This is a genomic window from Flavobacterium sp. (assembly GCF_024642105.1).
GTDB lineage: Bacteria > Bacteroidota > Bacteroidia > Flavobacteriales > Flavobacteriaceae > Flavobacterium.
The window spans coordinates 1-57,671 of sequence record NZ_JAHEBT010000003.1 but is presented as its reverse complement, the minus strand read 5'-3'; the positions used below and the strand labels follow the sequence as shown (position 1 = coordinate 57,671).

51 protein-coding genes and 2 other RNA genes (1 of these 53 running past the window's edge) are annotated in these 57,671 nt (G+C 34.1%); 28 read left to right on the top strand and 25 right to left on the bottom strand.

All coding sequences use genetic code 11. The annotated features are described in order from the left end of the window. A protein-coding gene (locus Q0L65_RS01655; RefSeq protein WP_296682714.1) for a formimidoylglutamase crosses the window boundary here: on the bottom strand, positions 1-29 show its start. It extends 1,036 nt beyond the left edge of the window; 29 of the gene's 1,065 nt are visible here — the first part of the coding sequence; the start codon lies at positions 27-29; the stop codon falls past the left edge of the window. 107 nt (positions 30-136) lie between these two features. Here Q0L65_RS01655 and Q0L65_RS01650 point away from each other — a divergent pair, with 107 nt between their 5' ends. Further along, positions 137-1,012: a hypothetical protein gene (locus Q0L65_RS01650; protein WP_296682713.1), complete on the top strand. Its 876-nt coding sequence runs from the start codon at positions 137-139 to the stop codon at positions 1,010-1,012. Positions 1,013-1,083: 71 nt separating this feature from the next. Here the strand turns inward: Q0L65_RS01650 and Q0L65_RS01645 are convergent, their stop codons facing one another. Further along, positions 1,084-2,133 carry a glutaminyl-peptide cyclotransferase gene (locus Q0L65_RS01645; protein WP_296682711.1) on the bottom strand — a complete coding sequence of 350 codons (1,050 nt, stop codon included), beginning with the start codon at positions 2,131-2,133 and terminating at the stop codon, positions 1,084-1,086. An 88-nt stretch (positions 2,134-2,221) separates the two neighbouring features. Here Q0L65_RS01645 and ffs point away from each other — a divergent pair. From ffs to fsa, 3 genes are all read left to right on the top strand, one after another. Beyond that, positions 2,222-2,319, top strand: an RNA gene (ffs, locus tag Q0L65_RS01640) — signal recognition particle sRNA small type. 107 nt (positions 2,320-2,426) lie between these two features. Then, on the top strand, positions 2,427-3,230 hold the full coding sequence (locus Q0L65_RS01635; protein ID WP_296682709.1) for an SDR family oxidoreductase: 804 nt from the start codon (positions 2,427-2,429) through the stop codon (positions 3,228-3,230). A 121-nt stretch (positions 3,231-3,351) separates the two neighbouring features. Continuing rightward, the gene (gene fsa, locus Q0L65_RS01630) at positions 3,352-4,008 is read left to right on the top strand and encodes a fructose-6-phosphate aldolase (protein WP_296682708.1); all 657 of its coding nucleotides are present in this window, start codon (positions 3,352-3,354) and stop codon (positions 4,006-4,008) included. A 199-nt stretch (positions 4,009-4,207) separates the two neighbouring features. Here the strand turns inward: fsa and Q0L65_RS01625 are convergent, their stop codons facing one another. Then, positions 4,208-4,747, bottom strand: coding sequence for a hypothetical protein (locus tag Q0L65_RS01625; protein WP_296682706.1), 540 nt, complete (start codon positions 4,745-4,747; stop codon positions 4,208-4,210). A gap of 546 nt (positions 4,748-5,293) precedes the next feature. Beyond that, positions 5,294-6,955 carry an MFS transporter gene (locus Q0L65_RS01620; protein WP_296682705.1) on the bottom strand — a complete coding sequence of 554 codons (1,662 nt, stop codon included), beginning with the start codon at positions 6,953-6,955 and terminating at the stop codon, positions 5,294-5,296. 254 nt (positions 6,956-7,209) lie between these two features. On the opposite strand from Q0L65_RS01620, the gene Q0L65_RS01615 reads away from it, so the two are divergent. The 7 genes from Q0L65_RS01615 to Q0L65_RS01585 all read left to right on the top strand — a co-directional run bounded on the left by Q0L65_RS01615 (position 7,210) and on the right by Q0L65_RS01585 (position 13,095). After that, positions 7,210-8,826, top strand: coding sequence for an ATP-binding cassette domain-containing protein (locus Q0L65_RS01615; protein WP_296682703.1), 1,617 nt, complete (start codon positions 7,210-7,212; stop codon positions 8,824-8,826). A 118-nt stretch (positions 8,827-8,944) separates the two neighbouring features. Next, on the top strand, positions 8,945-9,484 hold the full coding sequence (gene pyrR / locus Q0L65_RS01610) for a bifunctional pyr operon transcriptional regulator/uracil phosphoribosyltransferase PyrR (protein WP_296682701.1): 540 nt from the start codon (positions 8,945-8,947) through the stop codon (positions 9,482-9,484). Between the two features lie 41 nt (positions 9,485-9,525). Continuing rightward, complete coding sequence (locus Q0L65_RS01605) at positions 9,526-10,452, top strand: aspartate carbamoyltransferase catalytic subunit (RefSeq protein WP_296682700.1); 927 nt, start codon at positions 9,526-9,528, stop codon at positions 10,450-10,452. A gap of 69 nt (positions 10,453-10,521) precedes the next feature. Further along, the gene (locus Q0L65_RS01600) at positions 10,522-10,854 is read left to right on the top strand and encodes a ribonuclease Z (protein WP_296682698.1); all 333 of its coding nucleotides are present in this window, start codon (positions 10,522-10,524) and stop codon (positions 10,852-10,854) included. Then, the gene (locus tag Q0L65_RS01595) at positions 10,854-11,759 is read left to right on the top strand and encodes a ribonuclease Z (RefSeq protein WP_296682696.1); all 906 of its coding nucleotides are present in this window, start codon (positions 10,854-10,856) and stop codon (positions 11,757-11,759) included. The genes Q0L65_RS01600 and Q0L65_RS01595 overlap by 1 nt, the downstream gene beginning before the upstream one ends. A 22-nt stretch (positions 11,760-11,781) precedes the next feature. Then, complete coding sequence (gene pdxH, locus Q0L65_RS01590; RefSeq protein WP_296682694.1) at positions 11,782-12,426, top strand: pyridoxamine 5'-phosphate oxidase; 645 nt, start codon at positions 11,782-11,784, stop codon at positions 12,424-12,426. Positions 12,427-12,591: 165 nt separating this feature from the next. Continuing rightward, the gene (locus Q0L65_RS01585; RefSeq protein WP_296682692.1) at positions 12,592-13,095 is read left to right on the top strand and encodes a CAP domain-containing protein; all 504 of its coding nucleotides are present in this window, start codon (positions 12,592-12,594) and stop codon (positions 13,093-13,095) included. Positions 13,096-13,146: 51 nt separating this feature from the next. On the opposite strand, the gene Q0L65_RS01580 is transcribed toward Q0L65_RS01585, so the two are convergent. The 4 genes from Q0L65_RS01580 to Q0L65_RS01565 form a co-directional block, all read right to left on the bottom strand. Then, positions 13,147-15,066 (bottom strand): OmpA family protein, encoded by a 1,920-nt coding sequence (locus Q0L65_RS01580; protein WP_296682690.1) that lies wholly within the window; start codon positions 15,064-15,066, stop codon positions 13,147-13,149. 30 nt (positions 15,067-15,096) lie between these two features. Further along, a complete protein-coding gene (locus Q0L65_RS01575; RefSeq protein ID WP_296682688.1) occupies positions 15,097-15,498 on the bottom strand; it encodes a flagellar motor protein MotB in 402 nt (133 codons plus the stop codon). Positions 15,499-15,509: 11 nt separating this feature from the next. Further along, entirely contained in the window at positions 15,510-16,418 is a 909-nt protein-coding gene (locus Q0L65_RS01570; RefSeq protein WP_296682685.1) for a type IX secretion system membrane protein PorP/SprF, read from the bottom strand. Positions 16,419-16,508: 90 nt separating this feature from the next. Further along, a complete protein-coding gene (locus Q0L65_RS01565; RefSeq protein WP_296682684.1) occupies positions 16,509-21,641 on the bottom strand; it encodes a gliding motility-associated C-terminal domain-containing protein in 5,133 nt (1,710 codons plus the stop codon). Positions 21,642-22,002: 361 nt separating this feature from the next. Here Q0L65_RS01565 and Q0L65_RS01560 point away from each other — a divergent pair, with 361 nt between their 5' ends. From Q0L65_RS01560 to Q0L65_RS01550, 3 genes are read left to right on the top strand one after another with little or no spacing between them, the layout of a single operon-like run. Then, entirely contained in the window at positions 22,003-22,488 is a 486-nt protein-coding gene (locus Q0L65_RS01560; protein WP_296682682.1) for a histidine phosphatase family protein, read from the top strand. Beyond that, positions 22,489-24,588 (top strand): polyphosphate kinase 1, encoded by a 2,100-nt coding sequence (gene ppk1, locus Q0L65_RS01555; RefSeq protein ID WP_296682783.1) that lies wholly within the window; start codon positions 22,489-22,491, stop codon positions 24,586-24,588. Positions 24,589-24,629: 41 nt separating this feature from the next. Then, positions 24,630-25,520: a rod shape-determining protein gene (locus tag Q0L65_RS01550; RefSeq protein ID WP_296682680.1), complete on the top strand. Its 891-nt coding sequence runs from the start codon at positions 24,630-24,632 to the stop codon at positions 25,518-25,520. Between the two features lie 9 nt (positions 25,521-25,529). On the opposite strand, the gene Q0L65_RS01545 is transcribed toward Q0L65_RS01550, so the two are convergent. The 3 genes from Q0L65_RS01545 to Q0L65_RS01535 all read right to left on the bottom strand — a co-directional run bounded on the left by Q0L65_RS01545 (position 25,530) and on the right by Q0L65_RS01535 (position 27,687). Next, positions 25,530-26,273, bottom strand: a complete 744-nt coding sequence (locus Q0L65_RS01545; RefSeq protein WP_296682679.1) for a DNA polymerase III subunit gamma/tau — start codon at positions 26,271-26,273, stop codon at positions 25,530-25,532. Next, a complete protein-coding gene (gene dnaX / locus Q0L65_RS01540) occupies positions 26,210-27,295 on the bottom strand; it encodes a DNA polymerase III subunit gamma/tau (protein WP_296682677.1) in 1,086 nt (361 codons plus the stop codon). Before dnaX ends, Q0L65_RS01545 begins: the two co-directional genes overlap by 64 nt. Positions 27,296-27,396: 101 nt before the next feature. After that, positions 27,397-27,687: a hypothetical protein gene (locus tag Q0L65_RS01535; protein ID WP_296682675.1), complete on the bottom strand. Its 291-nt coding sequence runs from the start codon at positions 27,685-27,687 to the stop codon at positions 27,397-27,399. A gap of 122 nt (positions 27,688-27,809) precedes the next feature. On the opposite strand from Q0L65_RS01535, the gene rnpB reads away from it, so the two are divergent. Continuing rightward, positions 27,810-28,136, top strand: an RNA gene (rnpB, locus tag Q0L65_RS01530) — RNase P RNA component class A. A gap of 241 nt (positions 28,137-28,377) precedes the next feature. On the opposite strand, the gene Q0L65_RS01525 is transcribed toward rnpB, so the two are convergent. Then, entirely contained in the window at positions 28,378-28,938 is a 561-nt protein-coding gene (locus Q0L65_RS01525) for an RsmD family RNA methyltransferase (protein WP_296682674.1), read from the bottom strand. After that, positions 28,935-29,747, bottom strand: coding sequence for a DUF3822 family protein (locus Q0L65_RS01520; RefSeq protein ID WP_296682672.1), 813 nt, complete (start codon positions 29,745-29,747; stop codon positions 28,935-28,937). Before Q0L65_RS01520 ends, Q0L65_RS01525 begins: the two co-directional genes overlap by 4 nt. A gap of 193 nt (positions 29,748-29,940) precedes the next feature. Here Q0L65_RS01520 and Q0L65_RS01515 point away from each other — a divergent pair, with 193 nt between their 5' ends. Then, complete coding sequence (locus tag Q0L65_RS01515; RefSeq protein ID WP_296682670.1) at positions 29,941-31,362, top strand: AAA family ATPase; 1,422 nt, start codon at positions 29,941-29,943, stop codon at positions 31,360-31,362. 75 nt (positions 31,363-31,437) lie between these two features. Then, a complete protein-coding gene (kdsB, locus tag Q0L65_RS01510; RefSeq protein ID WP_296682668.1) occupies positions 31,438-32,163 on the top strand; it encodes a 3-deoxy-manno-octulosonate cytidylyltransferase in 726 nt (241 codons plus the stop codon). On the opposite strand, the gene Q0L65_RS01505 is transcribed toward kdsB, so the two are convergent. Together Q0L65_RS01505 and Q0L65_RS01500 are read right to left on the bottom strand one after the other, a co-directional pair. Beyond that, a complete protein-coding gene (locus Q0L65_RS01505) occupies positions 32,164-32,874 on the bottom strand; it encodes a potassium channel family protein (protein WP_296682667.1) in 711 nt (236 codons plus the stop codon). A gap of 39 nt (positions 32,875-32,913) precedes the next feature. Continuing rightward, positions 32,914-33,579: a fused MFS/spermidine synthase gene (locus Q0L65_RS01500; RefSeq protein ID WP_296682665.1), complete on the bottom strand. Its 666-nt coding sequence runs from the start codon at positions 33,577-33,579 to the stop codon at positions 32,914-32,916. Positions 33,580-33,643: 64 nt separating this feature from the next. Here Q0L65_RS01500 and Q0L65_RS01495 point away from each other — a divergent pair, with 64 nt between their 5' ends. After that, positions 33,644-34,204, top strand: a complete 561-nt coding sequence (locus Q0L65_RS01495; RefSeq protein WP_296682663.1) for a 1-acyl-sn-glycerol-3-phosphate acyltransferase — start codon at positions 33,644-33,646, stop codon at positions 34,202-34,204. Here Q0L65_RS01495 and Q0L65_RS01490 read toward each other — a convergent pair. Then, entirely contained in the window at positions 34,201-34,644 is a 444-nt protein-coding gene (locus Q0L65_RS01490) for a helix-turn-helix transcriptional regulator (protein ID WP_296682661.1), read from the bottom strand. The genes Q0L65_RS01495 and Q0L65_RS01490 overlap by 4 nt on opposite strands. 313 nt (positions 34,645-34,957) lie before the next feature. On the opposite strand from Q0L65_RS01490, the gene Q0L65_RS01485 reads away from it, so the two are divergent. The 4 genes from Q0L65_RS01485 (at position 34,958) to Q0L65_RS01470 (ending at position 39,878) form a co-directional block, all read left to right on the top strand. Beyond that, on the top strand, positions 34,958-36,112 hold the full coding sequence (locus tag Q0L65_RS01485) for a M14 family metallopeptidase (protein ID WP_296682659.1): 1,155 nt from the start codon (positions 34,958-34,960) through the stop codon (positions 36,110-36,112). A gap of 79 nt (positions 36,113-36,191) precedes the next feature. Beyond that, positions 36,192-36,671 (top strand): winged helix-turn-helix transcriptional regulator, encoded by a 480-nt coding sequence (locus Q0L65_RS01480; protein ID WP_072943262.1) that lies wholly within the window; start codon positions 36,192-36,194, stop codon positions 36,669-36,671. Between the two features lie 96 nt (positions 36,672-36,767). Then, positions 36,768-39,353, top strand: a complete 2,586-nt coding sequence (locus Q0L65_RS01475; protein ID WP_296682642.1) for a phosphoenolpyruvate carboxylase — start codon at positions 36,768-36,770, stop codon at positions 39,351-39,353. Between the two features lie 9 nt (positions 39,354-39,362). Next, the gene (locus Q0L65_RS01470) at positions 39,363-39,878 is read left to right on the top strand and encodes a DinB family protein (protein WP_296682640.1); all 516 of its coding nucleotides are present in this window, start codon (positions 39,363-39,365) and stop codon (positions 39,876-39,878) included. Positions 39,879-39,953: 75 nt separating this feature from the next. Here the strand turns inward: Q0L65_RS01470 and Q0L65_RS01465 are convergent, their stop codons facing one another. From Q0L65_RS01465 to aroB, 4 genes are all read right to left on the bottom strand, one after another. Continuing rightward, positions 39,954-40,358, bottom strand: coding sequence for a DNA primase (locus Q0L65_RS01465; protein WP_296682638.1), 405 nt, complete (start codon positions 40,356-40,358; stop codon positions 39,954-39,956). Positions 40,359-40,371: 13 nt separating this feature from the next. Next, positions 40,372-41,343 carry a deoxyhypusine synthase family protein gene (locus Q0L65_RS01460; RefSeq protein ID WP_296682636.1) on the bottom strand — a complete coding sequence of 324 codons (972 nt, stop codon included), beginning with the start codon at positions 41,341-41,343 and terminating at the stop codon, positions 40,372-40,374. 90 nt (positions 41,344-41,433) lie between these two features. Then, positions 41,434-42,834, bottom strand: coding sequence for an arginine decarboxylase (locus Q0L65_RS01455; RefSeq protein ID WP_296682634.1), 1,401 nt, complete (start codon positions 42,832-42,834; stop codon positions 41,434-41,436). Between the two features lie 280 nt (positions 42,835-43,114). Further along, positions 43,115-44,182, bottom strand: coding sequence for a 3-dehydroquinate synthase (aroB, locus tag Q0L65_RS01450; RefSeq protein WP_296682632.1), 1,068 nt, complete (start codon positions 44,180-44,182; stop codon positions 43,115-43,117). A 92-nt stretch (positions 44,183-44,274) separates the two neighbouring features. Between aroB and Q0L65_RS01445 the strand changes: the two genes are divergently transcribed. Next, the gene (locus Q0L65_RS01445; RefSeq protein WP_296682630.1) at positions 44,275-45,444 is read left to right on the top strand and encodes a proline dehydrogenase family protein; all 1,170 of its coding nucleotides are present in this window, start codon (positions 44,275-44,277) and stop codon (positions 45,442-45,444) included. A gap of 37 nt (positions 45,445-45,481) precedes the next feature. Here the strand turns inward: Q0L65_RS01445 and Q0L65_RS01440 are convergent, their stop codons facing one another. Then, complete coding sequence (locus Q0L65_RS01440) at positions 45,482-47,269, bottom strand: ABC transporter transmembrane domain-containing protein (protein ID WP_296682628.1); 1,788 nt, start codon at positions 47,267-47,269, stop codon at positions 45,482-45,484. Positions 47,270-47,424: 155 nt separating this feature from the next. Here Q0L65_RS01440 and Q0L65_RS01435 point away from each other — a divergent pair, with 155 nt between their 5' ends. From Q0L65_RS01435 to Q0L65_RS01415, 5 genes are all read left to right on the top strand, one after another. Beyond that, the gene (locus Q0L65_RS01435) at positions 47,425-47,811 is read left to right on the top strand and encodes a hypothetical protein (RefSeq protein WP_296682626.1); all 387 of its coding nucleotides are present in this window, start codon (positions 47,425-47,427) and stop codon (positions 47,809-47,811) included. Positions 47,812-47,974: 163 nt separating this feature from the next. After that, the gene (locus Q0L65_RS01430) at positions 47,975-49,054 is read left to right on the top strand and encodes an efflux RND transporter periplasmic adaptor subunit (RefSeq protein ID WP_296682624.1); all 1,080 of its coding nucleotides are present in this window, start codon (positions 47,975-47,977) and stop codon (positions 49,052-49,054) included. Between the two features lie 26 nt (positions 49,055-49,080). After that, positions 49,081-52,248 (top strand): efflux RND transporter permease subunit, encoded by a 3,168-nt coding sequence (locus Q0L65_RS01425; protein WP_296682623.1) that lies wholly within the window; start codon positions 49,081-49,083, stop codon positions 52,246-52,248. Further along, a complete protein-coding gene (locus tag Q0L65_RS01420) occupies positions 52,241-53,674 on the top strand; it encodes a TolC family protein (RefSeq protein WP_296682622.1) in 1,434 nt (477 codons plus the stop codon). The genes Q0L65_RS01425 and Q0L65_RS01420 overlap by 8 nt, the downstream gene beginning before the upstream one ends. 209 nt (positions 53,675-53,883) lie before the next feature. Further along, positions 53,884-54,309 (top strand): hypothetical protein, encoded by a 426-nt coding sequence (locus Q0L65_RS01415; protein ID WP_296682620.1) that lies wholly within the window; start codon positions 53,884-53,886, stop codon positions 54,307-54,309. 291 nt (positions 54,310-54,600) lie between these two features. Here Q0L65_RS01415 and Q0L65_RS01410 read toward each other — a convergent pair whose 3' ends face one another. The 4 genes from Q0L65_RS01410 to Q0L65_RS01395 form a co-directional block, all read right to left on the bottom strand. Next, positions 54,601-55,443, bottom strand: a complete 843-nt coding sequence (locus tag Q0L65_RS01410; RefSeq protein WP_296682619.1) for a substrate-binding domain-containing protein — start codon at positions 55,441-55,443, stop codon at positions 54,601-54,603. A 7-nt stretch (positions 55,444-55,450) separates the two neighbouring features. Further along, positions 55,451-56,317, bottom strand: coding sequence for a nucleoside phosphorylase (locus Q0L65_RS01405; RefSeq protein WP_296682618.1), 867 nt, complete (start codon positions 56,315-56,317; stop codon positions 55,451-55,453). Between the two features lie 60 nt (positions 56,318-56,377). Further along, positions 56,378-56,710, bottom strand: coding sequence for a translation initiation factor (locus tag Q0L65_RS01400; RefSeq protein ID WP_296682616.1), 333 nt, complete (start codon positions 56,708-56,710; stop codon positions 56,378-56,380). A gap of 39 nt (positions 56,711-56,749) precedes the next feature. Further along, positions 56,750-57,671, bottom strand: a 922-nt coding sequence (locus Q0L65_RS01395) for a 2-oxoglutarate and iron-dependent oxygenase domain-containing protein (RefSeq protein ID WP_296682615.1), incomplete at its 5' end; no start/stop codon positions are given.

Below are 57,671 nucleotides of genomic sequence, written 5' to 3'. Positions count from 1 at the left end.
GTTATTGTGAAAGGAATTAGTTTATCCATAATAAAAATTAATTTTTACCAAAAATACTATAAATGTCTTAAAATACGTTGTGTCATAAGGATATATTATTATTTTTGTAAAAACTATTAAACTATAAAATTAAAAAATGGAAAATCAAAAAAGCAACTCAAATTTAAAAGCAGTAGTAATTGTATTACTATTATTACTTTTAGGAAGTTTAGGTTACATTTTTAAAATGTCGACCGATGCTGAAATTGTAAGAACAGAATTAAAAACTACTTTGACTGAGAAAGAATCAGTGATGAAAGATTTGCAAGAGTTAAAAGCAACGTATGATGCTGCTATTGCAGAAAATACTACGATGTCCGAAGAATTAATCAAAGAAAGAGATAAAGTAGTAGCGCTTATGGAAGATTTAAAAAAATCTAACGGAGACGTTTCTAAATTTAAAACGCAATTGACTTTATTGCAAAATAATATGAAAGTCTTGATTGCTGAGAACGATAATTTGAAAAAACAAAATGTTACTTTAACTACACAACGTGATAGTACAAGAGTAGTATTAGTAGAGTCTAAAAAAGCGAATGAAGCTTTAACAGCTCAAAATTCAGATTTAGCTAAAACAGTTGAAAAAGGGTCTGTATTAACTGTTTTGAACACTAAAGGTGCTGCTTATAAAGTGAGAAGCTCTGGAAAACAAATTGAAACTGAAAAAGCAAATAGAGCTGACGTACTTAAAGTAAGTTTTACCATTGCTGAAAATAAAATTGCTAAATCAGGAACTAAAACATATTATGTTCAAGTAATTGATAGCGAGAATAATGTTGTTGGAGACAAAAAGACAGAATCTTTTGGATCTAAATCGTTAACATATAGTTTTACAACTAATGTGAAATATGAGAATAAAACGATCGATGTTTCTGAAGACTTAGCTGGAAAAAAATTCGCTAAAGGAACTTATTTTGTGAATGTTTTTGACAAAGATGAATTGGTTTCTAAAACTAGTTTTTCTTTGAGATAACAATCAATCAAGTTATTAATAAAAAAGGGAGCAATTTGCTCCCTTTTTTTATGCTATTTAAATGATAGCTTTTATTCTGAAACTTTAATTTCAAATAGCTTATCCCAATTTTTACCTGTTACAAATAGTGTTTTAGTTTTAGGATTGTAAGCAATTCCGTTGAGTACTTCAGCGGTTGGATTTTTCACAAATTTTCGTAGACCAGATAAATCCAAAATTCCTTCAACAGCTCCATTTAATGGGGTTATAATTGCAATGGCATCTTTTTGCCAAACGTTAGCATAAATTTGACCATTAATCCATTCTAATTCGTTGATTGATTTTATTTTAGCATTTCCAGAATAAACATTAATATAATCTACCATTTTCAAAGAGTTAGGATCCATTTTCCAAATTTTTTCGGTACCGTCCGTTTGGTAAATGTACTTGCCATCATTTGTCATTCCCCAACCTTCAATGTCTTTCTCATAAGTAAAGGTTTTTTCTAATTTCAATGTAGTCGCATTGTATATAAATCCTGTTTTTTCCTGCCAAGTAAGTTGGTATAATTTATTGTTGACAAAGGTGATTCCTTCTCCAAAGTACTTAGCATCTAAATTGTTTTGTTTGAATATTTTACCTGTTTTATAATCGTATTTTCTAAAATAAGAAGCTCCTTTTTGGCCTGTACTTTCAAATAAAGTGTCATTATGAAATTCAAGACCTTCTGTGAAAGAAGCTGTGTCGTGAGCAAAAGTGTTTACAATAGAATACTTCAATAATTTAGGCTGTACATTGGAAACTAATTCTACTCGGTCACTAGCTTCGGTGTTTTCTCCTTCAAAGTAAATAATAGCTTTCAGATTTTGATAGCCAAGTTTCTGATTTTTAAAGGCAAAAGGTAGTTTATCTAATCCTTTTGTAGTACCAATTTTAGTTTCGTTTACATAATACACAACACTATCAACCGTTTTTGAATTAGGATTTAACAGATTTAATTCGATGGATTCTTGAGGCTGGTATTGTGCTTTAAATTGGTTTGTATCAAAAGTAAATAAGGTGTTGTTTTCTTTTTTAGCTCCTCCACAGTTGGATAAAATCAACCCTAATAAAATGATAAATAAGAAGTTATACTTTTTCATAGTGTAATATTTGAATGCTCGAATATACAACCTTATTTTATTAGTAGCAATGCACTTGCAAAAATATAAAAAGGTTGTATATTTGCACCGGCAAGTCCTACACGACCAGCTCCTGCAGACTCCCCCAGGATGGGAACATAGCAAGGGTAAGCGGTTGAGCGGTGCGATGTAGGTCGCTTGCCATTTTTTATGAATCTTCCATTAGGAAGATTTTTTTGTTTTAGGGGTATTCAGAACTTCTTTTTTGAGTATTTTTATAGTCTAAAGCATTTATAACAAATTGATACATTCGGATGAGTAAAGTAGTTTTAATTACAGGAGGATCTTCGGGAATAGGGAAGTCTATTGGAACGTTATTAAGCCAAAAAGGATTCACTGTATACGGAACGAGTAGAAATCCTGAGAAGGTTTCAAACGCTGTTTTTCCATTGATTGCATTGGATGTTCGAGATGCTGCTTCAATTCAGTCAGCAGTAGCTACAATCATTCAAGAAGCGGGGAGATTAGATATTGTAATTAATAATGCCGGTGTGGGTATCACAGGTCCTTTGGAAGAAATTCCAATGGAGGAAATCAAAAACAATTTTGAAACTAATTTCTTTGGTCCTATCGAAGTAATGAAAGCGGCATTACCTCAAATGCGCGCTCAACAATCAGGACTGATTATTAATATTACCTCTATTGCAGGCTATATGGGATTGCCGTACCGAAGTGTATATTCGGCTTCCAAAGGGGCTTTGGAATTAATAACGGAAGCGTTGCGAATGGAAGTGAAGTCGTTTGGAATTCAAATTACGAATGTGGCTCCGGGTGATTTTGCTACCAATATTGCAGCAGGACGTTTTCATGCACCAGTGGTTCAAGGTTCGGCTTACGAGAAAGTATATGCAGGAGTTTTACAAACCATGGATGCACACGTTGATAGTGGTAGCAATCCGAATGAAATGGCTGAAGCACTATATCAAATTATTCAAAATCCTAATCCTAGAATTCATTACAAAGTAGGCGTTTTTATGCAAAAATTCTCGATTGTTTTGAAAAGAATACTACCCGATAAAGTCTATGAAAAAATGCTGATGAATCATTATAAGTTGTAATTTTGCACCGAATTTGCGTGAGGGATTGCAGTGAAAATCCTTTTTCAAAGAAGGAGATTGCAACGTAAAGCCCGACCCTTGTGGTCACGCCCAAATACTAACACATAACAAATAGATACATATGAAATTTTTTATTGACACGGCTAATTTAGCTCAGATTAAAGAAGCACAAGCTTTAGGTGTTTTGGATGGAGTAACTACGAATCCGTCATTAATGGCAAAAGAAGGAATTACTGGTAAAAACAACATCTTGAAACACTATGTTGACATTTGCAACCTGGTAGATGGCGATGTAAGTGCCGAAGTGAATGCTTTGGATTTTGAAGGAATGATTAAAGAAGGAGAAGAGTTAGCTGATTTACACGAACAAATCGTGGTAAAATTGCCCATGACTAAAGAAGGAGTGATGGCGGCTAAATATTTTTCGGATAAAGGTATTAGAACGAATGTTACTTTGGTTTTTTCTGCAGGACAAGCATTGTTAGCTGCTAAAGCTGGGGCTACTTATGTTTCTCCGTTCATTGGTCGTTTGGATGATGTTTCTACAGATGGATTGGCGCTTATTGAAGAAATTCGTTTAATCTATGATAATTACGGATTTGAAACTCAAATTTTAGCAGCTTCTGTACGCCATACGATGCATATTATGAATTGTGCTAAAATTGGTGCCGATGTAATGACAGGACCACTTTCGGCTATCTACGGATTGTTGAAACATCCATTAACCGATATTGGATTAGCACAGTTTGTAGCTGATTTTGAAAAAGGGAATAAATAATAGTTTCCTTTTATAAATAAAAAAATCCCATCAATGATGGGATTTTTTTGGTTTTGGAGTTTAATGTTTTGGGGCGCTTTGCGTTCGGGAGGGTTTCGGACTACAAAGTATTAAATTATTACTAATGTTCATCAAGAGTACAAAACTACAAGTTTGTACGTCAGTCCGCCTGATGCAAAGGCTGTGTTAGCTGCTGGCTTTATTCTTCTTTTAAGGTCGTTCCTAATATTTTTAATGTATTTGATAATTCTATAAATGAAGGTAAAAGCTTCTTTAGTTCAGCCTTGTCTTTTGTCGATAATACAGATGTCACAATTGTCGATTTACATTCGATTACCAAAATAACTTCATTTCTACCATTCGGATAGTCGTAAGTAATTGTCAAATAGTTACCAGTTAAATAATCATTAGCTTTAATGTTGTCAAATTGTTGTTTTAAAGTGTCAATTTTTACACCATCAAATTTATCAGATATGTTATCATTGTTCCCTTTCACCCAACCGCTCAATTCGGGCTTGCTATTGTAATCAATTCCATAAACGTATATGTAAGTTTCATTACTTACATCCTTCACGTCTGGTTTAATAAAAAATGGCAATTGGTCATTTTGTGCTTGAATCCAATTTTTAGGAATGTCAACAAAAATTGTATGTTTTTGTCCAACTATCATTTTTGATTGTCCAAATGTTTGTCCTACAAATAGAATTGACAAAATAAATGCTGATAGATATTTCTTCATTGTGTCTATGTTATTTTTGTTTTAAGCTTGCAGTTAACTTATTTATATGCTCAGTTTCTTGCTCTTTTGTTGAGCATGGCTAACTAATTTTTATAACTCAGTTACAGAGTATTTCAAATGTAGCAATTTATTTTAATTTTTAAAATGTAACAATTTGAAAATGTAACGATGAAAAGGAGTTTAGTCTTATATTTCCTTATATTCCTTATATGGTTATTGAATTTACGATTTACGATATTAGATTTACGAAAATTAGCCACTGAAATGAATTCAGGGTAACAAGTCTTTTGTTGAGTAGAACTATATTTCCTTAATATGGTTATTGAATTTACGATTTACGATATTAGATTTACGAAAATTAGCCACTGAAATGAATTCAGGGTAACAAGTCTTTTTGAGTAGAAATTATATTTTCGTATATGCCTTATTAATATACGATTTACGATATTAGATTTACGAACCCGTAGCTTCGGGATGATTCAAAAAAAACCTCCAAATAGCGATGGCTCTTTGGAGGTAGGTTTGGTTTTGGTTAGTTGCGTATTTTTAGTGTCCACCACCCACTTCGATATCGTGACCGATACCTTGTTTTTCTAAAATTCCGATTACTTTCCAGCCGTAGAATGCTATAAATGCAAAACATAGAACAGGAATAAAATACGAAGTATGAATTCCAATTACATCGGCTAATTTACCCTGTAATGGTGGAATAATTCCTCCACCTAAAATCATCATGACTAAGAATGCAGCTCCTTGAGAAGTATATTTTCCTAAGCCCGCAATTCCTAAAGAGAAGATACAAGGCCACATAATACTCAAGAATAAACCACCACTCATAAAAGCAAAAATAGCAATTGTTCCAGTTGTAAGTAAACCAATTAGCATTGCAATTGCTCCCAATAATCCAAAAATCATCAATGTTCTTGATGGTTGGTCTTTACCTAGGAAGAAACCAACAATTTGGAATACAATTACAAATGCATAGGCATACAATGGCGTAATATCTTGTCCAGAAATAGCATTAGCAGTCAATACAACACCAAAAGCTACATACGGTACTACAATAAGCAATATCTTTCTCATTTGTGAAGACGGATTGAAAACCGAAATAGCTCCAGCCCAACGTCCAATCATTAAACTTCCCCAATACATAGACATAAATGGTGCAAGTCCTGGACCTGTAATAGCTCCAAAATCTTCTGTTTTTAGCAATTCTCCTAAATTACTACCAATACTTACTTCTACACCTACATAAGAGAATAGAGCAAGCATTCCTAATACTAATTGAGGGTATTTCATAGCGCCCCATCCTTCAGGATTTTTTTGAGCGGTAGCATTAGCAAATAAAAGCCCAATTACAACCACTAATAAAGTAGAGATAGTAAGTCCTAATCCTAAATAATCGACTTCTTTGTTTTCAATAAAACGAGTAATAAATTCTGGATCTTCGTAACGAGAAAAAATGTACCCAAAAATAACCACTAATAATGCAGTAATTGCAATAAGTGTTTTTAAGGCTTTGTTTGCTGTTTCAAAAGAGTCATCACTTTTTCCAGCAGGTAATTTTTTTGAAAAATGAAATAAGGCGGCTGCCAATAAAAACAATCCACCTACGGCCATGTATAAGGTAATCATAGAATCTAGCGAGTCTGCTTTTTGTGCAAATTCTTCAATACTTACCCCTGAAATTACTCCAAAAAGTGCAAATGACACTACGATTGGCCCAATAGTAGTTCCTAACGAGTTAATTCCCCCCGCCAAATTCAATCGGCTAGATGCAGTGTGAGGTTCTCCTAAAGAAGCAGCAAAAGGTTGTGCCGAAGTTTGTTGTAGAGAGAATCCTAAAGCAACAATGAATAAAGCGCCTAAAATAAATAAATAACTCCCTTGAATTACGGCTAGAATCATTAATGCAGCACCAAACGTACTAATCAATAATCCATAAATGATTCCTTTTTTGAATCCCCATCCGTTTAATATATCTCTTTTGGCAGCACTACTAAAAATAAAAAGGAGTAAAGCTCCTATGTAATACGCCCCATAAAAAGCAAAGTCAATTAACTGACTTTGGAATTGATCTAATCCGAATTTAGCTTTACAAAAAGGGATAAAAACACCGTTTGATGCTCCAATAAATCCCCAAAAGAAGAAAACCGTGATTAAGGTTGAAAGAGCAGAATTGTTTGCTCTAGTCTGTTCTGAATTCATTTTTGTTTTGGTTTTTGGTTATAAAAATTAATTGCTGTAAGAGTGTAAAAGTATTTGTTACTTAAATTAAAAAAAAATAAATTGGAATAAATATTGTTAAAATTGTAGAATAAATGGTTTTTGATTGTAAACACTGCTTTTCTTCTAATATATACTACAACAAAAATTGATTTTAGTATTCCATTTGCGCTCTTAGAATTTAAACGCAATACTATTTAGATTTTTGCTACTTTTGCAAAAAAATTAAAGACATTATGTTATCAGTTAATAATCTATCAGTTCAATTTGGCAAGCGAATTTTATTCGACGAAGTAAATACCACCTTTACTCAAGGCAATATTTATGGTGTAATTGGAGCCAATGGTGCTGGAAAATCTACCTTTTTAAAGATCATCTCTGGCGAAATGGATCCCACTTCGGGACACATTCATTTAGAACCAGGAAAACGTATGTCGGTTTTGAACCAAAATCATAATATGTTTGACGAATTTACGGTTTTGGAAACCGTAATGATGGGGAACAAGGTTTTGTATGCCGTTAAAAAAGAAATGGATGAATTGTACTTAGATTATAACGATTCTAATGCCGATAGAATAGGAGAGTTGCAAGTGCAATTTGAGGAAATGAACGGTTGGAATGCTGATTCGGATGCGGCGTCTATGCTTTCTAATTTGGGTATTACAGAAGACAATCATTATACTGTAATGGGAGATTTAGAAGGAAAAATGAAAGTTCGTGTGCTTTTGGCACAAGCTCTTTTCGGAAATCCTGATGTATTGATTATGGATGAGCCTACCAATGATTTGGATTTTGAAACCATCGCTTGGTTAGAGAATTTCTTGGCTAATTATGAGAATACGGTAATTGTGGTGTCTCACGACCGTCACTTTTTGGATGCAGTTTGTACGCATATTTCAGATATTGATTTTGGAAAAATCAACCATTATTCAGGAAACTATACGTTTTGGTACGAGTCAAGTCAGTTAGCGGCAAAACAACGTGCGCAACAAAACAAAAAAGCAGAGGAAAAGAAACAAGAATTGGAAGAATTTATTCGTCGTTTTTCTGCGAATGTCGCTAAATCAAAACAAGCAACTTCTCGTAAAAAGATGATTTCTAAATTGAATATTTCAGAAATTAAACCGTCAAGTCGTCGTTATCCCGCGATTATTTTTGACCAAGATCGTGAAGCGGGAGACCAAATTCTGAATGTAGAAAATTTAAGTGCTTCTATTGATGGAGAAGTTCTATTCAAAGGAGTGGATTTGAATATGGCAAAAGGAGATAAGATTGTTCTTTTCTCTAAAGATTCACGTGCTACGACTGCTTTTTATGAAATTTTAAACGGCAATCAAAAAGCGGATTCAGGAACTTATGATTGGGGAATTACTACCAATCAAGCGTATTTACCAGCTGAAAATCATTCGTATTTTGAGAATGATTTGACTTTGGTAGATTGGTTGCGTCAATGGGCAAAAACGGAAGAAGAAAGAGACGAAGTGTTTATTAGAGGTTTCTTAGGAAAAATGATTTTCTCAGGAGAAGAAGCATTAAAAACAAGCCGAGTGTTATCTGGAGGAGAAAAAGTACGTTGTATGTTGTCTCGTATGATGATGGAGCGCGCTAATATTTTGATGTTAGATGAACCAACCAATCACTTGGATTTGGAGTCGATTACAGCGTTCAATAATTCGTTAAAAAACTTTAAAGGTTCAGTTATATTTACTACTCATGACCATGAGTTTGCACAAACTGTGGGTAATAGAGTAGTGGAGTTAACACCCAATGGAGCAATTGACCGTTACATGACTTTTGATGATTATTTAGATGATGAAAAAGTACAGGAATTAAGAACGAAAATGTATTCTTAAATAGTTTAAAAAGCCTTGAATTTTCAAGGCTTTTTTTTAGCTAATTTTTCTGTGATTTTTAATTATCAATCATAAAACAGAATTTGTATATTTGCCTAACCAAACATTACACTTTACCATGAGTCAAAAAGTATTACTTACTGCAAAAGAAGTTACTATCATACTGCATCGTTTGGCTTGTCAATTAATTGAAAAACACTTGGATTTCTCGGATACTATTTTAGTTGGAATCCAGCCTAGAGGTGTTTTCTTGGCAGAACGTTTAAAAGAAATTTTAGAAAAAGAATACCAAACACCAGCGATCACTTTGGGTTATTTGGACATCACTTTTTTTAGAGATGATTTCAGAAGAACCGAAAAACCGTTAGAGGCAAATAAGACCAATATCAATTTTATAGTTGAAAACAAAAAAGTCATTTTTATTGACGATGTGTTGTTTACTGGGCGAAGTATTCGTTCGGCTTTAACTGCTATTCAATCTTTTGGAAGACCTTCTGAAATTGAATTATTGGTATTAATTGATCGACGTTTTAGCCGTAATTTACCAATTCAGCCTGATTATAGAGGAAGACAGGTAGATGCCATAAACGACGAAAAAGTAAAAGTGTGTTGGAAAGAAAATGATGGAGAAGACGGAGTATATTTAATTACCAATTAAGTAGAAAGTCAATCATTAAAAAATTATAATTGTAAAGAAAAATGAAAGAATTAAGCGTAAATCATTTATTAGGAATAAAATACATTAACAAAAATGATATTGACTTAATTTTTGAAACCGCAGATCATTTTAAGGAAGTTATCAATAGACCCATTAAGAAAGTTCCTTCTTTACGAGACATTACCATTGCCAACATCTTTTTTGAAAATAGTACCCGAACCAAACTTTCTTTTGAATTAGCCCAAAAACGATTGTCAGCTGATGTGATTAGTTTTTCGGCAGCACAGTCTTCTGTTAAGAAAGGGGAAACACTCATCGATACCGTAAATAATATCCTTTCCATGAAAGTAGATATGGTGGTGATGCGTCATGCCAATCCAGGTGCGGCTTACTTCTTATCTAAAAATGTAAAAGCAAGTATTGTTAATGCAGGAGATGGTGCACACGAACACCCAACCCAAGCCTTGTTAGATAGTTATTCAATACGTGAAAAATTAGGTGATGTAGCGGGGAAAAAAGTAGTAATTGTGGGCGATATTTTGCACTCTCGTGTGGCTTTGTCTAACATCTATGCTTTGCAAATGCAAGGAGCAGAGGTAAAGGTATGTGGACCAAAAACATTGATTCCAAAACACATCGAATCACTTGGAGTGACAGTTGAGTCTAACCTACGTAAAGCGCTTGAATGGTGTGATGTAGCTAATATGTTGCGAGTACAAAACGAACGTATGGACGTGAATTATTTTCCTTCTACAAGAGAATATGCGCAGCAATATGGAGTAGATAAAAATCTTTTGGACTCGCTAAACAAAGAGATTGTAATTATGCACCCAGGACCTATCAATCGTGGAGTTGAAATTACAAGTGATGTTGCCGACTCTCAACAATCGGTTATTTTAGACCAAGTAGAAAATGGAGTAGCTATCCGAATGGCGGTTATTTATCTTTTGGCTTCAAAAATCCAATAATTTCATACTAATTACGTAAATTAGTTCGTTTCAAATTAACTGTATTATGCAGTTGTTAAAATCCAATTTATGAAAGTAGATCAAAAAGGACATACGATAACAATAAAAGATACTCAAGGAGATTTTACTTCATTTTTAGATAAAGTGTCACAATCTAATTCCTCCTTTGATACTCATAATTTAATTATCGATTTGTCTCATAACAAATCGGTTACTCTTGCTGATTTAAAATTGTTGTTACCTTTATCTAAACAACATAAAAAAGCAAAAAAATCATTTGTTGTGGTAGCAGAAGGGATTGATTTTAATGCTGTTCCATCTCAACTGGTTGTGGTTCCATCCAATTTAGAAGCCCACGATATTATTGAAATGGAAGAAATCGAACGTGATTTAGGATTTTAATGAAGCTAACCATTCTTGGCTGCTATGCCGCTACCCCTCGAACGATAACGAATCCAACTTCCCAGTTATTGGAGATCAATAACAGAATGTTCTTAATTGATTGTGGAGAAGGCACTCAAGTACAGCTTCGGAAAAACAAAATCAAATTTTCTAAAATCAATCAGGTTTTTATTTCTCATTTGCATGGTGATCATTTTTTTGGTTTGATTGGATTGATTTCAACTTTTAGTTTGTTAGGAAGAACAACGGATTTACATATTTATGGTCCAAAAGGTATCAAAGAAATTATTCTATTGCAATTAAGGTTATCTAATTCGTGGACGAATTACGGTTTGTATTTTCATGAATTGGAATCGGATGAAAGTGAGACTATTTTTGAAGACGAAAAAGTGTTGGTTAAAACCATACCTCTAAAACATCGAGTATATACTAATGGTTTTTTATTTCAAGAAAAAGCAGGGGCTCGCAAGTTGAATATGGATGCAGTTTTGAATTACGAAATTGAGAGTTGCTATTACCAAAAGATAAAAAATGGAAAAGACATCACTTTAGAAGATGGTAGAATAATTCCCAATTCAGAATTGACTTTTGATCCCCTTCCCCCCAAAAGTTACGCCTTTTGTTCTGACACAGTTTATTATGAAGCAGTCATCCCGATTATTGAAAACGTTGATGTTTTGTACCATGAATCCACTTTTTTAGAATCAGAAGAAGGTTTGGCTCAAAAGACCTTACACTCCACAGCAAAAGAAGCTGCTCGAATTGCTTTGAAAGCCAATGTAAAACAATTAATTTTAGGGCATTATTCGACTCGATACGAAAGTATAACATTGTTTAAAGAAGAAGCCGAAACCGTTTTTCCAGAAGTGCTTTTAGCAGAAGATGGCAAAACGTTTGAATTGTAATAAAGCATAAAAAAAATAATCCATGAAAGATTTAAGTGATTACCGAAAATCCTATGAAAAAAGTGAATTGTTAGAAACTTCTATTCCAGAAGATCCAATTAATTTGTTCAATAGATGGTTTCATGAAGTAGAGGACTTTGGAGGCAATGAAGAAGTCAACGCTATGACGGTGGCTACTATTGGTTTGGATGGATTCCCAAAATCGAGAGTTGTTTTATTGAAGAAATTTAACGAAGAAGGATTTATTTTTTATACCAATTATAATTCAGAAAAAGGCAAGGCTATTACTACTAATCCTAATGTTTGTCTTTCGTTTTTTTGGTCTAGTATGGAGCGTCAAGTGATTATTAAAGGGATTGCTCAGAAAACGTCTGAAATCATTTCGGATAATTATTTTGCTTCTCGACCAGATGGAAGTAAATTAGGAGCTATTGTATCGAATCAATCTGAAGTGGTACCTTCAAGAGAGTATTTAGAAGAAAATTTAAAACAATTGGAAGCTAATTTTGAAGGCATGGTTATTCCAAGACCAGAACATTGGGGAGGATTTTTAGTTACTCCTTTGGAAGTTGAGTTCTGGCAAGGTAGACCTAATCGCCTTCACGATAGAATTAGATACATTGCTCAGTCTGATTTTAGTTGGAAGATAGACAGACTGTCTCCTTAATGTAAGAATTTATTTGTAAATACTTGAAAATTAGCTATTTAAATCGTTTTTATTTGACTTTTGTCGATTAATGTTGTACATTTGCACCGCTTAATTAATACATCAACAATTTAAATTTTTTAAAGGAGTTTGCCCCACAATCTACTTTAAGCTTGCCCTACTTTTATGAAATTATTTTTATTACGTGTCCTTGTACTCGTTTTTGTACTTGGCACCCTAAATTCTTGTACTGCAGATGCACCTGCATCAGTTACAACACCGGCCGTTTCTCAAACTTCTGTTCCTTATCCGTACACTACTTTTGAAAATGAAACCTTGACATTAATCAATAATTACCGAGTTAGTATTGGTTTGAATGCCCTAATTAAGTCAGATTATATCTCTTTTAAAGCCGAAGAACATAATAATTATATGATTGCTAATAATGTGGTTAATCATAATGATTTTGTGGCCCGTTCGGAAGATATTATGAAAACTTTAAGTGCTAAATATGTTACCGAAAATGTAGCATATAATTATACTACTCCAAAAGCTGTTTTAGATGCTTGGCTAGCAAGTGAAGGACATAAAGCCAATTTGGAAGGTAATTATACTCATTTTGGGCTTTCCGTTCGTGAAAATCCAACTACCGGAAAAAAATATTACACTAATATCTTTGCTAAGATTTAAAGAACTGTATAGTTATAAAAAGGGCGAATTTCATTAGAAATTCGCCCTTTTTTATAAAGCAGTAATAATAAATTCACTACGTCTATTTAGTTGATGCTCCTCTTCTGTACAAGAAACTCCATCAGAACAGTGGTTCACTAGTTGAGCTTCTCCATAGCCTTTGGCTGTTAGGCGATTGGGATTCACTCCGTTTTTAATTAGCCATTGAATAGTAGCTTTGGCTCTATTACCTGATAAAATTTCATTGTATTTAAAAGTACCTCTACTATCAGTATGAGAACGAATGTCTAATTTCATACCTGGATTATCCGTTAAAACAATTAATATTTTTTCTAAATCTATAGCGGCTTCTACACGAATATTATATTTGTCGAAATCAAAGTAAATATTTTTTATACCAAAACATTTTCCTAAATCATCACCTATAGTTACTTTACATTTTGTTTTTTCTAAAGCAATAGGTAGGTACGTTCTTCCGTCCAATTTTGAGATACTGATTTTTTGTTCTTTGGTATTGTATTCTGTTTTTTCGGCTCTGACGTAATAGTCTTGATCGCAATCTACTTTTAGAGAATAATTTCCTTTGGAGTCAGATACAATTGTATTTAATAAATCGAATTGTTTGTTATACAAACTAATCGTTGTATTTGGCAACAATTCTTTAGAATTCTCATCGGTGATTTCTCCGTATAATTCTTGTTCACAACGTAGTCGTTTGGTTTCCAAGAATTGATAAATATCGTCTGATCCTTGCCCGCCACTTCTATTGGAGCTAAAAAAACCTCTTCTAGTTTTAGTATCGATGAAATAGGCAAAATCATCTTTGGCTGAATTGACACTTTCCCCCACATTTTGAACGTCGGTAAAAGTTCCGTCAGGGTTAATTTTGGTTACAAAAATATCAAATCCACCTAATCCCGGTTGCCCGTCTGAAGCAAAATACATTTCATTCTCCTCCGTGATCGAAGGGAAACTTTCTCGTCCAATGGTATTGATGCTATTGCCTAAGTTTATAGGGGTTCCAAAACTTCCGTCCTCATTGATCTGTACTTTGTAAATATCGGATTCACCAAAAGAATCTGGTCGGTTCGAAGCAAAATAGAGTGTTTTTTCATCAGGACTTAATGCAGGATGTGCTGTGCTGAATTGGTCACTGTTGAAAGGTAATTCGGTTACATTGGTCCATAGTCCATCTACAGCATACGCACGGTATATTTTCAAAAGTGTAGTTTTATCTTGGCTTTTACCCTTTTTACCTTTTAGAAAATTATTGCGACTAAAGTACATTGTTTTTCCGTCTTTGGTAAAAACAGGGGTAGCTTCATGAAATCTTGATTTTACGGCATCATCAAAGGGTTCTGGTTTACTTAAGGTTGCATCTTCAGCTAGTTCTGAAGTATACAGATTAGTGAAATATTGATTGTTCCAAGAATGGATTCGGTGGGATAAACTTCCAGTGTCTCGAGCTGTCGCAAACACGATTTTATTTCCATACTTTGCTGTGCCATAATCTGAATATTGAGAATTAATCCCAGCATTTTCGATTTGATATCGACCCGAATTGGCTTTAATTTGGTCAAGATAATTCATTGACTTGTCAGTAATTCCAATTTTTTGACGGAACAATTGCTGCATTTCGTTTGCTTTTTGGTTTTCACCAATTGATTGTAACGATTGCGAATAGCGAAAATAATATTCAGGTTCTACATCAGTATTCATAGCAAATAGTTGACTGTACCATTTGGCAGCCGATTCTAACTCGCCGTTGAAATAATACGAGTTGCCTATTTTTTTATACATATCAGCTGATTGGTACCCTTTTTCGGCAACTCTCTCATAGGTTTTTATAGCATCGATATAGGCTAAATTAGTATATTTTTTATCCGCTGATTTTAGTTGGGATTGTTGCGAATAGCTATTGAATGAAAATAGATTCAATAGGGCGATATAGAGTGTGAAATACTTTTTCATAATCGTATAGTTTAGAAGTATTTAAAAGAATTATTTTCTTTTTTTAGATTTTTTAATTGGAACAATTTCTGATTTCTGATTCAATCGAAGTAGTACCTCATTCGCTAATTTAGTATTGCCAATACAGTGTAGGCAATCAGCATACTGATAATAATATTCGGGTTCTAATGGAGTTCTCATAGCAAATAACTCTCCATACCATTTAGCCGCTTTTTCATAGTTGGAATTGAAATAATAGGAATCACCTAATTTTTTAAATAAATCGACTGACTTGTATCCTTTTGCTGCGACGCGTTCATAAGTATTGGTTACATCAACATAGGCATATTTTTCATTGACTTTATCGGTAATAAAAAGGGTTGTTTTTTGACTAAATCCTTTTAGATAAGCGAAGTTTACTATTGCTAAGTAAAGTAGTGTACGGTTTTTCATAATGGTAGTTTTTAAAAGAATCTTGGTGTAGTCATTCGAGTGTTGTTTTTAAATAATTCATAGCGAAGAAAAACTTCATGAGATCCTGAATTGTATCTATCTAAATTGGTAGTTTCTAAATCGTAGCCATAACCAATATGTAGCCCTTCGGAGATTTGAAATCCTACCATGCCACTCATTGCAGCATTCCATCTATAAGCAATACCAATAGTAAGCTTTTCGATGAACATAAAATTTGCAGAAATGTCAGCTTGCAATGGTGCACCTTGAACTAATTTGAGTAACCCTGCGGGTTTAAATTGAATATCATTTGAAATAGTAAATACATATCCACCCATGAGGTAATAGTTTATTTTTTCTTTAAAAATAGCTACCTCGTTATCATTATACCGATTGGTTTCAATGAAATTAGGAACTGAAAATCCCACATAAGCCTTGTCTGAATGCAAATAAATACCCGCTCCAATATTGGGTGTAAATTTGTTATTAAAGTCATGTAAACTAGGGTCGTTATCTACAGGATTGAGTTTGTTTACATCTAAACTAAATAAATTAGCTGTGGCTTTCATCCCAAAAGAAAGTATAAATGTCTCCGAAGTGTGAATAGAATAGGAGACGTCCGCAGAGATTGTGTTTTCTTGTGTTGGTCCAATTTTGTCATTGACAATTGATATCCCCAATCCTAAATTACTTTCATTGAGGGGAGTATTCATAGAAAACGTATTGGTTACTGGAGCTCCGTCAAGGCCAACCCATTGGGTACGATGTAAAGCAAAAATGCTTAAGGCTCCTCTCGATCCTGCATAAGCTGGATTGATAGTAATTGTATTGTACATATACTGTGTAAATTGAGCATCTTGTTGAGCATAATTAAGCATCGATGTCAATACTAAAACGAAAGAAAATAATAGAGTTTTCATAATTGCGGTTTTATGGTATCATTCAATAGAATGCGTTATTTATTTTTTTATAATCCCAGAAAATTTAATTCTCAGGGAATATTATTTGTATTATTTGGTTAGGAATAGATATCCTACTTTTTTATTATTTTGAATGGTATTGTTGTTGTCAAAAGAAGTATACGTCAAAATATAAAAATACGTTCCAGCAGGTAATCCTGATGATTGACTTACAGCTGATTGCCCGATTGAGATGCCATCAAATGCATTAGTAGTATTGTTATACCCTTTAGTTGAATACACTAATACTCCCCATCGGTTGTATATTTCGACAGTATTATCAGGATAACAATTGGTGTCATTAATATTGTCAATTACAAACTTCTCATTGATACCATCTCCGTTTGGAGAAAAAGCGTTGTGAACCACTATAGTTCCACAAGGCAATACAATTCCGCCACAGTCTGTAGTTACAGTTACCGTAATTCTAATACTTCTAGGGCAATTGGCATCATTAATCGCATATTCGAAAATATAATCTCCTACTGCAAGAGTCGCTGCATTAAAATTATTACCTTCTAATTTTCCTGTATTAGAAAAGTCTGTCCAAGTTCCTGTAGTTGGAGTTCCTGTAGGGAATAGAGAAGTTAAATCAATGCTTGTAGTTTCTCCATCATTACAAACAGAACCTGTTAGTGTAATCAAACTATTAGCAATTGTTACATTCACAGTTTGAATAAATTCTGAAGTATTTCCACAGGTGTCTGAAACGCTCCATTTTCTGTTGATTATATAAGAATCAGTGGTTTGGTTACTAATAGTTTCTGTGAAAATAGTTGAGTTAATAGCAGAACAGGCATCTACAAAAACTAATTCTGGTTTCACAGGAATTGCATCACAGTTAGCTGTAACATTAGAGTTAAACTCGCTAGTAGTTATAGGTCCAATTTTGTCTTCTACATTAATAGTTTGTGAAGCAGTTGAACTATTACCACAAGTATCAGTTGCTGTCCAAGTTCTTGTTATCGAATAGGAACCAGCACAACTTCCTTCTGTTTTGACATCTTTAAAAGTCAAGTTAAAATCAGAGCCGCATTCATCAGTCGCTGTTGCAAATGCAAATACAGGTGAATTTGGACAAGTTATTGTCGTTGGTTCTGGTAAACTTGCAATTACAGGAGCAACTTTGTCTTCTACATTAATAGTTTGTGAAGCAGTTGTGCTATTACCACACATATCAGTCGCTGTCCAATTTCGAGTGATTGAATACGAACCAGCACAGCTTCCTTCAGTTTTGACATCTTTAAAAGTTAAATTCACATTAGAGCCACATTCGTCTGTTGCAATTGCTTGAGTAAATACAGGTGTGTTTGGGCAAGCTATTGTCGATAGCTCTGGTAAAGGCGCTATCGTTGGAGGGGTAGTATCTATCACATGTATAATTTGAGAAGTACTAGAAATATTATTACATGCATCTGTAAAAGTCCAAGTTCGGTTGATTGTATACGTATTTTCACAATCGCCTAATTCGATGCTATTCGTTCCTTCAACAGTAATATTTCCGGAACAGTTATCTCTTGCTGTAAGCGGAATCATCGCAGGAATATCGGATGCACATCCAACGGTAATAGTCGTAGGAGCTACGGGTACCACAGGAGGGGTATTATCCTGAACACTAAATGTTGCAGAAGTAGAAGCTGAGTTTCCACAAGTATCAGTTGCAGTAAACACTACAGTCACAGCAGTTGAACAATCATTTGCAATCGAGTTAAAGTTATTAGTCCAAATTATTTCAGAACAGTTGTCAAAAGCAATCGCACCTCCGTTATTAGCTAACCAATTAGCAATCGCATTTTGATTTCCTTGTCCATCACATTCTACTATTATATCGGTAGCTTTGGTTGCTATATCAGGTACAGTAGTGTCTTGAATTGTAATTGTTTGTTTAAACGTTTCAGAAACATTACCACAAGCATCGGTTACTGTCCACGTATTAGTGTAGGTTCCGGCATTGGCACAAGTTGCAGAAGCTACAAATGTTCCCGCTACTTTTACAATGTTACTTAGGTCTGCATCGCAATTGTCAGTGGCTACAGGGAATAGATTTTGGGCATTCGCCAAAGCTTGTGTATCACTACATTCAACAGTAGTATTTAAACTACCGACAGCAGTTGTCCAAGTAGGCGCTGTGTTATCAATTACATTGATTACTTGTGTAAATGTTTCCGAACTATTGCCGCAATCATCGGTTATTGCCCACGTATTGGTGTAGGTTCCTGCATTGGCACAAGTTGCAGAAGCTACAAATGTTCCCGCTACTTTTACAATGTTACTTAGGTCTGCATCGCAATTATCAGTGGCTATTGGGAATAAATTTTGGGCATTCGTCAAAGCTTGTGTATCATTACATTCAACAGTAGTATTCAAACTACCGACAGCAGTTGTCCAAGTAGGAACAGTAGTATCTATTACATTGATTACCTGAGTAAACGTTTCCGAACTATTACCACAAGCATCGGTTACTGTCCACGTATTGGTATAGGTTCCGGCATTAGTGCAAGTTGCAGAAGCCACAAATGTTCCCGAAACTTTTACATTGTTACTTAGGTCTGCATCGCAATTGTCAGAAGCTATTGGGAATAGATTTTGAGCATTCGCCAAAGCTTGTGTATCATTACATTCAATAGTAGTGTTCAAACTTCCGACAGCAGTCGTCCAAGTAGGAACAGTAGTATCTATTACATTGATTACTTGTGTAAACGTTTCAGAAACATTGCCACAATCATCGGTTACTGTCCACGTATTGGTATAAGTCCCCGCATTGGCACAAGTTGCAGAAGCCACAAATGTTCCCGAAACTTTTACATTGTTACTTAGGTCTGCATCACAATTATCAGTGGCTATTGGGAATAAATTTTGGGCATCCGCCAAAGCTTGTATATCACTACATTCAACAGTAGTATTTAAACTTCCGACAGTAGTTGTCCAAGTAGGAACAGTAGTATCAATTACATTGATTGTTTGTGTAAACGTTTCAGAAACATTCCCACAATCATCGGTTACTGTCCACATATTAGTATAGGTTCCTGCATTGGTACAAGTTGCAGAAGCCACAAATGTTCCCGAAACTTTTACATTGTTACTTAGGTCTGCATCACAATTATCAGTGGCTATTGGGAATAAATTTTGGGCATCCGCCAAAGCTTGTATATCACTACATTCAACAGTAGTATTTAAACTTCCGACAGTAGTTGTCCAAGTAGGAACAGTAGTATCAATTACATTGATTGTTTGTGTAAACGTTTCAGAAACATTCCCACAATCATCGGTTACTGTCCACATATTAGTATAGGTTCCTGCATTGGTACAAGTTGCAGAAGCGACAAATGTTCCCGCTACTTTCACAATATTACTTAGGTCTGCATCACAATTATCAGAAGCTATTGGGAATAAATTTTGGGCATCCGCCAAAGCTTGTGTATCGCTACATTCAACAGTAGTGTTTAAACTACCAACAGCAGTTGTCCAAGTAGGTGCTGTGTTATCAATTACAGTGATGGTTTGTACAAAATTGCTACTTGTATTGCCACATCCATCGGAAAAATTCCAGGTTCTCACTCTTGAATAACCATTGGCACAATTGGTAGTTGGAGTGGTTACATCACTCACCAAATGAATAGTTGGGGTAGTCGAACAATTATCAGTGGCAGTTGGAGCTTCAGTTAAAGCAGAAGCAATTGCAGCAGTGTTATTACATTGGATATTGTGATCTAATGCACCTGAACTTGTTGTTACAATAGGAGCGGTAGTATCATTTACAACAACAGTTTTAGTGCACGTAGAGGTACAGCCATTAGCATCAGTAGTATTTAGTGTTAAAGTAAATGATGCATTACAAGTTGACCCTGTGGTTAGAGTAACAGTTTGCGAAGTAGTACTACCACTGATAGTTCCATTACCTGAAATATCCCATAAATAACTTGCACTTGAAGGTGCTGAAAAGGAGGATTCTGTTGACGGACAAATTGGACCATCTGTGCCTGTAATCAAACAACTAGGTGAGGGGATTGTGGTAATAGTAACTTCATCATATACTACACAATGTGCTCCAATACCATTTGATGGATGAGTTTCTACAGTAAGTCGTAATGTAGCAGAACCTCCGTTGATTGTTACATAAGAATCTAGTGAAGATGGAGTATCAATCGTAGCATTACCACTTATTACAGACCAAGTTGTAGATACAACCGAATAGTTAGAACTCGGTACCGCAGCCCCTTGAAGTTTGTAACTTCCTCCGGAACAAACAGTATCATCGTCTCCCGCATCAGCACTTCCTAGTGTAAGGTTAGTTACAGGTAGTGGTTCAAAAAAATCTTTTATAGAGGCTGATGGAGCTGTAGACGTTTTTGACTTAACAAAAATAGTTTTTATTTTTAGGCTAGCACAAGGATCTATAGCACTTAGTACTTCGGTTAAATTTACTGCTGATTCTATGAATGTGTTTTCTGGATAACTATTAGTTCCAAAAGCAGAATAAGGTACAGAAATTATACTAGAATTTCCTGCGGCATAGACTGAATTAACAGGTAGAGTTGAATAATATGTTGTGTATTGCCAAACGCCACTAACAAGAGTCCAACGCTGAATATCGAATTTTGCAACACCGCTTTCAAAATAAACGGTAAGTAAAAAATCACCTTCAGTTCGCCCACCAGTTGAATTAGAAGCGGTTGTTGAAAATCCAGTGGCTGTTTTAGTTAATTGGTCTTGAAGAAATTCAAAGTCAATATAAGCATTTCCACTATTGCTTAAACGATCGGCAGCAAATACAAACCAAACATTGCCATTCGAATCGGTTGTAAAATGAATCAACGCATTGTTCATATCGGTTTTATTGTTCGAAGTACCATTAACCCAGGTCATAGAATTGGGATTATCACTCACTTTGTCTCCACCTCCAAAAATATTATCTGTTCCACTATCGTATTCGTCATACAAATGATAGGTAGTCTTTGTATTTAGGGGTGTTCCAGAGTTAGCTAAAACAAATCCGCCAGACCCAGTCCCATCCACCCAATCTCCATTGGTTGAATTTGACAAAAGTGAACCATCAATAGTAAACCCACCACTTGGCAAGTTTACAGGAGCTATTCCTGGCCCTATTTGAGAATAAAGCCCTAAAGAACATAAAAATAAAAGGGAGACAAAAAGTCTAGCCAAACGAGTAAATGTTGGTTCCATATTGATTTTTTTAAATCGTTAGAAAAGAAATAATTGGACTATTGTAGAATTGATTTCTTTAGAATCAGTTACCTATTATATATAGCTAAGTGTTTAACTATTTGATATAGTGATATTTACATCTAAGTTAATTTTATGAAATGGAAAGAAATAAGTAATCTCTATTAAAGGCTTAAAAACTCGTTAAAGGGTTGTTCAAGAATTTTTTGATGATAGTTTTCTTGCTTTTTTAGTAATTGAAAGTGATATCAATAATAATAAAGAGTTAAAATAGAAGATTCGTTTACAGATGTTTTGTAAATTGTCTCATGAATGAATGATTTGTTTTCTGAATAGATTAACTAATAATCCCCCATATAGTATGAAAAATTTAATTTTAGTTAGACATGCAAAATCAAGTTGGGCAACCCCTACTAAAGATGTTGATAGGCCTTTACTTAAGAGAGGAATTATAGATGCCCATTTAGTTTCCTCTTGTATTATGAGTTACATTCCCAAAACTTTTTTGCTCTGGACAAGTACAGCCAAAAGAGCTTCAGATACCGCTCTAATTTTTGCTCAAAATATTTATTTTCCTATTGAAAATATTGTTTACAAAGAAGATTTATACACTTTTGATGAAAATCAGTTAGAGAAAGTAATCAAATCTTGTAATAATCTTTATGAAAGTGTTATTCTTTTTGGACATAATGAGGCTATTACAAATTTTGTTAATAAATTTGGAGATGGTTTTATTCCTAATGTTCCTACATCAGGATTTATTTCATTACAATTTGAAACAGAGAATTGGGATAAAATTGATAAGGGTAAAATCAAAAAAACACTATTTCCAAAAGATTTAAAATAAATAAAAGTTTTGCAACAAAAATACATTGACAGAGAAAAAAGTTGGTTAGCTTTTAACGCTAGAGTACTTCAAGAAGCAGGGGATGAGACAGTACCTCTTTTAGACCGAATGCGATTTCTAGGTATTTTCTCGAATAATTTAGATGAGTTTTTTAGAGTTCGTTTTGCAGCAATACGTCGATTGACACTGACAGGAATTTCTGGAGAAAAGTTTTTTAACGGAATTTCAGCTCAACAATTACTGAATGATATCACTGATATTGTAATTAATCAACAGGCAGAGAGTTTGGATATTTTGAATGATATCGAAGCTAGACTAGAAAAAGAAAATATTTTTACCATTGATGAAAATGATGTTACTGAAGAACAAGAAAATTTTTTAAAAGATTTTTTTGTTCAAAAAGTAAGTCCAGAATTAGTGACAATCATTTTGAATGATTTAGATCATTTTCCTGTTTTAAAAGATACTGCGGGTTATTTAGCAGTGAAATTGGTTACTAAAATTCAGAATCAAGAGGAAGATGTTGATGGGAATTCAGAAATTAGATATGCGGTAATTGAACTTCCAAAAACAATTAACCGATTTGTTGTTTTGCCTCCAGAAGGCGAAAAACAATATGTGATCATGCTTGACGATGTGATTCGTCTCAACTTAAATAAAATTTTCGATATTTTTGATTACGAAAGTGTTTCTGCACACATGATAAAAATTACTCGAGATGCTCAGCTAGATATTGATAGTGATATGAGTAAGAGTATGTTAGAGAAAATATCGGCAGGTGTAAAAGACAGAAGAATTGGTGAGCCTGTTCGATTTATTTATGATCAAACAATTGATAAAGACACACTTAATTTTTTCTTAACTAATATGAAAATTGATGCCACAGATAGTATTATTCCAGGTGGTAAATATCATAATAGAAGAGATTATATGGATTTTCCAAATCTAGGTAGATTTGATTTGTTGTACAAAACGAATCCGCCGCTGCCTATTCCAGGATTGAGTTTGGACGAAAACATAATGAAGAAAATTGCAGTAAAAGATTATTTGGTCAATGCACCCTATCAGTCGTATTCGTACGTTATCAAGTTCTTACGTGAGGCGGCTTTAGATCCAAAAGTAACCACGATTAAAATCACTTTGTACCGATTAGCCAAAAATTCCCAAATTATTAGTTCCCTAATTAATGCGGCAAAAAATGGTAAAAAGGTAACTGTTCAAATTGAGTTGCAAGCTCGTTTTGACGAAGCAAGTAATATTTCCTATGCAGAACAAATGCAAACGGAAGGGATCGAACTTATTTTTGGAATCAAAGGACTAAAAGTACACAGTAAAATTTGTGTTATTGAACGTTTAGAAGGTAAAAAAGTGAAACGTTACGGAATTATTTCTACTGGGAATTTCAACGAAGCAACGGCTAAAGTATATACTGATGTGACACTTTTTACAGCACATCAAAAAATATTAAAAGACGTTTCTAAAATCTTTGATTTCTTTGATACCAATTATAGAGTGCATCGATATAAACATTTGATTGTTTCTCCTCATTACACAAGAGGTCGTTTTCACAAATTAATAGACAGAGAAATTTCCCATGCGCTTGCAGGTAGAAAGACGTACATGAAACTAAAAATGAATAGTCTTTCAGATACTGAGATGATTGATAAATTGTATGAAGCAAGTAATGCAGGAGTGAAAATACAATTAGAGGTAAGAGGCATTTGCTCTTTAATTCCAGGTGTGCCTGGCATGAGTGAAAATATTGAAGCTATTAGTATTGTAGATAATTATTTGGAACATTCTAGAATTTACATTTTTGGAAATGCGAGCCAAACCGAAGTCTATATTTCATCGGCTGATATTATGACTAGAAACCTAGACGGTAGGGTTGAAGTTACCTGCCCAATCTATGATACAGAAATCAAACAAGAGTTAATTGATAACTTTGATTTAGGTTGGAAAGGAAATGTAAAAGCCCGATTCCATTCTCAAAAATTAGACAATAAATACCGACAAAGAGGAAATAACCCGGTTTTTAGAGCTCAGTTAGAGACCTATAAATACTATCAAAATAAAGTTATTCAAGAAGAGATTATTTAATTTCTGAAACTAAAATTAATTGACCCACAGAATCATTTTTGATGTTAAAAATAAAAAAATACGCTGCTATCGATATTGGATCTAATGCCATGAGATTGCTTATTGCTAATATTGTTGAACAAGACGGTAAAGAAACTCAATTTAGTAAAAGTTCCTTAGTTCGTGTGCCAATTCGTTTGGGGCAAGATGCATTTACAGTTGGAGCCATTTCAGAAGAAAATATTGATAGAATGTGCGATGCTATGAAAGCATTCAGTTTATTGATGAAAGTACACAAAGTAGAGCAGTACAAAGCCTTTGCAACCTCAGCAATGCGTGAAGCGTATAATGGAAAAGAAGTTACTGAAATTATCAAGAAAAAAGCAGGGGTGAAAATTGAGATTATTGACGGTAAAAAAGAAGCGGCAATTATAGCTTCTACTGATTTACATCATTTGTTAAAAACAGATCAAACCTATCTTTTTGTTGATGTTGGTGGTGGTAGTACCGAGTTTACATTGTTCTCTAATGGAAAAATGATTGCTTCTCGATCTTTCAAAGCGGGAACCGTTCGTTTATTAAATAATATGGTTCACGAAGTAGTTTGGGATGAAATTGAAAAATGGATTCGAACCAATACTGAAGAATACGATGAAGTTACGTTAATTGGTTCTGGAGGAAATATTAATAAATTATTCAAGTTGTCCGGAAAAGCCCAAGAAAAACCCTTGTCGTATATTTATATTAATTCCCAATATGCCTTTTTGAATTCGTTAACGTATGAACAACGCATTTCGGAATTAGGACTGAACTCAGACCGTGCGGATGTAATTCTTCCTGCAACACGAATTTATTTGAATGCCATGAAATGGAGTGGAGCTAGAAATATTTATGTTCCTAAAATTGGTTTGGCAGATGGAATTGTGAAAGCCATGTACTACGGGAAAATCTAGCACAAAATATTAAGTAATATCCAATCCGAATGTTGTTTTTAATAATTCAATATTCGGATTAATTTGATGTAAACGGTTGTAACGATCTTGATCATTAAAGCTGCGTTTGCTTTCGAAACTTTCATTTACAATCACTTCTATAGTAATATCGTGGTTGTGTAAATGTCCTTTCAAATAGCCTAATAATCCTAATTTTTCGCTTTCAAAATCCAATTTTGAACCTTCGTTAGGTAATTCAATGGTGATATGAGTTCCATTCAAAACTGGATCATTAATTAGCAATAAGGATTCCATGATTTTGTATCCTTTGTCACCCAAACGCTGCGCATATTTATTCCATTGCAATAACATTTCAGTTTCTGTAAATGGTTCTGTTGGTAAATGAAGCGTCTCTTTTACAAAAGTTTTGGAATTTTCCTCTAATGCTTTTTTAGCACGAATACTGGATAATGAAAGTGCAGAAACTTTAGGTTCGGATTCTTTTGCGATACTAGGTTGGGCTACCTCAACTATTGGTTCACTAACAGTTATAGGGGTTTCAATGACCGAAGCAGATTTTATTTCTTCAATTTCTTGGAGAGAAACAGTCGTATTTTCTGGAACAGCAACGCCAACTTTTTCTGTAGTTTCGACACTTTTAACTACTTCAACTATAGAATAACCTGAATTTTTAAAATAAGTGGGCGAAATTATAAATTGCTCAACTTTTTTTTTTCTCCATCGAAAGTGATGGAGGCCAATTGCATTAAGCAAAGTTCTACAAGTAGTCGTTGATTTTGACTGACTTTGTATTTCAAATCACAATCATTGGCAATTTCAATTCCTTTCAACAAGAAATTGGCATCACATTTTTGAGCTTGAACAGCATACATCTGCTGAGCTTGTTCTCCAACTTCTAACAAAGATAAAGTAGCAGGATTTTTAGAAACCAATAGATCTCTAAAATGCGAAGCCAATCCAGCCACAAAATGATGTGCGTCAAATCCTTTGGCTAAGATTTCATTGAAAGCTATTAATAATTCTGGGATTTTGTTTTCCAAAATTAAATCGGTTACATTGATGTAGGTTTCATAATCTAAAACATTCAAATTCTCGGTTACCGCTTGACGAGTCAAATTGGTTCCACAAAAAGAAACTACTCGGTCAAAAATAGACAGAGCGTCACGCATTGCACCATCAGCCTTTTGAGCTATGATATGCAAGGCATCGTCTTCAAATTGTACTCCTTGACTAGTGGCTACATCCGCTAAATGTTCTTTAGCATCTTTAACGGTAATTCTTTTGAAATCAAATATTTGACAACGCGATAAAATTGTCGGAATGATTTTATGTTTTTCGGTCGTAGCCAAAATGAAAATAGCGTGTTTTGGCGGCTCTTCTAATGTTTTTAAAAATGCATTAAAAGCGGCAGAAGACAACATGTGCACCTCATCAATAATGTAGACTTTGTATTGTCCTGTTTGTGGGGGTATACGCACTTGGTCAATCAAGTTTCGAATGTCATCTACTGAGTTGTTTGAAGCAGCATCCAATTCAAATACATTGAAGGCAAAATCTTCATTTGGATCATCATAACCAGGTTGGTTGATTTTTCGTGCCAAAATACGCGCACAGGTAGTTTTCCCTACACCACGAGGTCCTGTAAATAAAAGGGCAGAGGCTAAGTGATTGTTTTCAATGGCATTCAACAAGGTATTGGTAATGGCCTTTTGTCCCACAACATCTTTAAATGTTTGCGGACGGTATTTGCGTGCCGATACTATAAATTGCTCCATTGAAAATGTATTAGAAAGCAAATATAGGATATGAAATTTCAAAAAGCAACAGCTTTTCTACAAATCCCCGATGACTTATCCCCAATTTACTAACAATACATTTACGGTTTTAATCGCATAGAATTAAAGGCAATTGCAAGATCAGTATCTAAATCACTTCCATAAGAAGCTACAAAAACGCCTTTTTTTCCTATATCGGATTTAAGACCATATACCACTGCTTCTTCATCAGGATTTGTATCTCCTTCATAACGATAAATATGTTCAATAGTATAACGATACGGATTTTCTTTGATATCTTCTGTATGAAGATTAAAATCATGAGTAAAACCTTTAGCATTTAATTCGGTAAGTGCCTCAGCAATGGTGGCATAATGATACATTCGTTCCATGGTATATTGCGTTTAAAATGTGTGTATCATAAAGTTAACTCTTTTATTTTTAAGGATTTGTAAAAGTCTTGTTAAAGAAAAAAATCAATTATGATTTCCCGTAAATAAAGTTGTAAATTTGCACTGCAGACCGCCTTATCGCCGTCCTGATTCATTAGGAGGGAGGAAAGTCCGGACACCATAGAGAAGCATAGCGGGTAACACCCGTCGGTTCGTCTCGATTTTTCGAGATGGATTAGGACAAGTGCAACAGAAAGTATGTACAGGTAATGCTGTAGTGAAACCAGGTAAACTCTATGTGGTGAAATATCAAGTATATCAGCATTTAAGGGCTTCTCGTCCGTTGTTGAAGGGTAGATAGCTTGAGGCTTGCAGTAATGTAAGTTCTAGATAAATGATAAGGCTCCGTTTCTCGGAGACAGAATCCGGCTTATAGGTCTGCTTTTTTTCTCCACAAACTATAGTTGTTTTTAAGTTAAAGAGATTTATTACTCCGTTAGGAGTTAGATTTAGGTAATTAAAAAAAAGACTACAAGAATAAAAGTCCTGTAGGGACGCTATTTTACTTCAGGATTAGATTAAAATATATCATCCCTAAAGGGACTTTACATTTTACTTTATTAGGTTTTACCGAGATGAAATCCCTAACGGGATTGGATTAAATAGAATAAAGCTATTTTAAAAATACAACTACTCTTCTTTCTCTTCAGAAGATGCTATTTCAAAAAAACTAAAAAAAGATCCACCGTAACTTTTTTGAAAAGAAAAATGAGGTAAATGTTCCATTTTAGTGTATTTGGAATGTTCAATAATTAACATTCCTTCTTCTTCTAAAAGTCCTTTTTCAAAAACTAAGCTAACTGCTTTTTCAAATGTTTTTTGGTCTAAACCGTAAGGAGGATCGGCAAAAATGATGTCGTAAGTCGTTTTGTTTTTTTCAAGGAAAGCAAAAACATCACTTTTGGTAGCAGCAATATTAAAGTCAAATTCAGCAGCGATTTGTTTGATGAATTTTACACAACCAAAATCTCCATCTACTGAAGTAATTGGCGAACTACCTCTGGAAGCAAATTCGAAGCTAATGTTCCCTGTTCCCGAGAATAAGTCCAATACTTTAAGTCCTTCAAAGCTAAAATGATTATTCAAAACATTGAATAATGCTTCTTTACTCATATCAGTTGTAGGACGTACAGGAAGGTTTTTAGGAGGAAATATGCGTCGGCCTTTGTATTTGCCTGAAATAATTCTCATGAATTGAAAAGTATAAAATGGGTTCTGTTATCCGCTTCTGAAAAATTGTTTTTAGCTTGTAAATCGCTTACATCTAGTAATGATACATTGCGAATGTATTTGTAGGCTAATTGGTAATACTCACTTTCGGCATCGATTTTTCCAATTAATTCTAAAGGGAATTGTTCTGGATTTAAACCCAATTGTTCTGCTGTAAACAAAATGTAATACAAGAAATCTTCAGGAGTAGTATAGTCAAACGAATTGAACAATACTAGTTTTTGGTTTTGCACCACGATAATTTCAAAATGCCCTGAATTGATGTGTACAAACATCTTTTTCTCTGGATTGTTTTTGGACGCAATCAATAATTTGGAAACCAAAATAGTATTGGCATGCTTGTAATCAAAAGTGCCAAATTGGTCAATAAAAAAGTTATTGATATTTACATACGGAATGTAAACGGTGTTCATTTGGCAATTGGCAATTTCGTCAAAAGCAAAAAAATCAGTTTCAAAAACTTTGGTATTGTATTGTAAATAGCTTCCTAAAAAGTTTTCATCAAACAACGGTTCAGGAACAAATGTGGATAAATTGTTATTGTGAATTATTAGAATTTCATCGTATGACTCCTTTAATTCTGGAAAATCACTAAACGCATCGGCAAACAAATCTTCGGTTTTGGTAGCTTTGTGAAAAGTGTCAAAACGCACTTCGTTAAAAGAAGTAATGGTGTTGTTAAGCGTATCAAAACAACAAAAAGAAAGTCCGTTCAAGGCAACTTGAATAGACAATTTTTTATACTTCTTTTCGGTGATGTTTGTGTTCATACGTTTTTATTTCAACAATGCAAACATACGAATAACAATAGCAAAAATCAACTTCAATGGCAATTTCAATATTCAATGTCAAAATGAATCGCAATGTTAAACTTAAGTTGATTTTTGAAATTGAACTTGATTTTTGAAATTGCGATTGATTTTTGTCATTCCAATTGCTTACTTTGCAGTCAAATTAGTCATAATGAACTCCTCTCTGTTTTACAGTCTTTTAAAGAAAAAATTTCCGTTTGAACCCACTTACAAACAGGATATTTTTTTTCAAAAGATTGCTATTTTCTTAACCGAAATGGAAAACAACACCATTTTTGTGTTGAAAGGATATGCAGGAACAGGAAAAACTACGGTCATTTCAACGATTGTCAATAACTTAATTGAGATTAATAAAAAATATGTATTGCTTGCGCCAACAGGTCGTGCAGCTAAGGTAATTGCCAATTATTCGAATAAACCCGCTTTTACCATTCATAAAAAAATCTATTTTCCCAAGAAATCTTCAGGCGGAGGCGTTTCGTTTACTTTGCAACCTAATAAACATAAAAATACCATTTTCATTGTTGATGAGGCTTCCATGATTTCAGACGCTAATTCAGATTCAAAATTATATGAAAACGGCTCTTTATTAGACGATTTGATTTCGTATGTATATTCAGGAACCAACTGTAAAATGATTCTTTTAGGCGATACGGCACAGTTGCCACCAGTGAATTTGGACATCAGTCCAGCTTTGGATACCCATACTTTGGCAGTGCATTATGACAAAGAAATTGAATCTATTGAATTAGACGAAGTGATGCGTCAGGAAGAAAGTTCAGGGATTTTATTTAATGCAACTGAACTTCGCGAATTATTAAAAGATAGTTTTATTAACGAATTTCAATTTGATGTACGTAAGTTCAAAGATATTGTTCGTTTAGTAGACGGTTACGATATTCAAGATGCAATTCATTCAGCTTATAGTAATTACAGTATTGAAGATACCGCTTTCATTGTTCGTTCGAATAAAAGAGCCAATCAATACAACGAACAAATTAGAACTCGAATTTTAGACCGAGAAAGCGAATTGTCAACGGGAGATTTTTTGATGGTGGTAAAGAACAATTACTTTTGGTTAAAAGATGCTGACGAAGCTGGTTTTATTGCCAATGGTGATATTATTGAAGTGTTGGAAATATTCAGTATTCAGGAATTGTATAGTTTTAAGTTTGCCAAAGTAAAAATCCGAATGGTGGATTATCCTAATCAAAAGCCTTTGGAAACGGTTTTGCTTTTGGATACGATCAAGAGCGAATCACCTTCTTTGACTTATGAAGAGTCGAATCGTTTGTACCAAGAAGTGCTAAAAGATTACGAAGGCGAAACCAAATACAAGCAATTTCAAAAAGTAAAAAATAACGATTATTTTAATGCCTTGCAGGTTAAATTCTCCTATGCAATAACTTGTCACAAATCGCAAGGAGGGCAGTGGAATACGGTTTTTATTGAGCAACCCTATTTGCCTGACGGAATCAATAGTGATTATATTCGGTGGTTGTATACCGCCATGACAAGAGCTAAAAATAAATTATATTTGATAGGTTTTAAAGACGAAAGTTTTGTGGATTAAATAGTGAAGTACTAAACCCAAAAATTAAATTAAATTTGTATCAGAATTGGATACTACTAATTTTTAATAAAACAAATGAAAATAATAGCCGTTATACCCGCACGTTACGCTTCAACACGATTTCCAGCCAAATTAATGCAAGATTTGGGAGGAAAAACAGTGATTTTAAGAACCTATGAAGCCGCAATCAATACCAAGTTGTTTGATGATGTTTTTGTGGTTACAGACTCAGATATTATTTTTGAAGAAATTATTTCCAATGGAGGTAAGGCTATCAAGAGTATCAAAGAACACGAGTCAGGGAGTGATCGAATTGCTGAAGCGGTGCAAAACTTAGATGTTGATATTGTAGTAAATGTACAAGGAGACGAACCTTTTATTGATGTAGATCCTTTACAAAAAGTAATTGATGTCTTTAAAAACGATTCGGCTAGACAAGTTGATTTAGCCTCAGTAATGCGTGAAATTACCAATGAAGAAGATATCAATAATCCGAATAATGTCAAAGTAGTGGTAGCACAAAATGGTTTTGCCTTGTATTTTTCCCGTTCGGTAATTCCCTATCCAAGGGAGAAGAATGTAGGAGTGCATTATTTTCAACATATCGGAATTTATGCCTTCAGAAAACAAGCCTTATTGGATTTTTATAGTTTGCCAATGAAATCCTTGGAAGCGTCTGAAAAATTAGAACAATTACGCTATTTAGAGTTTGGTAAACGTATTAAAATGGTAGAAACCACCCATGTTGGTATCGGAATCGATACTCCAGAAGATTTAGAGAAAGCGAGAAAAATGCTATAATCATTCGTTGTTTTCGTGATCAAAATAGCCGGTAGCTTTTACTTTGGTTGAAAAGAAATTCAAGAAAAGAATAATGAAAAATAAGAACAATAAGGCTTGTGTACTGACTAAGAATTTACCTATTGTCACAATGGGATAAAAATCACCGTATCCTATTGAAGAAGAGGTGATTATGCTAAAGTAGATTGCGTCAAACCAATTTTGAAAAGGTTTGTTTAGGTAGTTTCCACACGAGTAAAAAACGGCATAAGCAAATACAATTTCCAAATAATTAAAGAACAACAAGAGCATTGATCTTCTATAAGAGCGTGGTCTTGAAAATAAATCAGAGGCAAAAATTAACGTTGGAATATAGAAAATTGTTTCTAAAAATAGATAGGTCATTAGTATAATAACCCATTGATAGTGTTGCCATTGGTTTACTAAAATCACAATAGGAAAGATTACTTTTAGTAGAATATAGAAGTCAGTGGCTAAGTCTTGGTATTCAATGCCTTTTTTTCTAGAAAAATATTTGATGTAAATACCTGGAAATAGCAATTGAGAAGAAGAAAGTAATAAACGAAAAATCTTCTCTATGCCATTATCGTCTTGATGGTCATTATTCCAAATGGACTTTATATTTTGAATTCTTTTTTCAATGGGATCAAATTCAGCTGGTTTCCCATTAGATGATTTACCCAAAAATAATTTTTTGACAATTTTTCTCATTTGTGCTAAAAATAATTACATACAAGTTAGTGAAAAATATTATTTGATCTTTTCTATTATGATTAATTCATTATGAATTTCAACTCGAGGAATTGTTTTGATTTTGAAATTGGGTTGGTAAAATTCGCTACAATACTTTTCATTTCTTTCATTATCATTTTTATTTAAAACCATAGTATTGAATACTATATAACCTTTATTTTGAAGTAAAGCACAAAGTCTTTCTGTAAAGAAATTTTCGAATAAAAAACTAGGTATTTTAGTGTCTTGAAAAATATCAACAATGATTAAGTCGTATTTTTCATTGGCTTGCAATACAAATTCAAAAGCATCTGCTATTACAATGGTGAGATTTGGAATTTGATTCAAATGAAAATAAGAATTAGCGACTTTGATAATTTCAGGGTCAATTTCGACTCCTGTAATTGTGCCTTTAAATTGAATTTCTTTGATTAAGGTTTTTATGACGCTACCACCTGCGACGCCTAAAACCAGAATTTTTTTCATGCTTTTGATTTGGCGAAAGCCAATTGTTTTTAATCCTAATCGTAAAATGCGTTGTAAACTTCCGTAAGAGTAGTTGGTGTTTTCAGAATCCATCACTAATTCGCCATTAGCCCAAGTAACTTCAATAGATTTACTCCAACCTGATTTGGTTTTGTATATCGTAATAGGAATAAGATAGCTCAGAAATTTGCGTATCATAATGTGGGGATTTGTTCAAAAATAAGATTTTAATTGTTTTTATTTGCAATAAATTAGTAAAAGAATGAAGAAGGAGTTCTATAAATGGGTGTTTTTTAAAATCATGGGGTGGAAGATAGTAGGGACTATTAATCCTGAAATAAAAAAATGCGTTATGATGGTACTACCACATACCAGTGCGCACGACTTTTATTTAGGGATTTTTACTCGAGGGATTGTTGGACTTGAAATGAATTTTGTTGCAAAAAAAGAATTATTTCGTTTCCCATTTGGGTATTATTTTAAGTATATGGGTGGCGCACCGTTAGATAGATCGGGTGGCTTAAATAAGGTAGATTCGATTGCAGCAATCTTTGAGGAAAAAGACACATTCCGTTTAGCCGTTGCTCCCGAAGGAACTCGTAAATTTGTGAGTGAACTTAAAACGGGATTCTATTACATCGCCTTAAAAGCTAATGTTCCTATAATTCCTGTGGCTTTTGATTTTGGCAAAAAAGAGGTTCGATTCGGACAACCATTACAGCCCACTGGAAACTTAGAAGCAGATTTAACACTGCTTAATCGACACTTTGTAGGCGTAACAGGAAAAATACCGGAATACGGCTATCGTGTTAAAGAATCTTAATTCGACTTAAATTCTTTAAAAGTTCCATCTTTATAAAAGAAAACAATTTTTTCTACTTCATTTGAAATAGATTGAGGGAGTTGGTCTATTTTTTTTACCTCTACAGTAGGTGTTGTTGTTTTTGCTTCAGGAATAGTTGAAAATAAATTTCCACTAATAGGTTCTGAATTTAAAATAGCAGGAGGTGTTTTAATAACGTTATTGTTGCCGATTGTTTTTGGAAAACTACCTTTTCCATTTAATATCCAATACAAATCTACCTCAGGAAAAACTTCTAAAATTTTAAGAATAAAATCCAAACTCGGTTTGTTTCGTCCTGATAGGAGGTGTGACAAACTAGAGCGTTGTACCCCAATTTTATCTGCAAAAGAAGACGCATTTAAGTTGTAATATTCCAAAAGTATTTCTAGTCTTTTTACGAAATCGTCGATGTTTACCATTGTAGAATAGTTTAAAAAAACATTTGTTTACAAATGTAATCAAAAGTAAAATAATTATGAATAAAACAGTTTGTAAATAGGTAAAATAAATTCAGTTAAATTCAATTTTTAATTTATATAAATTAATTTAAAATATTGATTATCAATAACATATTAGTTTATTTTAAATTTGTTTACAATAAGCAATTTAACTTGTTCGAAAACAGACTTAAAAACAGCTTTTTTTGTTTACAGAATTAAATTTTATGGCGTAATATTAGTTTACAATTGTAAATGTAAAGATGTTTACTTTTGTAAAATCAAATTATGAACTATGAATTTAGAAGCGTTATTTGTTCAAAATAAAGAACAATCTATCCAAGGTCGATATATTACATTAGAACATATTGAACCGATTTTGCAACGATTAAATACAGCAAATCAATTGCAAGAAATTGGAAAATCTGTTTTAGGGAAATCAATATATGAATACCAAATTGGACATGGAGCAACCCGAATTTTTCTTTGGTCTCAAATGCATGGAAACGAAAGCACAACCACTAAGGGGCTTTTTGATTTTTTAAACCTGTTACATAGCGGAACCGATTTGGCAAAACAATTTTTAAATGAGTTTACTTTTTGCTGGATTCCAATGCTAAATCCTGATGGCGCTACTTTATATACTCGTGCCAATGCTAATGCTATTGATTTAAATCGCGATTCTCAAGATTTGACACAGCCAGAAAGTAAGGTGTTGCGTGCTACATTCGAGCGATTTAAACCGGATTATTGTTTTAATCTACACGATCAACGTACTATTTTTGGAGTAGCTACAACGGGTAAGCCAGCTACGATGTCGTTTTTAGCCCCATCTTATAATGAAGAACGGGACATCAATGAGTCAAGATTAAAAGCGATTAATGTCATAGCTGGAATCAATCAGGTATTGCAACAGTTTATACCGGGTCAGGTGGGTCGCTTTGATGATTCGTTTAATATTAATTGTATTGGAGATACGTTTCAGTATTTGGGAGTTCCAACTATTTTGTTTGAAGCGGGACATTTTCCCAACGATTATGAAAGAGAAGAAACTAGAAAATTCGTATTTTATTCGCTAGTGTCTGCTTTTAATGTAATTAACGAAAACGATATAGTTAGCAATAGAATCGAAGAATATTTGAATATTTCACAAAATAATCCAGTTTTTTGTGATTTTTTGTATAAAAATGTCAAAATAAATTATGATGGTAAGGAAAAAATCATCAATTTTGCCTCACAATACAAAGAAGAATTGATTGACGGTCAAATTTGTTTTAATGCGTACATTAATCAAATAGAAGATTTGGAAAATCGTTTCGGTCATTTGGAGTATGATGCTCAAGGAGCTGTTTATACTGATGATTATGACAATATTCCTAAATTAGATCAAAAAGCCAATTTTTATTTAAATAAAAACATAGAATTCGTTAACGGATTGATAAAAAAGTAGTTTTATTACTCATTGTTTAGTTTTTATGTATATTTTTATACTTTGTTTTAGATAATTAATAATATTAATTGAAAAAATTATGAGTAAGTTTCGTTTAGATGAAGTAGATCACCAGATTTTAGATATGTTGATTGACAACACTAGAGTTCCATTTACGGATATTGCCAAAAAATTATTAATTTCTGCAGGGACAGTCCATGTTAGAGTAAAAAAGATGGAAGATGCTGGAATCATTATGGGTTCTTCTCTTGTGCTTGATTATGATAAATTAGGATATTCTTTCATTGCTTATGTAGGTGTTTTTCTTAATAATACCTCTCAAACTAAATTTGTTTTAGAACGAATTAATGAAATTCCTTTTGTAACGGTTGCTTCGGTAACTACAGGTAAATTCAATATCTTCTGTAAGATTAGAGCTAAAGATACTAAACATGCTAAGGATGTAATCTTTATGATTGACGATATTGATGGAGTATACAGAACGGAAACCATGATTTCATTGGAAGAAAGCATCAATGATAAGAAACGTTTGATGCATACGATTTTCAAAAACATGTAATACTTGACGCTATATTTACAATATAACCTCAAGTTTGTTCTTGGGGTTTTTTTATGCCAATTGAATTAAATACAACAACTAACTATACCAGAACCTATGTATACGCTTCCTAAAATTGAACGTTTTAATCAAGATGTACTTTCTAAGTATCACATTTATAACAGTGTGTTTATTACTTTGCCTTTTGATTCTATAGACAATACAGGTGTTTTACTTCCTTTATTTACAGATGTTTGTGATACGGGGTTTAAAAAGCAAGAAACACCAGGTGAAATAGTAGAGTTTTTTACAAAAAAATACCTGCATACTGATTCAGAGTCGGATAAGATTGATTTAATGTTTCGTTTTATTCAATACATTGAGAGACAAATTGTACTTTTTGATGCTATTGAAGATGCAGCTTTTCCGGCCGTGAACAATATGGAGGGTAGAGGATCGCTGCGTGATATTAAAGAAAAAGCAGATGATAAAAATAGTCAAGAAGAATTGACGGAATTTTTGGAAAACTTTAATGTTAGAACCGTTTTAACGGCGCATCCAACACAATTTTATCCAGGTGCAGTTTTAGGTATTATCAACGATTTAACCGATGCAATCCGTAAAAATAATTTATTAGGAATTAAACAATTGTTAGCGCAATTGGGGAAAACTCCTTTTATACAAAATGAAAAACCCAATCCGTATGACGAAGCGGTAAGTTTGATTTGGTATCTTGAAAACGTTTTTTATGAAACGGCAGGAGAGATGGTTCACTATTTAGAAAAGAATTTGTTCAATGGAAATTCGATTAATAATCCGCTGATTAAATTAGGTTTTTGGCCAGGAGGAGATCGTGATGGAAATCCATTTGTAACCACTGAGATTACTCTTAAAGTTGCCGATCGTTTGCGTACTTCTATTTTGAAATGTTATTATATCGAAATGAGAAATTTGAAGCGTAAACTAACATTTCCAGGTGTTGATACTTTAGTTTCTGAGTTGGAGCAAAAATTGTATCGTTCTGTATTTTATTCTAAAGGTGAAATTTTCATTACGCTGGAAGAGTTTAGAACGCAACTAAAAAAGATTAGATCGATTATTGTAGAGCAACATCAATCGCTATATGTAGATCAGTTGGACGCTTTGTTGATTAAAGTGAATTTATTTGGATTTCACTTTGCTACTTTAGATATCCGTCAAAATAGTAAAATACACGATGCTGTTTTTAAAGATGTTGTAAATCATTATTTGCAATCCAATTCAAAAGTATTCCCAGCTAATTATTTTGAACTTTCCGAAAAGGAAAAATTTGATGTTTTATCTAATGTGTCAGGTGATTTAGATCCAGCATCATTTGAGAATGAAATGACCAATTCTACTTTAGGGTCTATTCAAGCTATCAAAACAATTCAACAAAACAACGGAGAATTCGGTTCTAACCGTTATATAATAAGTAATAATGAAAGTGCCTTAAATGTAATGGAAACCTTTGCTCTTTTTAAATTGAGTAATTGGGCAGCACCTTCAGTTGATATTATTCCGTTATTTGAATCGGTTGACGATTTGCAAAATGCGCATGAGATTATGGAGAAGTTGTATACTAATCCAGCTTACGCCAAGCATTTGAAAGAAAGAAATAACAAGCAAACCATCATGTTAGGGTTCTCTGATGGAACCAAAGATGGTGGCTATTTAATGGCGAATTGGAGTATTTATAAAGCAAAAGAATCGTTAACGGAAATCTCAAGAAAATATGGAATTAAAGCCATTTTCTTTGACGGTAGAGGTGGACCTCCTGCTCGTGGTGGAGGAAAAACACATAAATTCTATGCGTCTTTAGGTCCAAAAATTGAAAATAACGAAATTCAGGTTACTGTTCAAGGTCAAACGATTAGTTCTAATTTTGGAACTTTAGACTCTTGTCGTCATAATTTAGAAAACCTTTTAAGTGCTGGTGTCACAAACCAAGTTTTTGCTAAAGGAAGAAATGAATTGACATTAGATGAAAAAGCTATTTTAGATCAATTGGCTGAATTAGGGTATGAGAAGTATTTGAGTTTTAAAAACCACCCAAAATTCATTCCGTATTTGGAACAAATGAGTACTTTGAAATACTATGCTAAAACCAATATTGGTAGCCGTCCGTCAAAAAGAAGTAAGTCTGAAACTTTAGATTTCGCTGATTTAAGAGCGATTCCGTTTGTAGGTTCTTGGAGTCAGTTGAAACAAAATGTACCAGGATTTTTTGGTGTTGGAACAGCTTTAAAACATTTTGAGGATACTAATCAATGGGATAAAGTTCAGAATTTATATGATGGTTCATTGTTCTTTAAAACCTTGTTGGAAAACAGTATGATGTCATTGGCTAAATCATTTTTCCCATTGACTGCTTATATGAGTAAAGATCCTGAGTTTGGAGAGTTCTGGCAAATTATTTATAATGAATTTTTGGAAACCAAACGTTTATTATTAAAAATTGCAGGTCATAAAGAATTAATGGAAAATTACCCTGATGGTAAAGCTTCTATTGACATTAGAGAACGTATTGTGTTGCCTTTGTTGACAATACAACAATATGGATTAACTCGAATTAATGAGTTGATGAAACAAAAAAATCCAGATGAGAAACTAATTAAGGTGTACGAAAAAATCGTGACTCGCTCTCTTTTTGGAAACACAAATGCAAGTAGAAACTCAGCTTAATTTATTAGTATGAGAACAAGTCAGTTGTCTGAAAGTGAATATTCAATATTTAATGCTACTTATATCAAAGCGGCAGGCGAAGTTGATTTGATTGAAGAATTAGAAATTTGTTTGCATGACTTTATTCGATTTGTGCAAAATATTCCAATGGATAAGTTTGATTATCGGTATGCTGAAGGAAAGTGGACTATTAAAGAAATAATTCAACACATTATTGATACAGAACGAATATTTGCCTATCGTGCTTTGCGAATTTCAAGAAATGATAGTACACCTTTGCCGGGTTTTGACGAAAATACTTTTGCTCAAAATACAGCAGGTAATACAAGAAGTCTTCAGGATTTGTTGACAGAATTATCAACGGTTAGACATTCCAATTTATTGCTTTTCAAAAGTTTTTCTGAAGATCAATTGAAAAGAGTAGGTATCGCTTCCGAAAATCTGATTTCTGTTCGAGCCATTGGTTTTATGTTAATTGGTCACCAGAAGCAACATCAAAAAGTATTTGAAGAACGTTATTTATAAATAAAGAAGTATTTAAAAACTAAAAAAGGCTACCTATGAAAATAGATAGCCTTTTTTGTGTAGTAGAATTAATAATTATTCGTCATCTTCATCTTCGTCGTCTGCGATATCTTCAAAATCATTATCATCGTCGTCATCGTCTCCATCTTCAGAATCGCTGTCTGGTTTGTCTAAATTTTCGTCTTCCGAATCGTCATCACTATCCTCTTCGTCTAGTTCTAGTCCTTTGATTGGTGCTACCACTTCGTCGATGATCACATCATCTTCATCATAGTTTTCAATTCTGTCAGAAAGCTTGGTACTTACTTTTACTAAATAAATAGTGTCTTCAGTTCGTACTTCTACTGCTTCAACCAATTCGTTTTTTGCATTTTTAAAACGGATAATGTCTGAGTCATCATAACCATCAGGAAATTTCTCAACTAATAAGTTTAAAATTTCGTTGGTAAGTTTTGCGTAATCAACAATTACTCTTTTCATAAAGTTGTGTATTCTATAAGTCTAATAAATAAGCAAAAATTAAAGGTGCTACAATGGTAGCATCGGACTCGATAATGAACTTTGGAGTGTTGATGTCCAATTTACCCCAAGTTATTTTTTCATTCGGGACAGCTCCAGAGTACGAACCATAACTGGTTGTAGAATCTGAAATCTGACAGAAATAGCTCCAGAAAGGAATGTTGTGCATTTCCATATCTTGGTACAACATTGGCACTACGCAAATAGGAAAATCTCCTGCAATACCACCCCCAATTTGGAAGAATCCAATTCCGTTAGCGCTATTTTTTGGATACCAATCGGCTAAAAAAGTCATGTATTCAATTCCAGACTTCATAGTAGAGGCTTTCAATTCTCCTTTGATTACATACGAAGCAAAAATATTACCCATCGTGCTATCTTCCCAACCTGGAACGATAATAGGTAAGTTTTTTTCTGCTGCTGCGTACATCCAACTATCTTTCAAGTCAATTTCGTAGTATTCTTCAAGAACACCAGAAAGTAACATTTTATACATGAATTCGTGTGGAAAATAACGCTCTCCTTTATCGTCAGCGTCTTTCCAAATTTTATAAATGTGTTTTTGCAAACGACGGAAAGCTTCGTGTTCTGGGATACAAGTATCGGTTACACGGTTTAATCCTCTTTCCAATAAATCCCATTCGTCTTGTGGAGTTAAATCACGGTAGTTAGGCACTCTTTCGTAATGAGAGTGTGCTACTAAGTTCATGATGTCTTCTTCAAGGTTGGCTCCTGTACAAGAAATAATTTGCACTTTGTCTTGACGAATAATTTCTGCAAAAATCTTTCCGATTTCAGCGGTACTCATGGCTCCAGCCATACTGACCATCATTTTGGCTCCATTAGCTAATTGCTGTTCGTAAGCCTTTGCGGCATCAACTAAAGATGCAGAATTAAAGTGCAAGTAATGCTTTTCAATAAACTGACTGATTGGTCCTTTGCTCATTTTTTTTAATTTAATACTTAAAAATTCAAAGTTGTAGTTGATGGTATAATCAAATATAACAAATTTTTAAATCTCTTATTGTGTGTATAATTATTTTTTGTTGTAACCTAATATTTTTAAAACATCGTCCGAAGTTTGTTGCTCTGAATACACTTCGGTAGCCAAAATTCCATTTTCGTCTCGATCAATTAAGATGTGTTTTGGCTGTGGAATCAAACAGTGATGTAATCCGCCATAACCTCCAATCGTTTCTTGGTACGCACCGGTGTTGAAAAAACCAATGTAGAGTGGTTTTTCTTTATTGTATTTTGGTAAATAGATGGCATTCATATTTTGCTCGGAATTGTAATAATCATCACTATCACAAGTCAAACCACCTAATAAAACTCTTTCGTAAGTATCATTCCAACGATTGACAGCCAACATAATAAAACGTTTGTTAATTGCCCAAGTATCCGGTAGAGTGGTGATGAATGATGAATCAATCATATTCCATTTTTCTCTATCGTTTTGTTGTTTTTGATACAAAATTTGGTAAATCGCACCGCCACTTTCACCTACAGTAAAGGATCCAAATTCAGTAAAGATATTAGGAACAGCTACTTCAGCTTCGTCACAAGCAATTTTAATTTGATTGATAATTTCGTCAATCATGTATTGGTAATCGTATTCAAATGTTAATGAATTCTTGATAGGGAAACCACCACCAATATTCAATCCATCAAGTGTAGGGCATTCTTTTTTCAAGGCTACATATACTTTGATACATTTTACTAATTCGTTCCAATAGTAAGCATTATCATTAATACCCGTATTAATAAAAAAGTGCAACATTTTGAGTTCCAATTTTTTATTTTCTTTGATTTCTTTTTTGTAGAAAGGCACAATATTTTTGTAGCCAATTCCTAAACGTGACGTGTAAAACTCAAATTTAGGTTCTTCCTCAGCGGCAATACGGATTCCGATTTTAAATTTCCCTTTTATTTGCGCTTGAAGCAAATCCAATTCTTCGTAATTATCAATAATTGGAATCGTATTCTTGTGTCCAGTATTAATTAAACGAGCAATGTTTGAAACGTATTCGTCTCTTTTAAAGCCATTACAAATTACATAAGTACTTTTGTTAATTTTACCATTTTCCAAAAGATTCTCTACAATATTAATGTCAAAGGCAGAAGACGTTTCAATGTGAATATTGTTTTTGAAAGCCTCATTCATAATGTATTCAAAATGAGAACTCTTGGTGCAATAACAATAATAATACTTTGCCTCATATTTGTTCTTTTCCATTGACTTACGAAACCAAGCTTTGGCTTTGTTAATGTTATTGGAAATTTGAGGTAGGTAGGTAAACTTTAATGGAGTTCCGTATTGTTCTACCAATTTCATCAAATCAATGTTGTGAAACTGAAGATTGTCTTTGTTTAATGTAAACTCTTCTTGAGGGAAGTAATACGTTTGATTGATTAAGTCGAAATATTTTGTATTCATTTGAATTTCAGAATTTTAGATTAAATATGGTTTAAATAACAATTAAACTAAAATTCAAACCCGAATATTAGCATACACAATTTGAAGTTTTTCATTTTCGGCTTTTAGGTATTGGAAAATGTCAAAACTAAAACTTCCTTTGAAAGCATTTAAACGCTTCCACATCCTTAAAAAGGGGCGGTCGTTTAAGTAAAAGTACATTGTGTTTTGATTCGTTTTCATCGAGGCAAATGTAAAAAAATATATATACGAAATGCAATCCTTTTAACTAAAAAAACGATTATGATTTGTAGTCTTGAAATGCGCTAAGAATCAATTCATTTTCAACCAATTGATTGATTTTTATAGCACCAATTCCTTCGATTAATGCAAATTGAATCGTGCCAAATTCATTTTTCTTATCATGAATTAATAAATCAAGTATGGGTTGGATGTCATTTTCTTCAAAAGTAATATCATCGTAAATTGCTTTAATAGCTGATTTTATTTGATGGTATTCGGCTTCTGTGATTAAATTTTTATGCCATGAAATATAACTTTCTAAAATCATTCCAATGGCAATTGCCTCACCGTGAAGTAAAGTAGTTTTATTTTCGTTTTCTAAAAAGTAACTTTCAATAGCGTGTCCTAATGTATGTCCGAAATTTAAAGCCTTACGAATATTTTTCTCGGTAGGATCTTGCATTACAATTTCATTTTTAATCGCAACAGAACGATGAATTAAGCCGTCTAAATCGTTAAAATCAATACTACTTAGGTCTAAAAATTGTTCCCAATAGTTTTTGTCAAAAATTAAACCGTGTTTTAACATTTCGGCTAAACCAGAACGCATCTCGTTTTGAGGAACTGTTTCAAGATATTGCGTGTCAATTAAAACCATTAACGGAACGTTGATTACTCCAATTTGGTTTTTTAAATTACCTAAATCCACTCCTGTTTTTCCTCCAACAGAAGCATCAACCATTGACAATAGCGTAGTAGGAATATGAATAAAATCCACTCCTCTTTTGAATGTGGAAGCTACAAATCCACCTAAATCAGTCACAACACCACCTCCTAAATTGATCACCAAACTTTTTCTGTCAGCTCCCAACTCGGTTAGAACTTTCCAAACTTCGATACAGGTATCAATGTTTTTATTGATTTCACCTGCTTCAAATTCGATGATTTCAATGGTCAAATCAGTTTCTAAGTAAGGTAAAAATTTATGCAAACAATAGTCATTCGTATTGCTATCTGTTATAATAAACAGATTAGAATACTTAGTTGCTTTCAAATGTGAGTTTAAGGCTTCATAGCCTTTTTCATTGAAATGAACAGGATAATTGTTGGCTTGAATTGTTTGCATTGTGTTGTTTTAATTGAGAACGCAAAATAAGGGATTTTTTGATTAATAGTATTGAAAACTCTCTCTATATTTGTAAAAAAATATAACAATTAATGGAAAATATATTCAATAATACACAAATTGCGTTTGCTTTAAAAAGTGATACGGAGTTGGATAGAGCCTATTTTTTATTCAAAATGATTGACAATGAGCCACTTGTTCGTATTGGAACAGCGGTAACTAATTTTGCAATCAAAGCGCATTTACCAGTAGAAGGTTTGATTAGAGCAACTGTTTTTGATCATTTTTGCGGAGGTGTTAATGAGAACGATTGCCTTTCGGTAGTAGATAAAATGTTTACCAAAGGCGTTTCGTCTGTGTTGGATTATTCTGTAGAAGGGAAAGAAGAAGAAGCGCAGTTTGACGCCGCATTAGCCATGACCTTAAAAACAATTGAATTCGCCAAAGAACGCCAAGCCATTCCTTTTGCTGTTTTTAAACCAACTGGTTTAGGTCGATTGGATTTATATGAAAAAGTGGGAGCGAAAGCAACTTTGACTTCTTCAGAAAAAGAAGAGTGGGATAGAGTAGTCGATCGTTTTGATTTGGTTTGTAAAACGGCTCATTACAAAGATGTTGCTTTGTTGATTGATGCCGAGGAAAGTTGGATGCAAGACGCAGCGGATGATTTGGTTGCTCAAATGATGCAGAAGTACAATAAAGAAAAAGCAATTGTTTTCAATACTTTGCAAATGTACCGTTGGGATCGTTTGGATTATTTGAAAAAATTACACGAAAAAGCGCAACAAGAGGGATTTTATATCGGAATGAAACTAGTACGTGGTGCGTATATGGAAAAGGAAAATGCAAGAGCAGAAGAAAAAGGGTATCCTACGCCAATTTGCGCTTCAAAAGAGGCAACAGATAAAAACTACGATGCAGCTGTTTTGTATATGGTGGAACATTTAGATACCATGGCTATTTTTGCGGGAACTCATAATGAATCCAGTTCGTATACTTTAATGAAGTTGATGCAAGAAAAAGGTATCAAAACGAATGACGAACGCATCTGGTTTGGACAATTGTACGGAATGAGTGATAATATTAGTTATAATTTAGCAGCTCACAGATACAATGTAGCTAAATATTTGCCTTTTGGTCCAGTTAAGGATGTGATGCCATATTTGATTCGTCGTGCTGAAGAAAATACTTCGGTAGCGGGACAAACGAGTCGTGAATTATCGATGATAAAAGCAGAACGAAGCCGCCGCAAAAGCTTATAAAAACAAAACGCCATTCAATTGAATGGCGTTTTGTTTTTTATGAATTACTAAATTGTAAATTACTTAGATTCTTATAAATCCCATTTTCTAAAGCAATCAATTCTTGATGGGTACCTTGTTCTGCTATTATACCTTGGTCTAGCACTAAAATCTGGTCTGCGGAACGAATAGTAGACAAACGGTGCGCAATGATAATACTTGTTCTTCCTTCCATCAAAACTTCCAATGCTTCTTGAACTAGTTTTTCACTTTCGCTGTCTAGTGAAGAAGTGGCTTCGTCTAGAATTAGAATACTTGGATTTTTCAATAATGCTCTAGCAATCGCAATACGTTGTCTTTGACCTCCTGATAATTTTACGCCACGTTCTCCTACTAAAGTATCTAACTTTTCTGGGAAACTTTCTATAAAATTATAGGCATTGGCTTGTTGGGCTGCAGCCAAAATTTCATCTTCGGTAGCATTAGGTTTTCCATACGCAATGTTTTCGCGAATGGTTCCGCCAAAAAGAATAACATCTTGAGGAACAATACCCATATTGCCTCGGAGTTGTTCCAAATCGTAATCGTAAATGTTTTTATTGTCAATTTCAATACTTCCTTCGGCAATGGAATAGAATCGTAATAAAAGCGAAGCAATAGTTGATTTTCCAGCACCACTGGGTCCTACAATAGCTATTTTTTGTCCAAATTGAGCGGTAAAATTAACGTCTTTCAAGACTTTCATCTCTTTTCTTGAAGGATATTGAAAGGCTACATTTTTGAAACTCACATTACCACTAATTTTTTCAATAGATTCGTGAGTAGTAGTACCATTAATTTTCTCAGGCGTTTCGTCTAACAATTCAAAAACACGTTCGGTAGCACCAATTGCCTTTTGAATTTGTGCATACAATTCGGCAACACCTCCAAAAGAAGCGCCAACAAAAGTAGAATACAATACAAACGATATTAATTGACCTACACTCATTTCGCCGGCGATACTCAATTGTACCCCATACCAAACCACGGCTACGATAGCACCAAAAAGACAAAAGATAATGAAAGAGGCAAAGTACCCACGGTATTTCCCGCCTTTAATGGCAATTTGAATGACTTCTTTGATTTTGGTTTTGTACCGTGTAATTTCATACCATTCGTTAGCAAACGCTTTTACGATACTGATGCCTTGCATAGTCTCTTCCACGATGATTTGACTTTCGGCCACTTTATCTTGTACCTGCTTAGAGTACCCTCTAATGAATCGTCCAAAAATTACTGCGGCTATGGCAACCAAAGGAACAACAGAAAGCATTAAAATAGTAAGTTTAAGGCTCTCTGTGGCCAATAAAGCAATTCCACCCACAATCAGAATAAATTGTCTTAAAAACTCAGCAATGGTAGAAGTTAAGGTGTCTTGAATTTGTGAAATATCAGAGCTGATTCGGCTATTCAATTCCCCCACACGTTTTTGAGAAAAGAACGACATAGGAAGTTTGACCAAATTACTATACAGAGCCAAACGAAGATTAGCTAAAGTATTCTCTGTAAAGTTGACAAATAAAGACAATCTAAAAAACGAAAAAATAGATTGCATAAATAAAATACCCACTAAACTTAATGCTATAAAATTAGCTTGTGCAGTGTCTTTATTTTTAACACAATCAACCAAAAGTCCCATCAATTTTGGGAAAGCTAAAGCAGTACCTCCAGTAAGTAACAAGAATACTAGACCTACATAAAACTTCCAACGGTGTTTTCCAGAATATTGGAATATGAGCGTTGCTTTTTGAAGGGCACTTAAAGTAATTTTTGATTTTGGTAAATCGTTTTCTTTGAATCGTGGCATACTGTCTCTTAATAAGTCTCAAATGTAGTATTCTCGTTTTTCATAACAAAAAAAGTACACAATAAATAAAGTGGTTTTTGAGATTTTCTTTTAAGATGTTATAAAAAATATAAAATAAAATTTTGCTTGTATTTTTTATTTAATTTTGACCGCTGATGCGAATACTTACATTCTTCATATCGTTTTGTTTTTTCCTGTCGGGTTACGCGAGTGATTTCTCTTTTGCTGCCAAAGGACTTCACTCAGTTAACATCATAACGTGTGCTTTTCAGAAAAATCAATCCCAACAATTTAAAACAAAAGAGCAGACATTCAATGTGTTTGAATACACAGATATTGAATTAGAAGAAGATTATCATAATGATGATAATGTTGATAGTCATACTCCGGTAGTACCTCTAAATAATTGGCTTACCAATTGGCAGTTCGACTTTCCTGTTATTTTAGTATCAGATTGTCATCACAATAACAATCCAACTAATGTTGCTTTAGGCTTATTATCTTCGCCTATATACCTCAAAAACAGTGTTTTTAGAATCTGAAAACTTCCAAATTAGATTCTTAAAATAGTATTTACTTTATGTATTGTAGAGTTACTTCATTGTGTTTTTATATGAGATAATTCTTTTACAAATTGGTTTATAATTTTATTTTTTAGGAATCTACTATCTGTATTATTCAATCCTTTAATTTATTATTTATACCATGAAGAGAATATCTTTATTCACGGGTTTAGTCCTGTTATGTATCGTTAGTTGCACACCCAAAAAAGAAAAAAAAGAAGATGTTGGTAAATTTGCTGTTACCAATCCTATACGAATAGACACTTCCTTTACAAAGGAATATGTATCCCAAATCCGTTCGGTTAGAAATATCGAACTGAGAGCTCAAGAAAAGGGATTTTTACAAAATATTTATGTTGATGAAGGACAATATGTTCAGGCGGGACAGTTGTTATTTCGAATTATGCCTAAAATTTATGAAGCGGAGTTACTGAAAGCTAAGGCTGAGGCTAAAGCCGCTGAAATTGAATTGCAAAATACGAAAACATTGGCTGATAAAAATGTAGTGTCTAAAAATGAACAAGCAATGGCACAGGCCAAATTAGAGCAGGCTAGAGCTGAAGTGGCATTGGCTAAATTGCATTTGTCTTTTACTGAGATTAGAGCACCTTTTTCAGGAACAATTGATCGTATTCCTAAAAAATTGGGTAGTTTGATTGATGAGGGAGAATTATTAACGAGTCTTTCAGATAATAGTAAAATGTATGCCTATTTTAATGTTTCTGAGCCTGAATATTTGGAATATCAAACTAATAAAAGTGGACGTGGGAGCAACACCATTAGTTTGCGTTTAGCCAATAATGAAACTTTTAAATACAAAGGCAAAGTAGAAGTTATTGAAAGTGAATTTGATAGTGAAACAGGTAATATTGCTTTTAGAGCGAGTTTCCCTAATGCAGATAAACTCTTGAAAAACGGACAAACAGGTAAAGTATTGATGACGGTACCAGTTAAAAATACGTTGATTATTCCTCAAAAAGCGGTTTACGAAATTCAAGACAAAAAATATGTTTTTGTTGTAAATGAAAATAATATTGTAAAATCTAGAGAAATTAAAATTACAGGTGAACTACCGGATCTTTATGTAATAAAAAATGGTGTTGCTGTCACCGACAAAATTTTGCTTGAAGGAGTTCAGAAAGTAAATGATGATGATAAAATTAGCTTTGTTTATCAGAAACCTCAGGATGTTCTTTCCCATTTGAGATTAAAAGCAGAATAAATTGAATCCTTTTAAATCATAAATCTATGTTTAATAAATTTATACAAAGGCCAGTACTCTCGATAGTAATATCGTTGATGATTGTGCTTTTAGGAATATTGGCAATAACCAATTTACCAGTTACACAGTTTCCCGCTATATCACCACCTAAGGTGAATATTGTAGCGGCTTATCCAGGGGCTAATAATGAGTTGATGATTAAGTCGGTAATTATTCCTTTAGAAAGAGCCATAAATGGAGTTCCGGGAATGAAATACATGACATCAACCGCTGGAAACGACGGAGAAGCTAGTATCAATGTAATTTTTAATTTAGGTACCGATGCCAATCAAGCCTCGATTAATATTCAAAATAGGGTCGCTTCGGTAGTCAATAAATTACCTCCAATTGTAGTTCGTGAAGGGGTGAAAATTACTCGTGAAGAACCGAATATGTTGATGTACATCAACTTATTCAGTAAAGATCCTACTATGGATCAAAAATTCCTATTCAATTTTGCCGATATCAATATGTTGTCTGAGATTAAAAGGATTGATGGAGTAGGAGTTGCTGATATTTTGGGTAACCGTGAATATGCAATGCGTATTTGGTTGAAACCTGACCGTATGTTAGCCTATAAGATTTCGGCAGATGAAATATTAGAATCATTAAATCAACAAAGTTTAGAAGCATCTCCAGGTAAAACGGGAGAAAGTTCAGGAAAACGTTCTCAAGCTTTTGAATATGTGTTGAAATATTCTGGTAGGTTTACCACCAAAGAAGGATACGAAAATATTGTTTTACGTGCTACTCCAGATGGCGAAATTCTACGTTTAAAAGATGTAGCCAATATTGAGTTTGGAAGTTCGATGTATGATATTTATTCTAATTTGAATGGAAGTCCATCAGCGGCTATCACGATAAAACAATCGTATGGTAGTAATGCAAGTCAGGTTATTAAAGACGTGAAAGCTAAAATGGAGGAGTTGAAGAAAACTACCTTTCCTAAAGGAGTAGACTATGAGATTAGTTATGACGTTTCTAAATTCTTAGATGCCTCTATTGAAAAAGTAATCCACACCTTAGTAGAAGCTTTTATTTTGGTAGGATTAGTAGTGTTTTTATTCCTTGGCGATTGGCGATCTACTTTAATTCCTGCTATTGCAGTTCCTGTTTCTTTGGTTGGAACTTTTGCGTTTATGCAGTTTTTCGGAATTACGATCAACTTAGTAACTTTATTTGCTCTTGTATTAGCTATTGGGGTCGTCGTCGATGATGCCATCGTGGTTATCGAAGCAGTACACGCCAATATGGAAGAACACCATTTAGGACCAATTAAAGCGACTAAAAAAGCGATGCACGAAATTAGTGGGGCTATTATCGCAATTACCTTTTTAATGGCAGCGGTATTTATTCCGGTTGCTTTTATGTCGGGGCCAGTGGGAATCTTTTTCCGTCAGTTTGCCATCACTATGGCTACATCCATTATTTTGTCAGGTATTGTTGCTTTAACGTTGACACCTGCACTTTGTGCGATGATGTTGAAAAACAATCACGGAAAAGTCAAAAAGCAAACGCCAATGGATCAATTTTTAGATGGCTTTAATAATAGATTCAATAGTTTATCGGATAAGTATAACAATATTCTTCATAAAGTAGTTACCCGTAGAACGTTGACGTTTACGGTTCTGATTGGGTTTTGTATAGGTATTTTCTTCCTGAACAATAGTTTGCCTTCAGGGTTTATACCCAATGAGGATCAAGGAATGTTTTATGCCGTTATTCAAACACCGCCAGGTTCATCATTGGAAAGAACCAATGAAATTGCGGAACGATTACAAAAAATTGCCGAAAAAGTAGAAGGCGTACAATCTGTATCGTCACTGGCGGGTTACGAAATTTTAACAGAAGGTACGGGATCAAATTCAGGAACCTGTTTGGTTAATCTAAAAAGTTGGGAAGATCGTACGCATTCGGTTTCTGAAATTATGAAAGAATTAGAAGAAAAATCTAAAGATATTTCAGGAGCTACGATTGAGTTTTTTCAACCACCATCAGTACCAGGTTATGGTGCTGCGGGGGGATTTGAGTTACGTTTGCTAGATAAAGCGGGTAGTGGCGATTATAAAAAATTAGAAACTATCAGCAATGATTTTGTAAAAGATTTGAGTAAACGCCCTGAATTGTCTTCTGTATTTAGTTTTTACAGTGCGAGTTATCCACAGTACATGATTAAAGTCGACAATGATATTGCACAACAAAAAGGAGTAAGCCTTGAGAATGCAATGAATACCTTATCTGTATTGGTAGGAAGTACCTATGAAACCAACTTTATCAAATACGACAGACAATACAAGATCATTGTGCAGGCCTCTCCTGAATACAGAGCACTGCCTGAAGACATCATGAAATTGTATGTTAAAAATAATCGTGATGAAATGGTGCCATTTTCTTCTTTTGCTAAAATGGAAAAAGTATATGGATTGAATGATATTACACGTCATAATATGTATAACGCCTCTGAAATTAGCGGTCAAGCGGCACCTGGTTACAGTAGTGGCGCTGCTATTCAAGCAATTCAAGAAGTAGCCGAACAAAAACTACCAAGAGGTTATGGAATTGATTGGGCGGGTATTTCAAAAGACGAAGTAGGTCGTGGGAATGAAGCTATCTTTGTTTTCTTGATTTGTTTGCTATTTGTGTACTTGGTTCTAGCCGCTCAATACGAAAGTTTTATTTTGCCATTTGCGGTTATATTATCACTTCCAGCAGGTATTTTTGGTTCTTTCTTATTGCTAAAAATATTTGGATTAGAAAACAATATTTATGCTCAGGTAGCCTTTATTATGTTGATTGGATTATTGGGTAAAAATGCCGTTTTAATTGTGGAATTTGCTGTGCAAAAGCACAGAGCAGGTGCTTCGGTATTACAAGCCGCTATGGAAGGTGCTGTAGTGCGTTTCCGTCCTATTTTGATGACTTCTTTTGCTTTTATTGCAGGACTGATTCCATTGGTTTTTGCCTCTGGACCTGGAAAGATTGGGAACCGAACTATTGGTTCTGCAGCAGCAGGAGGGATGCTTTTGGGTACCATCTGTGGGGTATTAGTAATTCCTGGATTGTATTATATATTCGGCAGAATTTCAGAGAAAACCCAATTTGTAAAAAATGAAGAAGAAAATCCATTAACAGAAGAAATTGATAACAATGTTTAAACTAAAGATACCTCAATATGCTATTCCGCTAGGCTTATGTCTGGCGGTAATTAGCTGTAAAGCACCCGAAATTAAGCCGGTAAATTCAACTGCTGCACTTCCAGAAGCGTTTGCTTCTTCAAAAGATACAGCAACATTGGCTACTATACAATGGCACAATTTTTTTAAGGACAAAAATTTGGTTGATTTAATTGACGTTGCCATAAAAAACAATCAAGAATTGGCCATTACGTTACAAGAAATTGAAATAGCCAAGAACGATATTCGAGTGCGTAAAGGGGCTTTGCTACCCACTGTAGGCTTAGGCGCTGGAGCAGGAGTAGAAAAAGTAGGGCGTTATACCAGCCAAGGTGCAGGTGACGCTTCTACAGAAATTAGTCCGGGACACGAATTCCCTGAAGCGTTACAAGATTATAAATTAGCTGCTTATGCGCATTGGGAAGTGGATATTTGGAAGAAACTACGCAACAGTAAAAAAGCAGCCTTTAGTCGTTATTTGGCTACAGTTGAAGGTAAAAACTTTGTGATTACTAATTTGGTTGCTGAAATAGCGAGCTCGTATTATGAGTTGTTAGCTTACGATAACCAATTGGAGATTGTGAAACAAAGTATTGCAATTCAAAAGAATGCTTTGGAAATTGTAAAAATCCAAAAAGAGGCAGCACGTGCTACCGAATTAGCCGTTCAGAAATTTGAAGCCGAAGTATTGACTTCTAGAAGTATGGAGTTTGATATTCTTCAAAAAATAAAAGAAACGGAGAATAAAATCAACTTTTTATTGGCACGTTATCCACAGGAAATTAAAAGAGACAAAACGAATTTAGTAAGCGCTTTGCCTTCACAATTAAAAGCGGGAATCCCATCGCAATTATTAGCGAATCGTTCCGATATCAAACAGGCCGAATTGCAATTAGAAGCGGCAAAATTAGATGTGAAAGTGGCTAGAGCCGAGTTTTATCCTTCCTTAGATATTTCGGCTTCAGTAGGATGGAATGCGTTCAAATCGTCGTATTTGTTTAAAACACCCGAATCCTTATTGTACTCTCTAGCAGGCGATGTGGCAGCTCCTTTAATCAATAGAAATGCGATTAAAGCTGAGTTTAAAAGCGCCAACTCACGTCAACTTCAAGCCTTATACAATTATGAGAGAACAATTTTAAATGCGTACTTAGAAGTATCAAATCAATTGTCAAAAATTGAGAACTTACAAAAAAGTTTCAGTTTGAAAACCCAACAAGTAGGGGCTTTGGACCGTTCTATTTCGGTTTCTAATGATTTGTTTAAATCAGCGAGAGTAGATTATTTTGAAGTGTTGATGACACAACGTGATGCTTTAGAAGCAAAGTTAGAATTGGTAGATACCCAAAAAGAGCTAATTAACGCCTCAGTATATGTTTACAGAGACTTAGGCGGTGGTTGGAAATAAGAAAATTGTTTCAAAACCAAAAACTCCATCAGCAATGATGGAGTTTTTTTATGCTCTGTATTTAATTTATTAGTAAGTTTGATTTCAGTTAGTTCAAAGTCAGGAGACTTTGCGTAGCGAGAGTAGAATTTTAAATCATAAAAACCACACGAAAGGATTCGCGCGGGAGCGGGGGAAAGACATAGGACAACATATTCAAGAACATATAGATGAAGAATAGAAAAATATATTTTATAGATGTAGTTTATTATAATTGTTATACTTTTTACCGAAGATATGAAAAAGATTTGAATGAATTTTCAGGTCAAGCTTTAACAGCAGTATGTTTATCTTTAAATGTTGTTGGTATTTTAATTTTAATGCAAAAACTTTTTAAATTGTCTCTTTTTGAAAATAAATGGTGTACATTATTCATTTCATTGCCTGTTTTATTATTTACGGTTATTAGATATAATAAATATATAACCATATCAGAGATAGAAGACGCATTATATGAAAAAAATCAAGACCGCATTAAAAGATTAAATTTCATTACGGGTATTTATGTAATTACTTCAATATTTGGCTTTCTTCTTATGGCAATAATTTTAGGCGAACTTAATAATCCGCCACCATTTTGGGAAAATTGGTGGTAATGTGGAAAAAACGGTCAAATTGACCGGTCGTGTATCAAAGTGGTAGTGTATCAAAGTTAGTGATGACTCCAAATCAATAAGTTACTATATTGATAATCTCCTCCCGCTGGCGCAAGCGTCTCGCTTGTGCCAACAAATAAAAATTAATTAAAAACAATTATAAAAAAGCAACTACGGTTGCATTTTTTGTGCTGAAAAATAAACGGGTTTTCTAGCCCCGCTAGGGGATATAGCGAATAGCGGGACAATATGAGTTGAGAAGATAAAAGGGTGCTACAAAAAAACATTCGTTTATACCAACTGTTCCACAGGAAGGGTACTATCAATAATGTGCAACTCTACTAATTGCCTTTGAATGCGTTCTAGTAAATCTAAGTCTATTTTTTCTTGAGACCATTCGGTTAAGGTCAACCATTCGTTAATGTCTTCTATTTTTTGGTGGTAGGTAGTGGATAAACGGTCTGAAATGTTGGGTATGGCTTTAAAATCTCGTGTTTTGGCATTAATAATATCAAGAAGTGTTGCAATGGCTTCGGGCTGTGTAGCTAGGACTTCTTCGCGAACGGCAATGACAAAGCAAGGCCAAGGAGTAGGGCAGTCGGCTAACCGTCTAAAAATCCCGTTATCCACTAGCGGTTTCGTCATAAAATGTTCCCACATAAAATAATTAGCTGTACCCTCGGTCAAAGCAGTTACTGCGCCATCGATGGTGTTGACAATTTCAAATTGTAATTCGTTAGTGTTCCACCCTTGGTTTTTGGCATTGACATAGGCCATCAATTGCGAGCCTGAACCTAGGCGTGAAATGGCTACTTTGGTATTTTCTAAATCAGCCAGCGTTTGGTAATTGGATTGAGCCGCCACGTGAATCCCCCATATTAATGACGATTTTACATATACTTGCACTATTTTAGACGGATTTCCATTAACAATATCCTTGAGGATGCCTTCGGTTAAAATCACTGCAATATCAGCACTTCCATCGCGAAGCATTTGGCACATTTTACCCGTTCCTTCAGGGACATCAGTCCATTGCAAATCGATGTTTTCTTTTTTAAATTCGCCTTGCTCAAGGCAAATATGCCAAGGCAAATTGAAATGTTCCGGAACGCCAACAATCTTTAAAGAAGTCATAAACGGTTTATTGAGCTAATTTATCTAAGGTATAAGCAATCAATTCATCAACCGCTTTGGTAGGGTCTTCGCTGAAAGTACCACTAGCTCTATTGGCAATAATAGCATTCAAGGACAAGGCATTATGTCCTAACAAGGCCGAAAGTCCGTATATAGCAGTCGTTTCCATTTCGAGATTGGTAATTCGGTTGCCTTTAAACTCAAAGTTGTCCATTTTGGAATTCAAATCACTATCTTGAATAGGTAAACGCAATACACGTCCTTGAGGACCGTAAAACCCACCAATAGTGCATGTGATTCCTTTGTGCATTTGGTTGCTTTCTATTCTTTTTTCCAAGGTTTCAGAACAAGCAATCGCATAAGGTCGCCCTTTGCGCACATCCCATTGGGTGTGAGTCATAAAAGCGTCTTCCATATCAGTATGCGTTACGGCATCGACTATATAGGATCGCAACATATTGTCTAAACCAATTCCGAATTGAGACAACACAAAGCTATCCACAGGAATATCCGCTTGAATGGAGCCTGAGGTTCCAATGCGAATAATATTCAAAGAAGTTAATTGTTCTTTAGGCTGACGCGTGTTCAAATCAATATTCACCAAGGCGTCTAATTCGTTCAAGACAATGTCAATATTATCCGGGCCAATTCCAGTAGAAAGCACGGTTAATCGTTTGCCTTTATAAATCCCTGTTTGAGTTTTGAATTCTCTTTTTTGAATTGAAAACTCGATACTATCAAAGAATTGCGTTATTTTTTCCACACGATCAGTATCACCAACAAAAATAATATCGTGGGCAATATTTTTAGGTTTCAGATTCAAGTGATACACACTTCCGTCTGGATTTAATATCAATTCTGATGATTTTATCATGTTTGTTTTAGGTGTAAAATTTAACTTCGTAAATCCAATATCGTACTTCGTATATCGAATTTATCCACCTACGCGTTTGGTTTTAAAACCTTTCTCTTGTAGCATTTTCATAATTCTATCGCGATAGTCACCTTGTATGATAATTTCTCCATCTTTGAATGTTCCACCCACAGCGAGTTTGCTTTTAATTTCTTTGGCTAAAATTTTGAAATCTTCGTCAGCACCTTCATATCCAGCAATTATGGTGGTGGGTTTACCTTTTCGCTTTTCGAATTTGCAAATCATTGGCTCCGCTTGAACGTATAATTCGTGTTCGTTTTCGGCAACTACTTCAGGCTCATTTGAAATTTGGTGATCAGGGAATAGGTTTTTTAATTGTTCTTGTAAGTCCATTTAATTGTCAATTATCAATTATGAATTATTAATTGTTAATTATTTTTTAATCAATCCTAATTCCACTAATCGTTCATTTAAGTATTCGCCAGCAGTAATGTCTTCAAACTGTTTGGGGTGTGTTGCATCAATGCATTGTTCTAGGCAATCCAAAGGCATGTCGCTAACAGGATGCATGAAAAAAGGAATCGAATAACGAGACGTTCCCCATAATTCTCTAGGTGGATTCACCACTTGATGGATAGTTGATTTTAATTTATTGTTGGTGTGTCTGGATAACATATCACCTACATTAATCATTAATTCGTCAGGCTGTGCCATCGCGTCAATCCAATCACCATTATGATTTTGAACTTGTAACCCTTTTCCTTGAGCTCCCATTAATAAGGTAATCAAATTGATGTCGCCATGAGCAGCGGCACGAACCGCACCATCTTTAGGTTCGTCAGTAATAGGAGGGTAGTGAATTGGTCGTAAAATACTGTTTCCGTCTTTGATGAAATTGTCAAAATAGAATTCGTTTAAACCAATGTGTAAAGCCAAAGCTCTTAAAACATAGATTCCTGTTTTTTCAAGCATTTGGTACGCTTCTTTTCCTGTTGAATTGAAATTAGCCAATTCGTTAACTGTAACGTTTTTAGGGTATTCACTAGCATATTTTGAATCGTCACTCACGTATTGTCCAAAGTGCCAAAACTCTTTTAAATCTCCAGCAGAGCGTCCTTTAGCATGTTCTTTTCCAAAAGAAACATAACCACGTTGTCCTCCAATTCCTGGGATTTCATACTTTGATTTGGTTTCTAAGGGTAACGAAAAGAAATTTCGCACTTCACGGTATAAATTTTCTACTAATTGGTCATTTAAAAAATGCCCTTTTAATGCTACGAAGCCAATATCTTCGTAGGCTTTTCCGATTTCATTTACAAATTTTTGTTTACGTGTCGGGTCATCCGACAGGAAA

What these genes read in the sequence shown, in the direction of transcription:
- Q0L65_RS01615 (WP_296682703.1), top strand. Translation starts at nt 7,210, where the DNA reads ATGTTATCAGTTAATAATCTATCAGTTCAATTTGGCAAGCGAATTTTA.
- Q0L65_RS01405 (WP_296682618.1), bottom strand. Translation starts at nt 56,317, where the DNA reads ATGATAAAATCATCAGAATTGATATTAAATCCAGACGGAAGTGTGTAT.
- Q0L65_RS01535 (WP_296682675.1), bottom strand. Translation starts at nt 27,687, where the DNA reads ATGGAACGAATGTATCATTATGCCACCATTGCTGAGGCACTTACCGAA.
- Q0L65_RS01565 (WP_296682684.1), bottom strand. Translation starts at nt 21,641, where the DNA reads ATGGAACCAACATTTACTCGTTTGGCTAGACTTTTTGTCTCCCTTTTA.
- Q0L65_RS01400 (WP_296682616.1), bottom strand. Translation starts at nt 56,710, where the DNA reads ATGGACTTACAAGAACAATTAAAAAACCTATTCCCTGATCACCAAATT.
- Q0L65_RS01520 (WP_296682672.1), bottom strand. Translation starts at nt 29,747, where the DNA reads ATGAACACAAACATCACCGAAAAGAAGTATAAAAAATTGTCTATTCAA.
- Q0L65_RS01465 (WP_296682638.1), bottom strand. Translation starts at nt 40,358, where the DNA reads ATGAAAAGAGTAATTGTTGATTACGCAAAACTTACCAACGAAATTTTA.
- fsa (WP_296682708.1), top strand. Translation starts at nt 3,352, where the DNA reads ATGAAATTTTTTATTGACACGGCTAATTTAGCTCAGATTAAAGAAGCA.
- Q0L65_RS01415 (WP_296682620.1), top strand. Translation starts at nt 53,884, where the DNA reads ATGAAGAATAGAAAAATATATTTTATAGATGTAGTTTATTATAATTGT.
- Q0L65_RS01410 (WP_296682619.1), bottom strand. Translation starts at nt 55,443, where the DNA reads ATGACTTCTTTAAAGATTGTTGGCGTTCCGGAACATTTCAATTTGCCT.
- Q0L65_RS01460 (WP_296682636.1), bottom strand. Translation starts at nt 41,343, where the DNA reads ATGAGCAAAGGACCAATCAGTCAGTTTATTGAAAAGCATTACTTGCAC.
- Q0L65_RS01575 (WP_296682688.1), bottom strand. Translation starts at nt 15,498, where the DNA reads ATGAAAAACCGTACACTACTTTACTTAGCAATAGTAAACTTCGCTTAT.
- Q0L65_RS01595 (WP_296682696.1), top strand. Translation starts at nt 10,854, where the DNA reads ATGAAGCTAACCATTCTTGGCTGCTATGCCGCTACCCCTCGAACGATA.
- aroB (WP_296682632.1), bottom strand. Translation starts at nt 44,182, where the DNA reads ATGCAAACAATTCAAGCCAACAATTATCCTGTTCATTTCAATGAAAAA.
- Q0L65_RS01580 (WP_296682690.1), bottom strand. Translation starts at nt 15,066, where the DNA reads ATGAAAAAGTATTTCACACTCTATATCGCCCTATTGAATCTATTTTCA.
- Q0L65_RS01475 (WP_296682642.1), top strand. Translation starts at nt 36,768, where the DNA reads ATGTATACGCTTCCTAAAATTGAACGTTTTAATCAAGATGTACTTTCT.
- Q0L65_RS01645 (WP_296682711.1), bottom strand. Translation starts at nt 2,133, where the DNA reads ATGAAAAAGTATAACTTCTTATTTATCATTTTATTAGGGTTGATTTTA.
- Q0L65_RS01470 (WP_296682640.1), top strand. Translation starts at nt 39,363, where the DNA reads ATGAGAACAAGTCAGTTGTCTGAAAGTGAATATTCAATATTTAATGCT.
- Q0L65_RS01620 (WP_296682705.1), bottom strand. Translation starts at nt 6,955, where the DNA reads ATGAATTCAGAACAGACTAGAGCAAACAATTCTGCTCTTTCAACCTTA.
- Q0L65_RS01420 (WP_296682622.1), top strand. Translation starts at nt 52,241, where the DNA reads ATGTTTAAACTAAAGATACCTCAATATGCTATTCCGCTAGGCTTATGT.
- Q0L65_RS01515 (WP_296682670.1), top strand. Translation starts at nt 29,941, where the DNA reads ATGAACTCCTCTCTGTTTTACAGTCTTTTAAAGAAAAAATTTCCGTTT.
- Q0L65_RS01650 (WP_296682713.1), top strand. Translation starts at nt 137, where the DNA reads ATGGAAAATCAAAAAAGCAACTCAAATTTAAAAGCAGTAGTAATTGTA.
- Q0L65_RS01605 (WP_296682700.1), top strand. Translation starts at nt 9,526, where the DNA reads ATGAAAGAATTAAGCGTAAATCATTTATTAGGAATAAAATACATTAAC.
- Q0L65_RS01495 (WP_296682663.1), top strand. Translation starts at nt 33,644, where the DNA reads ATGAAGAAGGAGTTCTATAAATGGGTGTTTTTTAAAATCATGGGGTGG.
- Q0L65_RS01440 (WP_296682628.1), bottom strand. Translation starts at nt 47,269, where the DNA reads ATGCCACGATTCAAAGAAAACGATTTACCAAAATCAAAAATTACTTTA.
- pyrR (WP_296682701.1), top strand. Translation starts at nt 8,945, where the DNA reads ATGAGTCAAAAAGTATTACTTACTGCAAAAGAAGTTACTATCATACTG.
- Q0L65_RS01455 (WP_296682634.1), bottom strand. Translation starts at nt 42,834, where the DNA reads ATGAATACAAAATATTTCGACTTAATCAATCAAACGTATTACTTCCCT.
- Q0L65_RS01490 (WP_296682661.1), bottom strand. Translation starts at nt 34,644, where the DNA reads ATGGTAAACATCGACGATTTCGTAAAAAGACTAGAAATACTTTTGGAA.
- Q0L65_RS01500 (WP_296682665.1), bottom strand. Translation starts at nt 33,579, where the DNA reads ATGATACGCAAATTTCTGAGCTATCTTATTCCTATTACGATATACAAA.
- Q0L65_RS01480 (WP_072943262.1), top strand. Translation starts at nt 36,192, where the DNA reads ATGAGTAAGTTTCGTTTAGATGAAGTAGATCACCAGATTTTAGATATG.
- Q0L65_RS01430 (WP_296682624.1), top strand. Translation starts at nt 47,975, where the DNA reads ATGAAGAGAATATCTTTATTCACGGGTTTAGTCCTGTTATGTATCGTT.
- Q0L65_RS01585 (WP_296682692.1), top strand. Translation starts at nt 12,592, where the DNA reads ATGAAATTATTTTTATTACGTGTCCTTGTACTCGTTTTTGTACTTGGC.
- Q0L65_RS01560 (WP_296682682.1), top strand. Translation starts at nt 22,003, where the DNA reads ATGAAAAATTTAATTTTAGTTAGACATGCAAAATCAAGTTGGGCAACC.
- Q0L65_RS01550 (WP_296682680.1), top strand. Translation starts at nt 24,630, where the DNA reads ATGTTAAAAATAAAAAAATACGCTGCTATCGATATTGGATCTAATGCC.
- Q0L65_RS01600 (WP_296682698.1), top strand. Translation starts at nt 10,522, where the DNA reads ATGAAAGTAGATCAAAAAGGACATACGATAACAATAAAAGATACTCAA.
- Q0L65_RS01625 (WP_296682706.1), bottom strand. Translation starts at nt 4,747, where the DNA reads ATGAAGAAATATCTATCAGCATTTATTTTGTCAATTCTATTTGTAGGA.
- Q0L65_RS01570 (WP_296682685.1), bottom strand. Translation starts at nt 16,418, where the DNA reads ATGAAAACTCTATTATTTTCTTTCGTTTTAGTATTGACATCGATGCTT.
- Q0L65_RS01635 (WP_296682709.1), top strand. Translation starts at nt 2,427, where the DNA reads ATGAGTAAAGTAGTTTTAATTACAGGAGGATCTTCGGGAATAGGGAAG.
- Q0L65_RS01425 (WP_296682623.1), top strand. Translation starts at nt 49,081, where the DNA reads ATGTTTAATAAATTTATACAAAGGCCAGTACTCTCGATAGTAATATCG.
- Q0L65_RS01445 (WP_296682630.1), top strand. Translation starts at nt 44,275, where the DNA reads ATGGAAAATATATTCAATAATACACAAATTGCGTTTGCTTTAAAAAGT.
- pdxH (WP_296682694.1), top strand. Translation starts at nt 11,782, where the DNA reads ATGAAAGATTTAAGTGATTACCGAAAATCCTATGAAAAAAGTGAATTG.
- Q0L65_RS01485 (WP_296682659.1), top strand. Translation starts at nt 34,958, where the DNA reads ATGAATTTAGAAGCGTTATTTGTTCAAAATAAAGAACAATCTATCCAA.
- kdsB (WP_296682668.1), top strand. Translation starts at nt 31,438, where the DNA reads ATGAAAATAATAGCCGTTATACCCGCACGTTACGCTTCAACACGATTT.
- Q0L65_RS01525 (WP_296682674.1), bottom strand. Translation starts at nt 28,938, where the DNA reads ATGAGAATTATTTCAGGCAAATACAAAGGCCGACGCATATTTCCTCCT.
- Q0L65_RS01505 (WP_296682667.1), bottom strand. Translation starts at nt 32,874, where the DNA reads ATGAGAAAAATTGTCAAAAAATTATTTTTGGGTAAATCATCTAATGGG.
- dnaX (WP_296682677.1), bottom strand. Translation starts at nt 27,295, where the DNA reads ATGGAGCAATTTATAGTATCGGCACGCAAATACCGTCCGCAAACATTT.
- Q0L65_RS01435 (WP_296682626.1), top strand. Translation starts at nt 47,425, where the DNA reads ATGCGAATACTTACATTCTTCATATCGTTTTGTTTTTTCCTGTCGGGT.